The organism is Methanoculleus frigidifontis (assembly GCF_030464345.1).
Lineage (GTDB): Archaea > Halobacteriota > Methanomicrobia > Methanomicrobiales > Methanoculleaceae > Methanoculleus_A > Methanoculleus_A frigidifontis.
The window spans coordinates 109534-166360 of sequence record NZ_VCYH01000008.1; the positions used below are offsets into that span (position 1 = coordinate 109534).

The following is a 56827-nucleotide window of genomic DNA, read 5'->3' on the forward strand; positions in this document are numbered from 1 at the left end:
AAACCGGGCTCTGCAGTTTCCCGTGTGGCGTGGGGTGGCGATATTCGCCGTTTACGGTCTTATCAGGACGTACTGCCGCCCGCTTGAGCAGTTCGGCGAGTATCCCCTCACCCAGCACCTCCTCCGCGGCGCCGGGGTAGGCTGCCGCTGTCATCGTGAGGAGGCGCGTGGTTCCTTCCGGCGTGGTGGAGATCCCGACCCGCTCGACCCGGCGGATCAAGCCGTCGCGCTCCATCGCTGCGAAGACGGGGAGGACATAGTAGTGCGGAACCTGGAGATATTCGGCGAGCCTCCTGGTCGTGGGGAGGCGTATTGAGACGCCGCCCGGGCTGATGCTGACGGTCACGCACCGGTCCGCGAAGAGAAGGATCCGGAGTGCCGCATCGAATATCTCGTCCTGGTCTGGCATGGTTCTGTTCACAAAAAAGAGTGTCTGTTTTTTCAGGAGCAGGAGACGATCACAGCGGTGCTGCTTTCATCTCGCCCCGCTCTTCTTCGGGCATCTCCTCGAGGTAGACGATCTCTGCACCGATGTCCTTTGCAATCTGCTCGAGTTCGGTCTTTCTGAAGTGCACGCTCTCGACTTTGAGGTGCATCTCATCGCCCTTCTCGCCGGTGACGGCGACGACGCGGAACCGCGGCTGCTTCACGCCGGTTCCGACCTTCTGGCGCTCACGCACATAGACTTTCATGCTGCTTCTCACCTCTGAACCAGTTGATATACCACCTGGTATATCTCCTGATGCTTTAATACTTTCGTCGGATCCCGGCCGATGTCTGCCGGTCGAGATCGCTCTTTCTGCCGTCATTTTATCGAAAAATAGCGTATGTGCAGTATTTTCAGGCGCAGGGACGATGGCCTGGCCCCGTTCGGTTAATCTAGTTACCTTAACTCTGGAAGGCTTCTTCATGGAAAAGAGCTGATAGTACAGGGAAGAATCCGGAGCAGAGATTCATGACCGTATATCTCGGCATCGACGACACCGATACTCCCGAATCCCGCGGGACCGGGCGGCTTGCCCGCATGATTGCAGCAGAACTTGCCGAAACCTACCGGATCTCCGGCGTGACCCGGCACCAGCTCTACGTTCACCCGGACATCCCGTACACGTCGCACAACAGCGCGGCCGTTATTCATATCGAGGGGGCGGCGAACGGATCGCTCCACGAGATCTTCACCGCTGCCCGCGAGATGATCCGTGCAGACTTCATCGACGGGAGCGATCCCGGGATCTGTATCGCCGCGGATACCCGGGCGGCCCCCGATCTGCTCTCGTTCGGTATGCGGGCGAAGAGCAGTGTGGTGACGCAGAAAGAGGCGCGCAGCCTCGCCCGGCAGGCAGGCATCACGCTCGAAGGTCTCGGCGGCACGAACGACGGCGTCATCGGGGCTCTCGCCGGGGTCGGACTCGCGGCATCACGGAACGACGGCCGGTTCGTCGTCCGGGGAGACACCCGGGATCTCTCCGGCAGCCAGACCGTTGCGGCGCTCCTCGGCGGCGGCGTCGACAGCGTCATGACCGCGGGCGGCCTGCCCGTCACCGAGGGTGTCGTCGAGCTCCGCAAGTTCCCGAAACCGGCGCTCCGGCAGGGGCGGGCGGTCCTCTACGTCGAGGATGCCGGCGGCGTCTACCGCGACCTCGTGGTCGGGTAGCCGCGCCCTTTTCTTTTCACTCGAGCGGCTGCGGCCATCCGTCTCTGCTTTCGGTGAAGGCATCCAGCACGAATGCGACGAACGAAGCGGCCTCTTCCGGGTGCTCTGCCGTTGCCGGAACCGTCACGGCATAGACGATCGGCTGCCCGACGCGGGTGTCGCCGACCGAGCTGAACCGCCGGAACCCAAGTTTCACGACGACCGACCGGTAGGTGTCGGCAAACGCAGCGTCGCTGAGATCGATCTCGGGCGGAAGATCGATCTGTAAAAGGCCGTGCTCGTCGGCGACGCTCCGATACTCAAAGGCGTAATCGATGCCGCCGGCATCGATGAGCGAGAGCAGGTAGATGCTTCCGTCACGGATGGCGACCTTCTCGCTCGACGGCTTCAGCAGTGCCGGCAGGGTGATCGTCCGGACGCCGTCCTCACGGGTCATGGTGAGCGACGGCGTGAATGCGTCGCCGATGATCGCGGCAAAGATCCCGGGCGCTTCGTAGTGTTCCTCTGCAAGCGCGGTGACCATCAGCGCCCGGTACCCGCAGGCATCGAGCATCGGGTTTGAGAAGCCCACCCGCACGTCCGGCCGGGCAAGAATCGTATACCAGTTCTCCGCCGTGATCTCATCTGCATAGGCGCTTCTATCGGTGTAGGCGATCACCATCTCGTTGGTGGCGAACGTTCGGTAGGTGTCGGTGTAGTTCCCCTCGCCGTCCTCCATCGGGCGGAACATCATGTCCGGGATCAGTGATGCGTCCGCCACCGCCACGACGTCGACGTCGCGGTGCAGATCGGTCACCTGCCGAACGGCCTGAATGCTCCCGTGCCCCTCGAGGCGGACGTCGATACCGGGGTGTTCGCTCTCGAAGGCACGCTCGATATGCTCGAACGGGTAGAGGAGGCTGCCCGCCGGAACCACCTCGAGGACGACCGGTTCCTGTGCCGTATTCGTGCACCCGGACGCGGCCGCCAGGAGCGCGAGCGTGAGAACGGCGAGTGCGCCGGCTCCCCTCATCGCCGGTGAACCTCTATCCGGTCGACCCACTTCACCCACGGGCTCGCCTCGGTGATGACACCCGGGTCGTCGCTGACGACGACCAGGCGGAGGGGGCCTCCGTCATCGTAGGGGAGCGGCGTGCCGTCCCGCTCGTAGGCCAGGATCACGCGGAGGGGCGGCGGCGGGATCTCTTTTAAGTTCTCGTCGAAGGTGAAGAAGCCCTCCCCTGTAAGTTGTTCGGCATCGAACACCCAGAGATAGCCGTCCTCTGCCGAGACGTAGGCGAGGTCGTCCTGGCCGGTCCCGCCGACCCGGTCGAGCAGATCGGTGAGGAGCACCCCGCGGTAGCGGTCAGGTCCAAAAACGATCCCCACGGTGGAGACGCCGTGGCCGTAGCCCTCGACGGCGGGCAGCGCCCGGACTTCGGCCAGCGTGAGCACCTCTTCGCCGTCCCCGGCGACCGTGAGGTTCCAGGCAATCTCCTCCTCGTTCGCCGTCACCCCGGGCTGCGTGCACCCGCAGGCACAGATGCCGGCGGCGAGCAGCAGGAGGAGGCCGGTCCGCAGCATCATCCCCGTCTCCCGATGGCGATCAGCGAGGCAAGGATCATCGCGCCGAGCAGGGGGAGAGGCGAGAGCGGGGCCTCTGTCGTGGCAGGGGCCGCTGCGGCCGCATCCCCGTCCTGGAGCGACTTGACGAGCGCGCCTTTTTCACCCTGGAAGCCGCCCTCGTAGACACGCACTTCGTCCACCCACTTCACGGAGAGGCCGCTTGTGGAGGGGAGCAGGTTGTAGAAGTGCTGGGCTGCCTCGGGCAGTGTCTCGTGCATGTCCCAGTTGCCGTAGACGTGCAGACCGCCTGCGTTGGTTGAATTGTCGGCAAAGAACGTCAACCGCATGCCGTTGTAGAACTCAGGAACGTACCCGGTGCCCTGCCGCTCGCCCGCTCCCGTCTCGTCGCCGTTGTACCAGGTGATCCCGATCGGCCCCTGCCGGGGGTCGGGCTCGTAGACGTTCTCGTAGGCGAACTCGACGTGGTAGCCGTCGGCAGCCTTCACCATCACCTCGTCGCCGGGCGCTGCGCCGCCGACCAGGTCGGCGAGATCACGGATATCCGTGCCCTTCACGGCGCCCCGGTCCTTGAAGTTCGTCGTCTCGTCCGGGTCCCATTTGTCGCCCGCAAAGACCGGTCCCTGGTGGTAGTAGTGCGTCACGCCGTCGCCGAGGACGGGCAGGTTCGCCTCCATCCACCGGTAGTCGACGGTCGTTTCGCTCAGGACCGTCGTCTGGTCGGCTGCAAACTTCACGACGTGGAGCTCTGTGGTGGGAGCTGCCGACGCCGCGCCCGCCGCTGCCAGCAGGAGCAGGCAGACGATGAGTATTCGTGTCAGTGATGCCATATCGTGTCAATCTCCAAGGTCTGTTCGTTCATCTCTGGTTACGCCGTCTCAAGTGTCACGGTGCATTCGACCGCCGTACCCGGCGTCACGACGACGTTCTCGATGGTTCTGCTCTCCGTCTCGCCGACGACCTTCATGTCGTAGGCGCCGATCCGCATCCAGGAGAAGGTGTGCGGTGTCGTCTCCCCGGTATAGCGGCTGTAGAGGTAGATCTTCGCACCCTGCGGGGTGCTGTTCACGCTGAGCGATCCGCAGGGGTATTCGGTCAGTGTCGACCGGACCGTCCCCGCGGCTCCTGCCGGGGCGCCCGGCGGGATCAGGATCTCCCCTTCCGCCGGGAGGTATCCGGGCAGCGAGACCGTGATCCGGTGTTTCCCCGACGAGAGATTGCCGACGACGGCGGGCGTCGCAGCGTCGGTGGGGTAGCCGTCGACGAAGATCCCGGCTCCCGGCGGGTCGGAGACGGCCGTGACCGCATACGCGCCTCCTTCTCCTGGGGCTACGGTGAACCTGCTGCCGTCCGCGAGGGTTTCCGGCACCGAGATCGAGCGGTAGACCGCACCCTCCCTGATGGTGATCCAGGCCCCGCTCCCCTCGATATCGACCGTCGCCGGGAGTGAGTGCGGCGGGTACGCACCGTTGACGGTGAACGCCGCCCCGGCACGGTCAGGGCTTTCGATGGTGATCGACCGGAGGCGCCGGTTCCCCACGCCGTCGATACGGACAGGGGTGACGGCGTCCGGGTACACCCATGCCCGCCGGATCCCGTACCTGACGCCGGCTTCTTCCTGTCCGACGCTGCTGGCGTCCTCGTACTCGAGGGTGATGCTGTGGAGCCCTTCGCGGAGGCCGTAGACCACATGCGGAGTACGCGCGGCGATCCGGGTGTTGTCGATGGTGATCAGGGCGCCCTGCGGGAAAGAGTCGATGTACAGTCCGCCGGAACGGTTTGCCCGAACTTTCTCGGGCGTTATGGTCGGCGTCGCCGTGACTGTCGGCTGCCCGCTCTCTGCCGGCGGTTCGGGCTCGCTCCCCTGCGCCGCTATTGCCGGTTCGTTCGCAGCCGGTGCGCCGGTGATGAATGAGACGACGGCCCGGATGAGCGCGAAGAACGGGTCGAAAGGACCCGCTGGCGGCGCCGAGACCGTCACGGCCGGTGCAGGGGTGGCGGTCGCCGCGGCCGCGGCCGGTGTCGTGGCATGAGGGGTCGTCGTGGCTGCAGAGATCGCCGGCAGGGGTTCAGATCCGTTCAGCGGTATTAATGCCATATCGGCTGCCGCTGTCTCCTCCGCCTCGACCGTGACCGCCAGGGTGGCGTTCTCGTATCCCTCCAGAACGAGGAGGAGGGTATGCTCCCCGACCGAAACCCCCTCGAGGGTTGTATCGGTCACCGTGCCGGTCTCGTTCCCGTCGAGAATGATCGCCGCTCCCGCAGGCAGGGACGAGACGGCGATGCTCCCCTGCAGCGGGAGAAGGTCGAACGAGACCCGTTCGGTTGCGAGCGCTTTGAGGTAGATCCACTGCTCCCGGGTCTCACCGTAGCCGTCCTTCTCTACCCTGACCGCGTGCGACCCGACCGTTAGATCGCGGATCGTGCAGGGGGTCAGAAAGCCGGTGTTCTCGTCGTCGAGGTAGACGAGCGCCCCTGCAGGGCTCGACTCGACCTCGAGCGTGCCGCTCGCCTCTTCATTGCTGAAGACGGCGATCTCGCTGATGTACTGTGCGGATAGGCCGGTCGTCGTTGGTATGTCGGGCTGGAAGAAGTACCAGTAGTCGGGATCGAAGCACGCCTGCATGTCGGCGACGCCGAAGGCGTGGATCCCCCACGGGTTGACGGAGGTGTCCGCAAAGAAGACGAGCCGCATCCCCTCCCGGTACATGGGGACGTATCCGGCGTCGGCACGGTACCAGGCAACGACCATCGGCCCCTGCCGTGGTTCGGGCCTGTAGACGTTCCGGTACGGGAAGGTCTTTGAAAAACCGTCCGATGCCTTCACCCTGACGGTCTCCTCCGCCGCCATCCCCCCGACGAGATCGCAGAGGTCGGCGAGGTTCGTGCCCTTCACTGCGCCCATATCCTTCTCCCGGACGTTGGTATCCTCTGCCGGGTTCCAGGGATCGCCTGAGAAGATCGGCCCCTGGTGGTAGTAGTGCGTCTCCCCGTCCCCGAGGACGGGCAGATTCTCTTCCATCCACCGGTAATCGACGGTCGTCTCGGCAAGGACGGTGACGCCGTCGGCTGCATAGCGCAGGACGTGCACCTCCGTCGTTGCGGCGCAGGCGTTCCCGGGGATGAGGATGCAGAGGAGCATGAGGGCAGAGAGCAGAGAGACAGAACGTATCTGCATGGGGGTCACCGATGTTCTGCTGAAGAACGCTGAAAAAGGGGCATGGGGCTGTTATCTCCTGCGAAGGAGGAAGAGCAGCCCGAGGGCGAGTACCGGCACCCAGGCAGGGATCGGGATCTGCAGCGGGAACCACGAACCGCCGGAAGCGGTCGTCGCCTCTGCCGCAGCGACTGCGCTTGCAGCCGTCTGCTGCGCTGAGGGGGTCGCCGCCGCCGTCGCCTCACTGCTCACGGGCGTGGTCGCCGGTGTGGTGACGGTCGCGTCGGGGTTGTACTCGAAGCTTGACCTGCCCGTCGAACCGCCGCCGCCTCCTGATCCGCCCCCGCCTGAGGGTGTCGTCGGCGTTGGGCTGACGGTCGACGTCCCGATGAGGGCGAAGACCGAGAGCCCGTTCGGCGATAGCGCCTCGAAGACGTAGTTTCCGGCACCGTCTGTGCCGACAAGCGTCGTCGCAAGAGCGCTCGTCGTGCCGTCGTCGGCCTGGCGCATGATCACGACGTTCTCGATTCCGCCGACCGCGGTCACCCAGGCGGGGCTGACGGTCATCCGGATCGTCGCTGCCGTGATGACACCGCCGTCGCCGGCATTGGCAACGTTGGTCTTCTGGACGTTCATGACGTATGCGACATCCGTGATACCGCTTCCCGACTGCTGGGCGGTAAGGAGGAATGCGCTCTGTGCCGCAGGGTCGGGCTCCCGTGCGATCGTCGTCGTGAGCTGGGCACCCGATGGCGGCATCTCGCTCATATTCACCGAGATCTGCGCTGACGCAGTCCCGACAGTGGCGTCGACGTTCGCCGAGACCGGACTTGTCCGGCCGCTCACGCCTGCGACGGTTCCGGCAACAGTCGTCTCTCCGACTGCAGGTTCACCCTCGGTCTCGATGACGATCTCTTCCCAGCCGCCGCCGGTATCCTGCATCACGATCCTGTTGCCGGAGGTCGTGACATTGGCCGTGGTGTTCTGCCGGTTGATCGTCACCTGCTGCTTCCCGCCTGCCGTCGTCGTCTCGAGGCCGCCGGGAGCGAAAGAAACGTCGCCTGATGCGATCGGGGCATCCGCCCCATCGCCGCCGCTCCCGGTGGTGAACGCGAGATCGAGCGTGCGGGCATCGCCGGGCACGTAGGGCACCTCAAGGTTCGCCCGGTTGGCACCGGCCCAGAATGTAACCGTAGGCGCATCGGATGCGACGAAATCGAACTCGGTGGCTCGCACAATGAGCCGGCTTGGGAAGACGCCCGGTTCGGTGAGCGTGAAGCGTCCGCGTTCGTTCCAGTTGATCTTGGCGACGATGACGGTGCCTGTCGGGGCGTCGCCGCCGTCGATGGCGGCGCATCCCTGGTACTGTGCAGGAATGACCGGCATCGATTCGGCCGCCGCTACTCCTGCCAGGAGAAGCAAAAGAAAGATTGTGATTATCGGTCTGCAGTTCATGGGTATCTCTGCCTACGAAGCGATCGCTGCAAGTTCACCGCTTCCCCGGAGGTAGATCCAGTAGCCCTTGCCCGGGTTCATCGCTCCCGTGTCGGCATGCTTGCCGGAGCCGCCGCGGATGATGGCGGTCTCGTACTTCTGGTCTTCGGCGTCGAAGCCGATCACCTGCGTCCATGCATCACCGAGGGAGAGGAGGGTGTCGCGTGCCGCTGTGGGTTCGACGCCGGTGAACCCGACCGCGTTCCAGCCCTTATAGAGGTCCGCCGTCGGCGGCGTCTGCAGGGGCTGGTCGCTGAAGGTGAGCGGGATGTCGCACGCGGACGCCGAATAGATCCAGTATGCCGCGAGCGGTTTCAGGGTATCGGTCGCAGTCACCTCCTCCCAGTACTTGATCGCTGCATTGTAGTGCCAGATCGAGCGGTTTGCGGTATCGACATCGCTGAAGATCGCAGCGGTGTTGCTGCCGGCCGCGAGCCTCTTCGGGATGGAGACGAAGTTCCAGCCCTGCCCCAGGGCGAGCTCTGCATCGGCCTCGGCCGGGAGATCGGTCAGGGCGATCTCGTCGATGCTGCCGACCTTCTGCTTTCCGCTCGTCAGCGCAGAACCGACGAGTTTCAGCGGCCACGAGGGTTTGTCGCCGTCCGCAGGCAGCGGGATGCCGTCTATCTCGTTGGCGACGATGATGTTGTTGTTCCGCTTGACGAAGGTGCTGTTGAAGGTCGTGGAGAAGTCGTCCGCGGTGCCCTTCACGTTGTCCGGGCCGTAGTCGATGACGGTGACGTTGTAGCCGAGGTCGGCGAGGTCGTCGCGGAACGGGTCGGAGCCGTAGTTATGTTTGTTGTCGTCGTCGACCCAGCCGACGAGGAGCCAGAGGGGCATCCCTGACCAGACGTTGCCGTCGCCGTCGGTGTAGGTCGCCCCGTGGCCGCCGAGGGCGCAGGCCTTTCCTGCCTCGAAGTACGAGCGGGAGATGGTGTCGGTGATCGCGCCGGTCAGAATGAGGCTCCAGTCCTCACGGGCGCCGGGGTGGATCTCGACCGTGACGACATGCTTGTTCGAGACTCCGGCAGCGGACGGATACTGAATGCCGCTGTCCCAGTAGTAGTGCCAGTAGTCCTCGGCGAGGCACGTCCGCATGTCGTCGGCTCCGAAGATGCCGTCGGGGGTGTTGAAGAAGAGGCGGATCCCGTCGCGGTAGTCGGGGACGTACGCGCCGTCTCCCCACCACGCCAGGATTGCCTCACCCTGCCGGTCGAGCGGCGTGTAGAGGTTCGTGTAGTTGAGCTTTGCTTCGTAGCCGTCCGAGGCGACGAGGATGATCTCGCTGCCTTCGGGGGCTCCGCCGACGAGGTCGCAGAGGTCCTTGATTGCCGTGCCCCGCACGACGTTATCGACTTTGCCGGGGTTTATGTCCTCAGCGGGGTTCCAGAGGTCGTCCGGGTCGAAGGTCGGGCCCTGGAACCTGAGGCGGACACCGTCGGCGCCGCCGATGACCGGGAGGTTCTGCTCCATCCACTGGTAGGTCTTCGTGGTCTCGTTAAGGACAGTCACGCCGTCGGCGGCGTAGCGGATAACCTGTACGGCAGGAAGGTCGGTCGGCTCCTGGAACTCGGTCAGGACGATCTTTTCGATGTTGCCGACGCTCTTGCTGCCGGCCGCTCCCTCACCGACGATGCGGAGCGGGAACGCATCGCCGGTTATGGCAGAGCCGTTGACTTTGTTCGCGACGATGTAGTGGTTCTTGTTTGCCGTCATCTCCTGGCTGGTGAATTCCTTGCTGTAGGGAGAGTCGCCGCCCGAGGAGACGATGACGGTATAGCCGGCGCTTGCGAGGTTGTCGTTGAAGGCGCCGGAGCCGTGCATGACGTCGTCGTCGACCCAGCCTGCGAGGTACCAGAGCGGGACACCCGTCCAGGTGGAGACGCCGTCGTCGTAGGTCTTGCCATGGCAGGCGACTCCCGCCTCAAACTCGCTCTGTGAGATGACCGCGGTGATCGCAGGCCCTTTGAGGGTGAGCGTCCACTCGTCGTCCCCGGGTGCGCCGGGCAGACCGACGAGGGTGATCGAGGCGATATTGCCGACCCGCTGGTTTCCTGCGGTCAGGCCGGAGCCCTGCAGTTTCAGGGGATAGCCGTCGTCCTCTCCGAGCGGGGAGGCGTTCAGCTTGTCCGCAACGATGTAAGCATTGCTCCTGGCGATGTCGGCGCTCTCGAGGGTGACCGTGTAGCCGTCCTCGGCAGTGATGTTAATGGTGTATCCCCCGGTTGCCAGGTCGTCGTTGAACGTCCAGTGGTTCGAGGTCTCGATGTCGTCGACGACGCCGACGAGATACCAGAGCGGCATCCCGGTCCAGACGCGATCTTTGCTATCGGTGTAGGAGGCTGCGTGGCCGCAGGCGATGCCTTCCTCAAATTCTTTCTGCGTCAGGGTGCGGGAGAACTTCCCGTTCAGGGTGATCGTCCAGCCGTCGGAGGGCTCCGGGAGGCCGACGAGTTCGATCTCGACGACGTTGCCGACTTTCTGACCCGAGCTCACGTCTGCGCCGATCATCTGGAGCGGCCAGCAGGGTTTCTCCTTTTCACCGATGACCTCCGGGAGGGGTTCGCCGTTCAGGGTGTTTGCAACGATGATATCGTCATTCCGGGCGACACTGGCGCTCTCGAAGTTGACGCTGTAGTCGTCGCCGGCCGTGACCTTGATCGAGTAGCCCTCTTCGGCGAGTTCGTCGTTGAATGCTCCGGATCCGTGCTTTTTGTCGTCGTCGACCCAGCCGACGAGATACCAGAGCGGGACGCCGGACCAGACATTGCCGTCGGCATCGGTGTAGGTCGCGCTGTGGCCGCAGTCGACGGCGTCCTCAAAGTACGCCTGGTCGATGGTGTCGGTCAGGGCACCTTTCAGGGAGAGCGTCCAGCCTTCCGGTTCGGCAATCTCGACGGTGATAGCGAGCATCGCGGTTGCGGTCTCGGGGGTGACAGGCTTTGCGCCGAAGTAAAAGGCGACCTCGTCGCCGTCCTCGAGTGCGTAGACGTTCATGCCCTCGGTCTCGTAATTGGTCCAGTCATCGAGGACGACGCCGTTGACGGAGCAGATCCAGGTGGTGCCGGCGTCCTTATCGTAGAGGTAGTCGCCGATGCCGTCGAGGAGCAGGATCCCCTTGGCATCGTAGGATTTGTCGTTGACGACGTAGGTGAAGCCCTGATCGCCGGCGACGGCGTCGAGCGCCCCGAGCGGGGTGAGGGTATCGGCGGTGTACTCTGTCCCGGAGGATGCCGTGCAGGTGAAGGTCTCATCTTCGAGCGTCACTGTTCCGTCGAACAGGACATCAGCGCCGTCGCCGACCTCGACCGTGATCGCGATCAACGCGGTTGCGGTCTCGGATGTGACGCCGTCTTCGCCGTAGTAGAAGACGACCTCGTCGCCGTCTTCGAGTGCGTAGACGTCGACACCCTCGGAGGCATCCGCGAATCCGTCGAGCAGGTCACCGTTCACCATGGAGTACCAGGAGGCGTCGCCATAGCAGTATTCACTGACGTTGTCGAGGAGGAGGAACCCCTTGGTCGCCTTCTTTTTGTCCCCGACGACGTAGGTGAAGCCTTCTATCTCCGCAACTTCGTTCAGCGCCCCGAGCGGGGTGAGCCGCTCGACGGTGTATTCCGTCCCTGAGGATGCCGTGCAGGTGAACGTGCCGTCGGTCAGGGTCACCGAACCGTCGAAGAGGACGTCCGGCTCCGCACCGATGGCGATTGTGATATTCAGAAGGGCGGTTGCAGTCTCCGGGGTGACGCCGTCTTCGCCGTAGTAGAAGACGACCTCGTCGCCGTCCTCAAGCGTGTAAACATCGACGCCCTCGGAGGCGTCTGCAAATCCGTCGAGCGGGTCGCCGTTCACCATAGAGTACCAGGAGGCGTCGCCATAGCAGTACTCACTGATGTTGTCGAGGAGGAGGAACCCTTTGGTCGCCTTCTTTTTGTCCCCGACGGCATAGGTGAATCCTTCTGCGTCGGCGACGGCGTCAAGCGCCCCGAGCGGCGTGAGCCGCTCGACGGTGTACTCCGTCCCCGAGGATGCCGTGCAGGTGAATGTCTCATCTGCAAGCGTCGCCGTTCCGTCATAGAGCAGAGCGGCAGCAGCATTCACGGCTGCACTGTCCTTCTGGGTGTTCGATTCGACCGGGATGCCGGTATCGGCTCCCGCCGCAGGCACGATGAGAATCATCAGTGCGAGCAGCACAGTTAAGCAGATAGCGTTATTTTTCCTTAAAGGTAACATAAACTCACCTTTTCGCAAACAGGCTGCTGAGATGTCTCCAAATATGTGCAGACATTTTAAAAGTGGAAAAGTGCGTGTATAAAGTTTGCATTTAGTTAATTCAATAAATCAACTTAATGTTTTTAACCCTGTTTGACGATCTGCCGGAGGCTAATCATTTCCGGAAATGCAGATCCGACCCCGCCTGTGCTGTTTTGAGAAAGGTGGTGTGGCGGCATGCACCTCTGCCCGGCCTCGTCACGGCGGCCCTGCCGGCGGAACGGGCCGCGCGGACGGGTGTCAGTCCTCCGGTGATCCGCCCGTTCCCTGATGCCACCGCTGCAGGGCGTAGGCGAGCGCCATGCCGGCGATGAACGCGACCGTGAGCCCGACCGCCAGGGTCAGGATCGCGATCACTGCCGTGACGATGTAGGAATCGGTCTTGATGCTGTGCTTCCCGAGCTCGATCGCGACAAAGACCAGCAGCCCGCCGAAGATACCGATCGGGATCAGGGTCAGCACCTCGGGAGGCGCGAAGAGCAGGGCGAAGGCGAGGATGAAAAGGCCTGCGGCGATGTTCGCTCCACCGGTGCGGGCACCGAACCGGTACTGGGCTGCCATCCCCCCGGCACCGTGGCACATCGGGAACCCGCCGAGGGGTGTCGAGACCAGGTTCATCAGGCCGATCGTCCGGGAGAGGCGGTCGGGTTTGACCTCTTTTCCGAAGAGGTCTATCGTCAGGAGTGAGGTCGCGAGGATGGCGTTCGCCAGCGTCAGGGGGATCTGCGGAAGTGCAAGGTCCCAGCTTCCCGCGAGGAAGTCCGCCGCGGTGGGGACGATCAGGTGCGGGAGAGGAATGAGGCGGAGCGGCGGAAATCCCTGGGTGAGGATCCCGGCGGACAGGCCGATCGCGATCACGACCAGGGCCGCGATGTCCGGCACCCGTGTGCGCTGTGCGGCTATAAAGAACGCGAGGATGATGGCGATCGAGAGCAGGGCGAACGAAAGATCGTCGATGATATAGCCGAGCGATGTCCGGAGCAGCAGGAGGGCAAGCCCTGCCTGAACGCCGCGGATGACGCTCTGCGGGATCCACCGCCGGATACGCTCCATGCCGCCGACGACGCCGAGGAGGAAGAAGATGATCCCGACAGTGATCCCCGCTGCCGCGATCACGTCCCCGGTTATCCCTTCGGCGATGACGATCGCCCCGATGGCCTTCATCGGTTCGATGGGGATCGGCAGGCGGTAGTAGAGCCCGGCGATGATGTACCAGGCGGCCATGAAGAGGAAGATGTGGCTGATATTGACGTCCGAGACGAGGGCGACGCCGAGGACGATGGGGAAGATGGTGCCGATATCGCCGAGTCCGCCCGCGATCTCCTCGATCGTGAACCTGAAGCCGTCGGTGCCGATTCCCGGGCGGGATTGCGATGCCATCGTTCTCCTCGTTCGGGTAGTCTGTAGGTGGTAATGAGGTTTGTTGATTTCGGAACCGGCAGGAATGCTGCAGCACTGTGGGGTCTCGCTGTCGTGAATCTGGGGTTCGGTTCTTTCCGGAAACGGGTGCAATAGCTGCTGCATCGGTTCTTAATGGCTTATATCGGGCTTTTAAGGAATTTTTCCGGCTCCGCACGCTCGTGAAATCTGCGCCGCCTGTATAATATGTTAATTAAATAAATTTAATTTAAGTACATTGAAGATGTGCTTCAATATAAACAGTTATCATATGGAGTTGGTCAACCTCTTTTATGCATCTAAAACAGGTTGTTTTCATGCTGCTGCTAATTACCTGTGCGTCCGTCTTCGTCTGCGGATGCACCGGGCCTGCAACGACAACTGAGCAGACCGAGACCACCGGGGAATCGGCATCGCTTCTCGTCTACTGCGGTGCCGGCATGCGCGAGCCGATGGAGGAGATCGCCACCGCCTTTACGGAGAAGTACGGTGCTGCCGTGAACTACAACTTCGGCGGTTCGAACGCGCTGCTCTCGCAGATGGAACTCGTCAAGCAGGGCGACGTCTACATGCCGGGCGCGACCTCGTATATCGATGCCGCCCGCGAGAAGGGCTTTGTCGGGAAGGAAGAGCTCGTTGTGTATCACGTTCCGGCGATCATCGTGCCGAAGGGCAATCCGGCGAACATCACCTGTCTTGCCGATCTCGCAAAGCCCGGAGTCCGGGTGGAGCTCGGCGACCCTGAGGCCTGTGCAATCGGCAAGCTCTCGGGCAAACTGCTCGACAAAAACGGCATCAAGGACGAGGTCTTTGCCAACACCGTCGCCCGCACGGCCACCGTGAACGAGCTCATCGTCCACACCGCACTCGGACAGGCGGACGCCGCGATCGTCTGGGAAGACCTCTATAACAGCGAGAAGCTCGATCTGATCATGATCCCGAAGGAGCAGAACATCGTCAAGGTCGTCCCGATCGGCACCCTGACCTTCTCCGATCAGACGGAGCTCGCCGAGAACTTCGTTGCCTTCGTCTCGTCCGATGAGGGCAAGGCAATCTTCACTGCACACGGGTTCACGACCTACCCCGACGACTACTACGGGACAGTCTGAGAGAAATCTTCGAACGTGGATGATCATAACCATGAGCAGGAACATTCAGGACGTGAAAGACATGGAGATCCAGTACCGACCGATAGGTATCATTCATTCAGAGTTCAACGAACAGGAGGAGACGCCGATCCAGGGTATCTTCAACGAATCCGTGGGCAGAGTGGAGGTTTTCCCCGAGTTTGCCGAAGGGCTCGCAGACATCGAAGCCTTCTCCCACCTCATCCTGCTGTACCACTTCGACCGGGCGACCGGGTGCACCCTCCTCCAGAAACCGTTCCTGGACGGGAAGAAGGCACGCGGCATCTTTGCCATCAGGCATTTCAACCGCCCGAACCCCATCGGCCTCTCCATCGTCAGGCTGCTCGGCGTGAACGGGAACGTGCTCGAGATCAAGGGAGTGGACGTCCTCAACGGAACACCGCTCCTCGATATCAAGCCCTACGTTCACCGGTTCGATCACCGCGAAGAGGTGCAGAGCGGGTGGGTCGACGACCAGCACATCGACGACATCGCGGAGTGGAACAGCACGCCGAGAGCGCTGCGGGACCGTGAGAGGACGAACCGGTGAGCGCGTATCTGCGCTCGCCGCTGAAGGCCGTCACCATCGGCGCAGGCGTCGGGCTTGCCCTGTTCATCGTCGTGCTCCTGCTCCTGGTGGTGAGTCACCCGACGCTGGACGGCCTCATCTCCTCGCTCCTCTCTTCCGAGATCCGGTTCGCCATCTACCTGAGCCTGGCAACGTCGCTCGTCTCAACGGTCCTCTGTATCCTGATCGGCGTTCCGGCGGCGTATGCCCTTGCACGCTACGACTTCTTCGGGAAGCACGCCGTCAACACGATCCTCGACATGCCGCTCGCGCTCCCGCCGCTGGTGGCGGGTGTCGGGCTGCTGCTCTTCTTCGGTGCGAGCCCGATCGGAGAGGCGCTGGCGATGGCGGGACTGGTCTTCGTCTTTACGCCTCTTGGGATCATCGTCGCGCAGTTCTTTGTCAACGTCCCCTTTATGCTGCGGATCATGCGCTCCACCTTCGAGGGGATCAGCCCCCGGTACGAGTACGTGGCAAAGACGCTCGGGTGCACCGATACCCAGGCGCTCTGGCGCGTCACGTTGCCGATGGCCGCGAACGGGTTCCTTGCGGGTTCGGTGATCACCTGGGCGAAGGGCATCGGTGAGTTCGGTGCCGCGCTGATGATCGCCGGGGCGACCCGCATGGTGACCGAGACACTGCCGATCTCTCTCTTCCTGAACATGTCGTGCGGGAAGCTGAACCTCGCCATCTCGGCGGCGACGATCCTGATCGCCATCAGCGTCGTCTCGCTCTACGTCTTCGAACGCTACGGCGGATGGGGGCGCCTGTAGGGGTGGATCAACAATGCTGCAGATAGCAAACGTATCAAAGGATATGGGTGAATTCTTCCTTGACAACGTCTCGCTTGAGATTCAGGACGGCGAGTACCTGGTGATCATCGGCCCGACCGGGGCGGGAAAGACGATCCTCCTCGAGACGGTTGCCGGGATCTACGAGTCGGACAGCGGGGAGATCTACCTGGACGGGCGCGAGATCACCGATGCGGCGCCGAGAGACCGGAACATCTGCATGGTCTATCAGGACTACATGCTCTTCCCGCACCTGACGGTCGAGGAGAACATCGGGTTCGGCCTCAAATCAAAGAAGGTTCCCGCCGGGGAGATCCGCGAAGCGGTTATGAAGTACGCGACGATGCTGAACATCGCGCACCTGCTCCACCGCTACCCGGGGACACTCTCCGGCGGTGAGCAGCAGCGGGCTGCAATCGCCCGGGCGATGGTGATGAGCCCGCGTGCGCTCCTCCTGGACGAACCCTTAAGCGCGCTGGATGCGAAGACCCGCGAGCTTCTCAGGAGAGAACTCAAATCCCTGCACGCCATCACGAAGACGACGGTCATTCACATCACGCACAACTTCGAGGAGGTCTTCGACCTTGCCGACCGCGTCGCCATCATGAACCAGGGCAGGATCGTCCAGGTGGGTAAACCCGAGGAGATCTTTAGGAAGCCGAAAGACCGGTTCGTTGCCGACTTCGTAGGTGCGACGAACGTCTTTAAGGGCGTCTCCACCGTCACGGACGGTCTCGCCGTCGTCACCGTCGACGGCCTCGAGATCCGGGCACATCCGGCGGAGGAGGGGGATGTCTACGTCTCCGTGCGCCCGGAGGATATCCTGATCTCGACCGAACCCCTGGCTTCGCCGGTCCGGAACGCATTCCCGGGAACGATCCGGGACGTTTTGCACGTCGGTGCGGTCGTCAGGCTCACGGTCGATGCCGGGACGGAGTTCATCGTCGCGCTGACCCGGCAGGGGTTCGAGGAGACCGGGCTTGATGTCGGCGATGGCGTGTACATCGCGTTCAAAGCGACTGCCGCCCACGTCTTTCCGGGCGGGAACGCCTGATCCCCCACTCACTCTTCTTCTGCACCGCCGTCCCCGAGCGAGTCGAGCATCTCCGCAAGGTGGCGGCGCATCCGCATCCGGAACTCCTCCGTCCCGATTGCTCCCGCCCGGTGCCCGTCAAGCGTCAGGATCCGGTCGGCCCGGGCGATCAGGACGTCGAGCGAACTTGCCGCAAAGAGCAGCGCCGTCTCGCCGAGCAGGTCGCGGCGGGCCGCGAGCAGGGTCGCAAGCGGCGTCACGTCGCCGCTCTGCAGGCACCCCGGGACGAGGAGGTTCGTCGCCGAACGGTCTTCGTCGAAGATCAGCAGGGGCGCCTGTTTCCGGACCGCCGTCTGCAGCTCGTGCGCCATCACCACCGACCCGCTTCCCCGGCCGTAGACCGCCTGCGGCGTGCCCCCGATGCCGGGAGGGAGGCTTTTGAAGAAGAGGCTGACGTCCGCGCCGGCAAGGTCGCGCTCGCTCGCCTCCGCCCGGGCGATCCCGGGGACGCTCACCAGGTACTCGCGCCCGTCGCCTGCCGCGTGGTCGTCCGCTCCGGCGGTGACGGCGTGGAGGAATGTGCTCTTCCCTTCGGCGTTCGATCCCGCGACTGCGAAGACCTCGCGCCGGCGGATGCCGAGGCCGGTGATCACCCTCCCGCTCCCGGCGAGTTCGACCTCGACAGGGTCCAGCTCCTTCGGGCAGGAGAACGGAACGTGCACCCCCTCTTTTGAGCCCGCGATGCGGTGGTGGCAGCGAAGGTGCGTGAATCGCCGTGCCGGGCGCACGCCGTCGCCGACGAAGGCCACGAGCCCGAGCGTGGGCAGCCGCTGCCGGAGGTCTTTCTGGTCTGCCGAGAGTGCCCGGGCTGCCGCCAGGCGGCTCTCCGGGACGCGTCCGGTGGTCTGTTCGATCGCTTCCAGAAGCGCTTGCAGGAGATCGGCGACCTCCCCGGCCGCTTCCGGCGACGGATGCCCGGGGTATGGGACCGCTCCCCGGACGACCAGGTGCAGCCCCTCATCGTCCAGGCGGTTCAGGTTGTCCGGCCGCCAGAGGTTGGTTCCGATGGCGCCCGCCGTCTCCGTGACGGTGACCGGTTCGATGTTCGGGAGGCAGTGGCCGGGATGCAGGGTGCCGATGCCGGCGATGGAGCCAAGACCCGGTTCGCGGTGCACGCGTGCCTTTATCGCCTCGATCAGCACCCCGACGGCGCCGTCGGCGCCCGCGCCCGGGCGGTAGCCGTCGAGCAGCACCGGGAGGCTGAACCGGAGCGCCGTCTCGTCGAGCGACCTGACCATGTAGGCTGTGACGAGGTCGCGCACCGCTGCGTGGTCGACCCTGATCCGATCGGTCCCGAGCGTCGGGATGGCCGCATGAAAAGGGGTATTCCAGCTCCCGCGAGTCATGAAACGGTGCTCTCCAGTGAGATGGTTTGCACCGCTGGCTCTTTTCTTTTGCGGCTTGCCGGGTTATATGTCTTTAAATTTCCGGAGAGCCAAACTTTGTAGCAATGGAATTGACCATCCTCGCCAGCGGAAGCAAAGGAAACTGCGCCTACCTCAGCGGTGAGAACGGGGCCCTCCTCATCGACGCGGGGCTGAGCGCACGGGAGCTCCTCAGACGGCTTGCCCGTGCAGGCGGGGATGAGCGCAGGATAGAGGCTATTCTGCTCACTCACGAACACTCCGACCACCTCCGCGGCGCGGACGTGCTGGCGCGCAGGCTCGGGATACCGCTCATCGCCACCGAGGGGACGCTGGCAGCCTTCTTCAACAAGTATGGAGACCGGGGAAGGGTCACGGCCCGGCGGTGCAGGTCAGGCGATGCGTTTTCGTTCGGTGACTTTACCATCGAACCGTTCGCCACGTCCCACGATGCCCGGGAGCCCTGCGGGTTCTGCATCGGCGAGGGTGATCTCAAGGTCGGATGCTGCACCGATACCGGCATCGTCACGCCCGCGATGCTGGAGCGGCTCAGTTCCTGCGACGCCGTTCTCCTCGAGAGCAACCACTGCCCCGATATGCTCGAGAACGGCCCCTACCCGTTCTACCTGAAGCAGCGGATCCGCTCCAGCCGCGGCCACCTCTCCAACGCCGCCGCCGCGTGCTGTCTGCAGACGCTGGCCGAGAGGGTACACGGCGTGCTCCTGGCGCATCTCTCCGAGGTGAACAACACGCCTGAAAAAGCCCTGTCGAGCGCACAGGAGCGGCTCGGGCACTGCATCGATGCGACGGAGATCACCGTTGCCCCGCAGAATCCGGCCGAGAAGATGAGCGCTTCGTGCGGGATTCGGCTCTGATCCTTCACCGGATCGCACGAAGTGTCAGAATAAACCCGATCGCTGCCCCGTCGGCATCGAGAACCGGTTCGCCTGCGAGGATAACGGTGCGGTGCGAACCATCTTTTGCGGCGATGACCGCCTCTTTCTCCGCCGCACCGGCGGCGAAGAGGTCCCTGGAATCTTCCCCGATCAGGACAACGACATCGTCGATCGTCCGGCCGGTGGCCTCTTCCCGGGAGAACCCGGTCAGATCTTCTGCCACGGCATTGATGAGGACGATCTCACCCGCCAGGTCGGTGGTGATGACCCCGTCCTCCGGAGCGATGCTGTCGTCGGGGCAGATCGCATCGCACTGCCGGAGCGAATCCTCTGCTGCTTTCCGTTCGGTCATCTCGATGTAGTGGAGCAGGCGGCGGAGCTGCTGGTTTGCGGCTTCCAGTTCCGCGGTACGCTCCTGCACCAGTTCCTCAAGGTGCTCCCGGTAGCGGCGCAGTTCCTCTTCGGCGCATCGCCGTTCGGTGATATCCCGGAGGATGACCATCAGCTGCCGTTCGCGGAGGGGGACAAGCCGCGCCTCAAAACTCCGCTGCCCGCCCGTGATCGGGAGTGCAAACTCCAGCGATGCCGGTGCGTCGGCGTCCAGCACCCTGACGATGGCCGTCTGCAGGGTGAGCGCGGTCTCTTCGGGCAGAATGTCGCGGAGCCTTCTCCCCAGCAGGAACTGGGGGGCGACTTCGAGATCGGTCGCTTCTCCCATCCTGAAATCGAGGATGGTGCCGTCGAAGTTCACGCGGAGGTACAGGTCAGGGAATGCATCGATGACCGCCTGCAGTTCGGCCGCCGTCTGCACGAGCTGCTCCGCGACTGCAGTGCGCTCGGTTACATCGAGGAGGGTGAGGAGATGCATGCCGTAGTCCAGTTCCGTTGCCCGGATCTCGATCTCCCGGATCCTGCCGTCCCTGCAGACGACGCTGAAAGATGCGCTCACCCGGTTCCTGATGATCTGCTCGTCCCACGTCTCCAGCACCCGTGTCCGGTAGGCCGGATTCGGGTGCGCCCGTGCAAACCAGCGCGCCAGGTCCGGGACATCCTCGGTTGTGTATGCGGTGATCCCGGTGAAGGTGCGGTTCGCGTACAGGCATTTTCCGTCTGCATCAACGAGCAGAAGGGCGTATGGGGCGTTTTCCAGCATGGATGCGAAGAGATCCCGGTCGACCCCCGACGATGCCCTGCGCTCCTGCGCCCCCGGCAGGGTATAGGTGTCGAGACGGGCGCCGCCCAGAGCCCCGTCACCGACGATACGGCTTGCATACTCAGCCCGGCAGCCCCTCCCGGACGTGCCGGTGACGAGGAGCGGCGTTGCCGGAACGTCGCGGCCCGAGCGGAGCGCATCTGCGATCTCCTCCGGATGCATCCCCTCTCCGGTGAGATGCGGGGCGACGTAGCGGGTGAAGAACGCTCCTGCGGGCATCCCCAGCACACGGTTCCGGTGAATCCCCAGCAGGGCTTCTGCAACACGGTTTACAAACCGGATCGCCTGTCTTTCGTCCGTGTATACAACGCCGCACGGCAGTTCATCGATGAGATGCGATGTCACGGTCAATAGTGAATTGTTGCGTGTTCGTCTACATATAGGCATCGCTCTTCTATCTCATTTTAAATTCGTTAAATAAAATTTAAGCGAAATTTAAGCCTTCAGGCTGGAAACTTGTCGTGTACACGCGGTTTCATCCGCACCCGATCCGTCTTCTGCAGCCCGGCGGTAGGATCACCACGTCGCCCTGGCGGTATCGAAAACCTCCGCATGCGTGCTACCCCTGACGGCGACGCTCCGGTACCGGGCAAGCCCTGCGGCGACCGCGTCGTAGGGGGTGAGCGCAAGCTGGCTGCGGTGCTGCCGGATCGCCTCCGTCTTCCGGTCGATGACCGCCGAGATGTCGATCGCGCGGCGATACTCATGGAGCGGTGTCCAGACCTCATAGAGCCGGATCTCGGTGGCCGTATGCCGTCCGAGGCCCATCTCCTGGAAGTACGGCGTCGACGCCCTGCGGCAGGCGTCCAGGGTTGCCGCAGCGAGAGCACGGTGGTCGGGGTGAGCGTCGCCGGGGTGGTGCACATAGACGATCTCCGGCCGCTCCGACCGGAGGAGCCGGCCGAGCTCCGTCACCAGGTCATAGCCCGCATACGCGAGCTGCCCGTCGCTGAACGGAAGAAAAACCAGTCTCTGCGCACCCAGAACCGCCGCAGAACGCTCGGCTTCAGCCCTGCGGAGGGGTGCAAGTTGCTCTTTTGGGATGTCAGGAGAGCCTGCCGCTCCGTCCGTGGCGTAGACCAGGGTTACGTCGTCGCCGGCGTCGGCGTGGAGGATCAGGCTTCCTCCGCACCCGATATCGGGGTCGTCCTGGTGTGCACCGATTGCAAGAATCCGCATAGGTGAAGGATCGGCAAGGAGGTTTATCGGTCTTGCGGCGCCGGTCAGTCCTGAGCGATGCCAAGCGTCTGCATGCAGTAATGATCGATCGATGCGATAAAACTCCCCTTCGCCCGTTTTGCCCGCTCCGCGTCGCTGTCGAGGGTGTCGCGGAAGATGTACTCCAGTGCCGCCGCATAGTGGTTCCGCCGGCTGAAGGTCTTCTTCGCCTCCTCGTAGCAGAGAGCCGCTTCGCTCTGCCGCCCGCACATAAGCTCGAAGGCGGTATCCAGGAGCAGAAGAAGCCGTTCCGGGAACTCTTTCAGGATCGCGAGCTTCCTGAAGCTGTAGTACGACGACGCCTGCGCCCCGAAGATGGCGAGTTTCATGCCGAAGTAGATGGGCTCGCGGTCGTCGGGATACTGCTGCATCATCTGCTTGACGATGCCGGCCGCACCGATGCCGTTGCGCTGCTCGATCTCGAAGGTGTATGCCTCTATCAGGAACTGCTTGTCGTCGTGGAACCGCTCCGTCGCAAGTGCAATCAGGTGCCTGCGCCGCTGGAGGTCGCCGTCGACCCGGGCTTTCCGGATCCCGAGACGGAGAAACGCAGGCTCGCTCGGGAACCACTCGAGCGCACGCCCGTGCATATGCCAGAAGATCTTGTCCAGTTGCGAGTCTCTGTAGTTGAAGATCTTCAGGCGGTTGACCGGGGGGTTTGCCCGGATCAGGGCGATCATCTCTTCACGGGCGTGCAGTTCCATATCCCGGGGCTGCGCAGCCTTCGCCGGCTGGTTTGTCTGTATCCGATGGCTGCCCTGCCGGTAAAAACAGTAGGCTATGGTCGTGTTGATGCGGGCGTCTATGTTCCGGTACTTCAGCAGATACTCAAGCCCCTGACTGTAGTTGCCGCTGCTGATGAGTTTCAGGCCCGCGATGATGTCGAGCGTCGCCCGCCCCTGCCGCCGCCGTTTGTTCCCCATGGCGTGGCGGAGCACCTTCTCCAGAAACTCCACGTTCGGCTGCTGGCGGGTCGTGTTCAGCAATGTTAAGGTGATCGCGTCGATGAACTCGTCGTACGTCCGGTCGGGAAGCGACGGGAACGATTTGTCGAGCGTGGCCGCCACGTGCCCGAAGAAGACGGGGAGGTTCCCCTCGATCTTATCGATGCTCCTCTCGATGTACTCGTTCATGGAAGCCTTCAGCTGTTCGAGCCTCCGGTTCTGGATAGCTTCCGGCTGCCACGGCGTAGCCATTATAGAAGATGATCTCCCGACAAGAGCATAGTATTTCTCATTCGCGTCTGGAAACAACCGCACCTCCTCGTGCAGGTGACGACGGGTCGTGCCCTCCCCCGATCCATGAGGATACCCTGCACCGGTCCTGTATGCGGGATGCCCGGCGCAGACCCTGACGCCGCAGCCGGCCGAACGGCTCCATACACCGGCCTCGTCAGAGATACAAGAGATTAATTGCCTTCCCGGCCAAGATCGATCTGAGTTAGGTCATGCTATTTATGGAGTTTTCTCGGTATTGCGAGCAGCTCGAAGGCATTTCGGGGCGCCTTGAGATGATCGACACCGTAAGCAGGGTTCTCCCGTCGCTCACCGATGAGGAACTCCCGATATTTGTGCGGTTCATTATGGGGCGGGTCTTTCCCGACTGGAGCCCGCTCAAGCTCGGGATCGGCCCAAACCTCCTCTACGATGCAGTCGCCTACGTGGCAGGGGCCAGGAAGGGAGCGGTGCGCGAGGCGATCAACACCCTCGGCGACGTCGGCCTCGCCGTCGAAGGCCTGCTCGCCACCAAAGAGCAGCAGTCGTTCTTCATCGAGGAACTCGACCTCGTCGAGGTCTACCGCGACTTTGAGCGGATGGCCGTCGCCGGGGGGCACAGGTCGCAGCGGGGAAAACTGCTGGTCGCCCGGAAACTCTTCGGGAACGCGAGGCCGCTTGAGGGGCGCTACCTTGCGCGGCTGATGCTGGAGGAACTCCGGATCGGGATGGGCGAGGGGAACGTCCGCGACGCCATTGCAAAGGCGTTCGGTGTCGACGTCGCCCTCGTCGAGCACGCGCACCAGGCGGCGGGCGACCTCGGCGAGGTCGCCCTGGTTGCCCGGAAAGGGCCCGATGCCCTGCAGGAGGTAGAGATCGAGGTCTTCCGGCCGGTGAAGATGATGCTCGCCCAGCAGGGAACGATCGCGGAACGGATCGAGGAGTACGGGGACGTGGCGGTGGAATACAAGTACGACGGCAGCCGGTTCCAGTTCCACCGGAAGGGCGACGAATGTCGCATCTACTCCCGGAGGCTTGAGGACGTGACGGTCGGCCTTCCCGACATCGCCCGGCACCTCATGGCGGCCACCGACCGTGACATCATCCTCGACGGCGAGGCGATCGCCGTCAAGGACGGCCGTCCGATGCCCTTCCAGTACGTCATCAGGCGGTTCCGGCGCAAGCACCAGGTCGATGCGATGATGGAGGAGATCATGCTGGTCCCGCGGGTCTTCGATATCCTCTACCTCGACGGGGAGACGCTGATCGACCGCCCTCTCTCCGAGCGCCGCCGCATCCTCGAAGAGGTGCTCGCCGATCACGTTGCCCCGCAGGTCAGGACACACGACGCCGCCGCGGCGGAGGAGATCTACGCCCGGGCGCTTGACCAGGGGCACGAGGGCGTGATGGTGAAGGTGCTCGAGTCGCGTTATCTCCCCGGCATCCGGGGGCGGCAGTGGGTGAAGGTGAAACCGGGTGTGGACACGCTGGACCTCGCCGTCATCGGAGCGGAGTGGGGCGAAGGGCGGCGAACAGGGGTTTTCGGGTCGTTCCTGCTGGCGTGCCGGGACGAGGCCGGCCGGCTCCTCCCGGTCGGGAAGGTGGCGACGGGTCTTTCGGACGAGATGCTCGCCGAGGTGCACGCCCTCCTGAAGGATCTCGTCATCGCGGGTTCGGGAAAAGAGGTGACGTTCGAGCCGCAGGTCGTCTTCGAGGTAGGTTACGCCGAGATCCAGACGAGCCCGAACTACAGCAGCGGGTATGCGCTCCGGTTCCCGCGCTTCGTCCGCCTCCGCGTCGACAAGGGCGTGGACGAGGTCGAGACGCTGGACGGCATCCGGGACCGGTACGCCCGGCAGAAGAATGGGGCGGGCTCCTCACCCTGAAAAATCAAAGAGCGTCTTCTGCGTCTTCATCTGCGGGATGAGCCTGCTGTGGCCGAGCCAGTGGGAGAAGCCCGCGAGCCGGGATGCAGCGGCGATGGCCTCGTCGAGGGTGGCGCAGACGACCGGACTGTTCTTCATCGCATTCCGGGTCGCCTCCCGGATCACCCAGGTGCCGAGCGGTGCCCAGTAGTCGCTCGAGACGCTGCGGATCAGGACGACCCGCGCCGACCGCCGGATGCTCTCCAGGTACTCGGCGACCGCCAGGCGTGCCGAGTAGTAAGCGCCCGCGATCGGGGAGTAGCCGCGCTTCTTCAGCCCCTCGCCGTCGGCGACGATCGCCTCCGTCTCGCCGCCCCAGAGAGATTGGCGCCCCCATATCTCGATCATCTCGTAGCGCCAGTCGCCGGGAGCGAGGATGCAGACGATCCGGTTCCCGTAGATCTCGGCGCAGAAGACGCGGTACTCCTCGAGGGGGGGCATGCGCACGATCTCCTTCTTCAGGCGGGTCGAGACCATGTCGTCGACCGCCGTGATCGCCCAGCGGGTCGGGACGATATGCCGCTTTCTGCCGAGGAGGCCTGTGGTCAGGAGCTCGGAGATCCGGTAGACGTCGATAGCGGAGTCGTGGAGCAGGGTGCAGGCCTCGACCGCCCCGAGATCGCTGTCTGCAGTGATCCTGTCCACCGCCCGGTCGACCCGGGCGTTGTCGAGGACGTCCATCTTCCTGATGGCGCCCGAGAGCCCGACCGGGGCGACCGTGCCGTCGAACCGCAGGTCGAACCCCACGGGTTTTGTGAACCTGACCTCGACGTCGAGAGGGCTGCTGGAGAGCGCGATCTCCTGCAGGCTGCCGGTGAGCCGCCCGGTATCGGAGGTGCCCCGGATAGTGCGGGCACGCAGCCCGACGATATCGTCGATGGTCATCCCCTGCGCGACCCAGGCGGGAGGATCATTCAGGTCGCCGGTCATGAGGGGGCCGCCGCTGACCTTCGGGTAGCCGTAGCTGCCGATGAAGACTGCCGGAGCGCCGCCCATGTAGTGGTCGCTCGGTTTTGCCCGGAGCTGGGCGTGGAACCTGCTCGTGATCGGGCAGCGCGGGAGGCCGCACATGCCCCTCCCCTTGCACTCAGCGCACCGCATCGTCGCCTCCGCGCAGGTCGACGACGACCCGCACCCTGCCTGCAAGGGCGGCGAGGGTATCTGCAACCCAGTCGTCCCAGGGCGCCTCCTCGTCGAGGGCCGCGGCGATCTCGGCGCCGAGGTCGTCGTCCCGGCCGTCGAGAACCTCCACCACGACGGATCCCGGTGCGTAGCCTGCCGTGACGATCGCGTCTGCGTCGCCGTCGATCACCCCGAAGACGGGGATGCCGTAGTGGGAGCAGATGTGGCCGCAGACGGCGGTGGTGTCGTCGCCGATGCTCAGAATCCCGCAGACGCCCCGCTCGAGCTCCCGGTAGAGCGCGTGGCCGCAGTGGTCGATGACCGCAATCGGCCCGGCGGGGCAGACCGCATCGCCGGAGGAGGGAGCGGCAGCCCTGACTGACCCGCTCTTGCACCAGGCGGCGGTGATATCGACCGCCCCGGCTCTGCCGAGCTTCTCCAGGCCGTGCGGCTTGGCCGCGAGCCCCGAGACCGCCTCGACCTGCCCGTCCCGGGAGGCCAGCACCACGGTATCGGCGGTCGCCTTCCCGATGACGATGCCGTTCACAAAGACCGCTTCGCCGGTGACGCATCCCCGGATGGTGCGGACACCTTCCGGTGCCGGCGTGCAGCCGTTCGCTTCCACGACGGTATACCCGGTCAGGGCGGCGAGGTCATCTGCGAGCAGGCGGTCGCCGCCGTTCCAGAGATATATGGTTCTGCTTGAGCACTCCACCTGGACGAGCCCCCGGCGCCCGTCCGTCCGGCCCGCCACGATCTCGCCGAAGATCCGTCCCGACTCGGGTGTCTTTCCCCGGTTGACGAGAAACGCCCGGCCTTCGAGGCTGCCGAGGAGGCTGCTTGGCCGCATGTCCGTGCAGCGGACGGGAAGGCCGGAGACGAGGGCTGCGCACCGCGCCATCACGCCGGCGACCAGCATCTCCCGCGGCCGGACGCGGCCCGCGAGCCATGCGGCATCGCCGCAGTCGAACGCCTCGGGGCCGTGCACGACCATAACGGCGTCCGACGCCGGCGTCGGGCCGGATCGTTCTTTCGACATCGTTTCCGTCCGGTCACCTGCCCGAGGTGTCCGGCCGCGGGAGGTAGGGCACCAGCGCCGCTGCGAGCTTTGCAAGGTCCATCGACTGCAGGATGACCTTCCCCGGCCCTTTCAGGGTCGTCAGGAAGAGGCCTTCCCCGCCGAAGAGGACGGTCGAGACCCCGCCGGCGACCTGGATGCTGTACTCGACGGTCGGCTCGAACCCCACCACGAGCCCGGTCTCGACCTTCATGACCTCGCCGGGCTTGAGGGTCATCTCGATGATATCCCCGCAGCAGTGGAGGAATGCCATGCCCGTCCCGGAGAGGCGCTGGAGGATGAACCCTTCCCCGCCGAAGAATCCCGAGCGCAGTTTCTTGGTGAAGGCGATATCGAGATCGATCCCGTGCTCCGAGCAGAGGAACGCATCCTTCTGGGCGAGAAACTCACTGTTTGCAAGGTTGACCGGGAAGATCTTGCCGGGGATGTTGCCGGCGAACGAGACGAACCCCTCGCTCCCCTGCGGGGTGAACTCCGTCATGAAGAGGCTTTCCCCGCTGACCATGCGTTTTAAGCCCTTGAAGAGTCCGCCCTTCAGATTCGTGGTCAGCTGCATGTTCCCGCTCATGTTGACCATCGCGCCTGCCTCGGCGTAGATGCTCTCTCCCTCTGCAAGGCGGAGCGTCACCATCTGGAGATTGTCTCCGGTAATCTCAGACTGCATGATATATTCTCTGGTATCCGATGATCATAATAGGTTTCACCGGCAATTAATCCCGCCGAACATCCGCCGATGCCCGATGTCGAAGAGCAGGCGGCACTATCTCCGGATACTTCCTCCCGCCGGCCGCTCTCCGAAAAGAAAAGTTTATGCAGCCTCTTGCAGGATAACGCCCGCTCTCAACCTTTTTATGGGTGGGGCGTGGTAGTATCCGCGGAGACGAAAGCGATGCGGGGCGACCTTGCGATGCGGCACGGCGGCGGAGAGATACGCGGCGGGTATATCACCGGTGCCGTTGCTGCAAAGATCCTGCTGCGGCAGGGGCATGCGTGTGCAATCTGCGGTGCGGTGCTCGAGGAGGGGCAAACACACTTCGACCATATCGTGCCGGTCATCTGCGGCGGGCGGCATACGTCCGGCAACATGCATGCACTCTGTATACACTGCCATCACCGGATGATGCTTCTCTTTCGGGACTGGTTTGCCCGCCGGAAAAAGGCATAAGTACTTCGGCGCCGCCATGAGCTTTCATGGCGTATGTTCTTGAGACCGGCGGGCAGGAGTGGCGATCGGCGACCATGAGCCTGCTGGACGGTGCGATCTCGCTGGTGACCGATCCGTGCCGTCCGGGAGCGGTTCCGGTGCAGGACTGCCCGCAACGGAGATCCGCCACCCTGAACCTGCTCGACTCGCTGCTGACGCCCGGGACGGTTCCGAATACCGTCGGCTCACTTGCGGTGACCATGCTCGTCCTGCCCCGGGTGCCGGTGCCGTTCCGTCTGGGCATCACGGCTGCGGGGATGGCGTCGGGCGCCGTGTCCGCTCTTCTCTTGCAGCGGTGAACCGCTCTCCCTCCCCGTATCCTCTGTTCTGCCGCCCCCGACCAGGCAGGCCCATCCGCTGCCGATCAGGTCCGGCCGTCCCGCCATCCGGAGCCCCTCGCGGACGAGGGCGGCGTTCTTCGGGTCGCGGTACTGCAGGAGCGCGCGCTGGATCCGTTTCTCCCGCCCCTTCGGGACGTGGACGGGCTGCAGGGAGAAGGGATCGAGTCCGCTGTGGTACATGGCGGTGGAGACGCTCATCGGTGTCGGGGTGAAGTCCTGCACCTGTTCGGTGTAGAGGCCGGTATCCCGGATATACTCGGCGAGCTCCACCATCTCGGCGACGGTGCACCCCGGATGGCCGGAGATGAAGTAGGGGACGAGATACTGCCGCTTCTTCTTCTTCCCTGCCTGGAGCCTCTCGAAGCGCTCCCGAAACCTCTCGAAGACCTCTTTGCGGGGTTTGTGCATCAGGTCGACCACCCGCCGTGCGACGTGCTCGGGTGCGACCTTCAGGTGGCCGGAGACGTGGCGGCCGCAGAGGTCTGCAAGGAACGCGTCGTCCTCCGGGAGGAGATCGTAGCGGATCCCGGACCCGATGAAGACCCGTTTCACCCCCGGAACCTCAAGAACCCGTTCGAGGAGCCGGCGGTAGCGTGCGGCGTCCGCGTCGAGCGTCCGGCACGCACCGTTGCAGAGCCGCTCCGCACATGCCCCTTCCTGCTCCCAGCGGCTGCAGACCATCCCGTACATGTTGGCGGTCGGGCCGCCGACGTCCTGCACGATGCCCCGGAATCCCGGCATCGCGGTCATCCGCTCCACCTCGCGGACGACCGAATCGATGCTCCGGCTCTGCACGATCCTGCCCTGGTGGTGGGTGAGGGCGCAGAACGAGCAGGAGCCGAAGCATCCCCGGTGGCTGGTCACCGACCACCGCACCGGTTCGAGCGCCGGAACCGGTTCGGTGTAGGAGGGGTGGGCTTCCCGGGTATAGGGGAGTTCGTAGATGCGGTCGAGCTCGGATGTGGCGAGCGGCAGCGCCGGAGGGTTCTGGATGATGACGGTCTTTGGGTGGGGCTGTGCGACCGATCTACCGCGGACCGGGTCCTGCTCGCGGTAGTGGGCCGCAAACGCCCGTGCATAGGCATACCGATCCTCTTTCACCTCGGCGTAGCCGGGCAGGACGACGAACCCTTCCTGGTCGCGCTCCCGCCACGCCCGGACCTCCGTGCGGTGGACGGTGCCGCGGATCCCGGTGAGAGCACTCGCGCTCTCGCCCGCGGCGAGGCGGCGTGCGATCTCGGTCACCTGCCGCTCGCCCATGCCGTAGACGAGGAGGTCTGCGGGGGCGTCGGCGAGGATCGACTGCCTGACCGCGTCGGACCAGTAGTCGTAGTGGGCGAAGCGGCGGAGGCTCGCCTCGATCCCGCCGATGACGATCGGGGTATCCGGAAAGAGGGCGTGGAGCCGATCGGTGTAGACGAGGGTCGCCCGGTCTGGCCGCCGCGGCCTGCCGCCCGGCGAGTAGACGTCGCCCGCACGGCGCTTCTTGTTCGGGGTGAAATTGTTCACCATCGAGTCGACATTGCCTGCCGAGACGGCGAAGAAGAGGCGCGGCCTGCCGAGGCGGAGGAAGTCCTCGTCGTGCCGCCAGTCGGGCTGCGCAACGATCCCGACCGAGTAGCCCGCGTCCCAGAGCACTCTGCCGAGCAGCGCGGCTCCGAAGGCGGGGTGATCGACGTACGCGTCTCCCGAGACGATGATGACGTCGAACCGGCCGATTCCGAGAGTCTCGGCCTCGTCCATCGAGATCGGGAGGTGACGGGGCTGGCGGCGGTTCTCGGCGGCCGTCATTGTGCCGTTTCTTCCGGCGGCCGCTCCTGCTCCGGCTCAAGCGTCTGCTCGAAGACAGGGAGGAGCAGCCCGGTCGCTTCGTCGTGCACTCTGCTTGCCCGGATGTTGATGAACTCGGTGACGACCGCCTCTACCACCAGGTAGACCTCCGCCTTCTTCCGCAGGCAGCCGGTGACCGCTTTTATGCCCCTGCCCGCCGTTGTGTGAAGGTGGATCGCCGGCCCCTCGAGACCGGGGTAGATGGTGGCAAACCCGAGGATCTCCCAGCCCCCGTAGAGGTCCTGGTGCTGCGGCACCGGGGGTATCACCGGCTCTTTCGGCCCCGTGATTACCTGCCCTTCCCGCAGCGCGCCGAGGAACTGAACCGTGCCGGCGCTGACGTTCTCCGTCCGGACGAAGCGGTCGAGTTCGGTGAGAAAATCCTCCCCGTGTTCGAACCTGATGGTAAAGACCCTGCCGATACGGCCTTGCGAGTACTGCATGCGAATCTTTCCTGACCTCTGGTGATCATACAGGCGCTGTGGGGGTATATGCTCTTTCCCCCGGCAGCCGGCCGGCGTCGACACCATCATATGGATTGCGCACCTCAGGAGCAAGCGCTGTGTGGTGATCCATGACGGCCCGGATCGGAGAGCTTGAGTACCTGCGGGGCTTTGCGATACTGGCGGTCATCGTCGTCCACGTCTCCGTCTTCTTCACCGAGGCTGCCCGGGTCGACGCGCTTGCAGCGGTGAACCTCGCCCTCTACATCGTCATGCACTTCGCGGTGCCGCTCTTCCTCTTCATCTCCGGGTTTGTTCTGGCGCTCCGCTACTCCGGCACGTATCCGCTGCGCCGTTTCTACCGCCGGCGGTTCCTGACGATCGGGCCGCCCTACCTCCTCTTCTCTGCGGTGTACGTCCTGCTCCCGGCCTTCGGCGCCCTCTCCCTCACCGGAACGCTGCAGCTCCCCTCCGTCGATGCCGCCGCGCTCGCCTTCCTGACGGGCACGGCTCACTACCACCTCTGGTTCTTCGTCCTGATCGCCCAGTTCTACCTGCTCTTCCCGCTCATCTTCCTCGGGTATACCGCATTTGAGCGGCGCGGGACGGTTCTCTTCCTGCTCCTTGCGCTCCTCTTCGTGCAGACCCTCTGGAACGCCGGCGCACATCTCGCCGGGGCGTTTGCCGGGACGGTCTGGTACGCGCTGCTGATACGCATCTTCGTCTCGCACCTCTTCTGGTTCGTCCTCGGCATCGCCGCCTCACGGCATACCGATGCGTTCCTGCACGTCCGGCAGCGCGTTCCCTGGCAGGCGATGCTTCTCGTCGTCGTCCTGGTGACGCTTCTTCTCACTGCGATGTGGTCGGTCGGGATTGCCGGGTCCGGCCACTTCAGCACCGTCTCTCCGGCCTACTTCTGCATCTACCGGATTGCCGAACCGGTCATGTACCTGCCGGTCTTTCTCCTCCTCTTCCTCGCCGCGGAACGCCTGGCACCCTCGGCATCCCGTAGCTCTGCCGCTCTCCGGAGCATCGGCGAGAACTCGTACGGGATCTACCTCATCCACCCGCTCGTCATCGCGGTGCTGGTCGGCGTCTTCGCAGACCTGGCCATCGGCACCTCGTCCTGGCTCTTCTACCCGCTCCTCTTTGCCGTGACGCTTGCAGCCACGTACGTCATCGTGCGGGTGCTGGAGCGGATGCCGGGGAGCGATCTTGCCGGCGTGCGGCGGCGGGAACCGGCGGCCGCGCCGTCCGATACCCGGCCCCGCTCTGCAGGCGGTGCATCCGAGGAGCCGTGAAGACCTGCCCCGCTACCCCATCTGCCGTGCCGCGTGCCTGGCGAGCGCCATGATCGTCAGGATGGGCGGTGCGCCCGGCGCTGCCGGCAGCACCGAGGCGTCCGCGACGTAGAGCCCGCTCACCCCCGTCTCCAGGTTCCGGTCGACCGCAACACCGATCCGTGCCGTCCCGCCCGGGTGTGTCCCCCGTAGCGGGGTTGCGGCGAACGTCGCCGGGTCTGCTCCCGCCTCTGCGAGAACTGCCCCAGCCATGGCGGCTCCGCCGGAGAGGGACGCTGCGTCCCTGACGGTCACCCCCTTCGCGACAACCGCTCCCACCGTTCCGGCGTCGTCGTCGCGGATCTTCACCATGAGCCCGAGGATGTCGCCCTGCCCGGCCTGTAGCAGATCGGCGAGCTGGCGTGCGTAGTGGGGCAGGATAATCCCCCCCGCAAAGGGAACGAACGCAGCCATCGGGATGTCGGTGTGGAGCCCCGCTCCCGGGCAGACGCCGCCGATGGTCGTGAAGGTGTCGACGAAGAGCGGCGATGTCGGGAGGCCAAGGCTCTCAAGAAACCTCGGCGTCTCCAGAGCCCCGGCGGCAAGCACCACGATATCGTCCGCGATCTCCTCCGCCCCGCATCGCACGCCACAGACCTCGCCGTGGCGTGTCAGCACCTCGCCGGCGACCGTATCGGTCCGTATTCGCGCCCCCATCGCCTCCGCATCCCGGACGAACCTGGTGGCCGTCCACCGCGCAGACGTCGGGCAGCCGAACGCGCACTGCCCGTCGCGGGTGCACAGGTCGGGGTCGATGAACTTGGGCATTCTGAAGACCGGAAGGCCGAGGCGGCGTGCGGCGTCCATCAGGCGGAGCGTTCCTGCGCCGATGAGGTCGTCCGGGAGCTCCTGCACCCCGAGTTCGGCCTCGAGCTCGGCAAACTCCCGGGAGAGATCGATCCCGAGCGTTGCAAGTTCTGCCTCGAGGCACCGGACGGCGTTTCCGGCAGAGACCGTCGTTGTGCCGCCGAGGCAGCAGACCCGCATGATCTTCATCCCGGCATCGACGTTTGCGTAGTAGCGGTGGGCGTGCTGCTCTTCTAATAGCGCCGGGCCGCGCTCGATCACCAGCGTCTCGTGCCCCCGTGCCGCCAGTTCCCGTGCAATAGCCCCGCCGCCTGCCCCGGAGCCGACCACGATTGCCATAGAAACCGAATGGGCGCCGATGGGGAAAACGGTTGCGGACGTCTCCCGGCTGCGGATACCATACCTTCATATTCCCGTGAGTCAGAGATCGGATTGCGTGGAGGAGGAATCGAGTGACGTATCTGCGGGTAGCTGTCGGGTGGTGGCGTATCGATCTGAACACGGCCGAGGGTGACGCGATCTTGGCACAGGTCCGCGATGAGGGGCTTTGTGTCCTGCGGGAACAGCCGGGTTTTATCCGGTATCAGCTGGTGCTGGTGGATGCCCATACCACCGTCGCCGTCGTTGAGTGGGAGTCCGAGGACCTCGCCCGGGAGGGGGTAAAGAACTATCATGCATGGCTGAAGGAGAGCGGTATCGCCGAGAAGCTGATGCTCGATGTCACGGGCGGGGAGGTCGTCGCCGCATCGTGAGTGCCGGCTGCCTCCGGTTCAGCAACCCGTATATCCGATACCAGAGGTGAATCCGGTCGAAATTCGACCCCGTATTTTTCGGCGGTTGGAGGGTGAGTCAATCAGGGTCAACCGCAGACCCCGCCTGCGACAAGCCCGGCACGGCCTGCGGTATACCTCCGTCTGCCGGTAGAGCCGGGAAAAGGCTCCTATTCCCTCACGTCTGTGCCTGCTTGCGGGTCTCGTTTACGAGATCCCTCCCCGTCTCCATCGCCTCAGTGAAGCGTTCGATATATTCGCTCCCCACCTGGAGATACCGGAGCACGTCGTGGGCGAACGCCATGCAATCGTCGCCGAGCTGCACCAGCCACGTGACGAACTCCCACATCGATTCGGCGGTCCCGAGCACGCTCTCCGGGGCGCCGCGGTCGGGCAGGGAGAGGTTTGCTGCGCCCGTGCTCGCGGCCGCCGCGACGGCGACGAGAAGCAGCATTGTGAGGGGCAGCCTCATACTGCCCCCGCTCCTGCGCCAGCCGTCAACTCCGAAACACCTTCTCGATCTTCACCCGCCGTCCGAGACGCGTCTCGTACCACTCCTGCTGCCGGAGCGCCTGCCGCATGCTCCGGATGCGGTGCCGGACCTGCGTTCCGGTCTCAACGTCGGTCAGAATAAATTTCGCCACCGGTATCCGCCCCGTCGATATATGCAGAATAGACCTCGCTGCTTACGAAGGTTTCTTTTCGGCTTTCAGCCGCAGGCGAACCGCCGCACGGCGCGTGCACCGAAACCCGGAGAAGAATGGCGTGCAGACGAATCTTACGAAGCAGGGAACGATCACAAAAGAAAGATGGGCTCGCTGAGATTCGAACTCAGGACCTCCGCCATGTCAAGGCGACGTCATAACCAGCTAGACCACGAGCCCGTGTGCCTTGTGCTCTATACCGTTGGTGATCAGGATATAAAAAAATTGGCTTTTGTCACGCCGGGAGACCCCCGCCGTTCGTCCGTTTTCCGGAAAAAATGAAGGCGCCGGTTCGGGATTCCGGGTTAAATCTCGGCGTGCTTCGCGGTATGGATCCCGGCGACGTCGCAGATCTCGGTCATCGCCTCGGCGGGGACGGCGCTGTCCACCGTCAGCACCATCAGCGCTTCCTCGCCGGGTTTGTTGCGGCCCACCTGCATCCCGGCGATGTTGACGTTCACCCTGCCGAGGATGGTGGCGACCTGGCCGATCACGCCGGGCCGGTCGGTATGGCGCGAGATGACGACGTGGCCGGTCGGCGTCAGGTCGGTCATGTAGCCGCCGATGTTGACGATCCGCGGTTTGTTCTGGCCCGAGAGATTGCCGCTGACCGATTCGGTCATCCGGTCGGTCTTCACGGTGATCGTGATGATGTTCTTGAAGCCCTGCGCCTCTTCGGTCGTGGTCTCGCTCATGCGGATCCCGCGCTCCTTTGTCACGAACTCGGCGTTGACGATGTTGACCGGCATCTGGAGAATGGGATCGAGCAGTCCCTTGAGGGCGGTGCGGGTGATGTACTTGGTGTTCGGCATCCGCGCAATCTCGCCGCCGTAGGTGATCTCCACCGACTCGAGCGGCCCCTCCACGAGCTGGATGAGGAGCCGGCCCATCTTCTGGGCGAGGCGTGCGTAGGGCTCGATCGTCTCCGCCTGCTCGGGAGGCACCATCGGTGCGTTCACCACGTACTTCGCCGCCCCGCCTTCGAGGACACTGATGCACTGCCGTGCGACCGATATGGCGACGTTCTTCTGCGCCTCGACGGTGCTCGCCCCGAGGTGCGGCGTCACGATCACCCGGTCGAGCCCGAGGAGCGGGGAGTCCGTCGGCGGCTCGCTCTCAAAGACGTCGAGTGCCGCCCCTGCGATCTTGCCGCTCGCAACTCCTTCGGCGAGCGCTTTTTCGTCGATGATACCGCCGCGGGCGCAGTTGATGATCCGCACCCCGTCCTTCATCGTGGCGATGCTGGTAGCGTTGACGACATGCCGCGTCTCCTTGATCAGGGGCGTGTGCACCGTGATCACGTCGGCGACCCGGAAGAGTTCGTCGAGCGGCAGCAGCTCGACGCCGAGCTGTGCGGCGCGCTCCTTGCTGATGAACGGGTCGTAGGCGACGCATTTCATCTCGAGCGCCCGTGCGCGTTTCGCGACCTCCTGGCCGATACGGCCGAAGCCGACGATACCGAGCGTCTTGTCGTTCAGCTCGACGCCCATGAACTTCGAGCGCTTCCATTCTCCTGTCTTTAAGGATGCACTTGCCTGGGGGATATTGCGGGCGAGGGAGAGCATCATCGCCATGGTATGCTCCGTCGCCGCGAGCGTGTTGCCCTCCGGCGCGTTCGCGACGATGATCCCCCTGCGCGTCGCCGCGTCCATATCGATATTGTCGACTCCGGCGCCTGCACGCCCGATGAACTTGAGTTTCGCCCCCGCATCGATGACGCGCAGCGTAACCTCCGTGCCGGAGCGCACTAAAAGCGCATCATAGTCCCCGATAGCCTGAACGAGCTCGTCCTCGTCCAGATCGGTTCTGACATCCACGGTGCAAAATTCCCGCAGGATCTCAAGCCCTTCGTCTGCCAGCGGATCGCTGACCAGCACTCTGTAGCTCACAGTAATAACCCATACTCATTCTGCACCATCGGTATTCATCTTTTTCTTCCGAAATATTTTAAATGATGATGAGAAGTATATGTGTGGTGCGAGCATGAAACAAATGCCCAATGTTCTGTGGCTCGAAGAGATAAAGAAAGAAGATATCGTTTCTGTAGGGGGAAAAGGAGCCTCTCTCGGAGAAATGACCTCGATCGGGCTTCCCGTGCCGAAGGCATTTGTGGTGACCGCTCAGGCATTCCGGAGATTTCTGGTAGAATCTAGTCTTGAAGACACGATTTTTAAGAAACTCGACCGCCTTGACGTTGACGATACCGATGCCCTGGAGTCCGTGTCGCGCGAGGTGCAGGACCTCGTGCTGAACGCCGCGTTGCCGGATCAGATCCGTGAGGATATCACCGATGCCTACGGGCGGATGGGCGAGGACGGCCTCATCGTCGCCGTCAGGTCCAGCGCGACCGCCGAGGATCTGCCCGAGGCGAGTTTTGCCGGCCAGCAGGAGACCTTTTTGAATATCAAGGGAGACGGCGACCTTCTGGAGGCCGTCCAGCACTGCTGGGCATCGCTTTATGGTGCACGTGCAATATATTATCGCGCCAAGCAGGGCTTTGACGACCGGTCGGTCAACATTGCCGTGGTCGTCCAGCAGCTTGTCCAGTCCGAGAAGGCCGGGGTCTTATTCACGTCCCATCCGGTCACCGGCGAACCCCTGACGATCATCGAGGGGTCCTGGGGCCTTGGAGAAGCGGTCGTCTCCGGCAGCGTCTCTCCCGACAAGTACGTCTTTGACCTGCGCACGGAGCGTGTTGTCGACCGCCTGATCGCGGAGAAAGAGGTGGCCATCCTCCCGAACGGGGAGAAGGGCACGAAGATCGTGGAACTGACGCCGAAGCAGCGTGACGCAGCGGTTCTCTCCGATGCGGAGGTGGCACGCCTCTCCACGCTCGGCAAGATCGCAGAAGACCACTACGACATCCCGCAGGATATTGAGTGGGCTATCGTGGACGGCGAGTTCTACATCCTGCAGTCCCGGCCGATCACGACGATCAAACGTGCGGAGATGGCCCTGCCTGCCGAGGAGTCGGGTGAAGGGCCTGGAGAAGTCCTGCTGGAAGGGCAGGGCGCCTCGCCCGGCGTCGCCAGCGGCCGTGTTGCCATCGTCCACGACATCAAGGATACGCGTGGGGTCAAAGACGGTGACATCCTCGTCGCCAAGATGACCAACCCCGATATGGTCCCCGCCATGCGGCGGGTGAGTGCCATCATCACCGATGAGGGCGGTATGACCTGCCACGCTGCCATTGTGAGCCGCGAGCTCGGGACGCCCGCAGTCGTCGGCACGAAGAAGGCGACGAAGCTGCTCAAGGCCGGTCAGATGGTCACGGTCGACGGTGAGAAGGGTGTCGTCTACGAGGGAGCGGTTGCTACGCCGAAGAAGGAAGAGGCGGCAGCCCCGGTCGCCGGCGCCCCGGCACCGGTCATCACCGGCACGCTCGTCAAGGTGAACGTCTCCCTGCCCGAAGCGGCGCAGCGTGCCGCCGCGACGGGTGCGGACGGCGTCGGCCTGCTCCGGATCGAGCACCTGATCCTCGGCCTGCAGAAGACCCCCGGCTGGTACATCAACAAAGGAAAGGAAGAGGAGTTCATCCGGGAGCTCTACGACGGTATCAAGGTCGTTCTCGACGCCTTCCCCGGCAAATCCGTCTGGGTGCGGACGCTCGACGCCCCGACCGATGAGTTCCGGAACATGGAGGGCGGCGAGGACGAGCCCGCCGAGCACAACCCCATGCTCGGGTGGCGCGGCATCCGGCGCGACCTCAACTCCCCCGAGCAGTTCAGGATGCAGGTCGAGACCTTCAAACGCCTCTGGGCGGCAGGCTACGACAACCTCGGGGTTATGTTCCCGCTGGTGAACCATCCCGACGAATTCATCCGAGCGAAGGCGATGATGAAGCGCTGGGGCGTCGACGTCGACGCCGTCACCCTCGGTATCATGGTCGAGATCCCGAGCAGCGCCATCCTGATCGAGGACTTCATCAGGGCGGGGATCAGGTTCGCCTCCTTCGGGACGAACGATCTCGTCCAGTATACCCTTGCGGTCGACCGGAACAACGAGAACGTCGCCGACATGTACATGCCGAAGCACCCTGCGGTGCTCAAGCTCATCGACCTGGCGATCACCGCCTGCCGTGCGAACGGTGTCGAGTGCTCCATCTGCGGCCAGGCAGGGTCGGACCCGTCGATGGCAGCGTGGCTGGTCGAGCACGGTATCACCAGCATATCCGCCAACATCGATGCCGTGCCCCGGATACGTGAGGCCGTAGCCCGGAAAGAGCAGCAGATGATACTGGACATGGCGAGACGAAACAATGCGTGAACGCGGATGTTCTGAGGAAGAACTCTTTTCTTTCCTCTCGTCCACGCGGAGAGAGGATCTCGGCTATCACAACATCTTAAGTTCGATGTGCACCGTGCCGCATCCGATTGCAGAACGGGTGCATGCGATGTTTATCGAGACGAATCTCGGCGATCCCGGGCTCTTTCCGGGAACGGCATCCCTCGAGGATCTGCTTGTGGAGCGGATAGGGGCGCTGCTGCACCATCCCGGGGCCGGCGGCTACGCGACCTCGGGAGGCACCGAGTCGAATATCCAGGCGCTCCGGATCGCCAAAAAAAGGAAAGACGTGGCGAGCCCGAACGTCGTGGTGCCTGCGTCCGCCCACTTCTCGTTCGAGAAAGCGTGCGATATCCTCTCGCTCGAGATGCGGACGGTGCCGGTCGACGCCAACTACCGGATGGACGTCGATGCCCTGGACGGGCTCGTCGATGCGAACACGGCATGCATCGTCGGCATCGTGGGGACGACGGAGTACGGGATGGTCGATCCCATCGACCGCCTCTCCGAGGTTGCGGAGGAGCAGGATACCTTCCTCCACGTCGACGCCGCCTTCGGGGGAATGGTGGTGCCGTTCCTCCCGGACCCCGCCCCCTTTGACTTCCTGCTCCCGGGGGTCGACAGCATCTCGATCGATCCCCACAAGATGGGGATGAGCACCATCCCGGCCGGTTGCCTGCTCACGCGGGATGTGCGGATGTTTAACTGCTTAAATGTAGACACCCCATATCTTACTGTCAAGCAGGAGTGCACGCTCGCAGGGACACGGTCCGGCGCATCGGTCGCCGCGGCCCTCGCAGTCCTCGAATACCTCGGCATGGACGGGATGCGCAGCATCGTCGCCGGGTGCATGGAGAACACCCGCCGCCTGGTCGAAGGGATGGAGACCTTCGGCTGCCCCCGCGCCGTCACGCCCGACGTGAACGTGGCGACCTTCGTCTGTGACGCTTCGCCGCCGGGGTGGCGCGTCTCCAGAACCCGCAACGGCCACATGCGCATCGTCTGCATGCCGCACGTGCACCGGGACGTCATTGAGGCATTCCTGCGCGACATGGGTGAACTGAATGCTCAATAGGCTGGTAACATCACTGGAAGCCTCCCCGATGGTGAAACGGGGAGATTACAACTACTTTATCCACCCGATCACCGACGGCGTCCCGGTCCTCGAACCGGCGCTCCTCCGGGAGATTGGGTGCGCGATGGTGCGGATACTCGACCTCGAAGGGGTCGATAAGATCGTCGCCGCCGAGGCGATGGGGATCCACATCGGAGTGACCCTCTCGCTGATGACCGATATTCCCCTGGTCATCGTCAGAAAGCGCCCCTACGAGCTCCCCGGCGAGGTGGCGATCCACCAGACGACCGGATACTCGAAGGGCGAGCTCTACCTCAACGGGGTGGCAAAGGGCGACCGCGTTGTGATCGTCGACGACGTCTGCAGCACGGGCGGCACCATGCGTGCGGTCATCGGAGCGCTCGAGAACATCGGCGCCGAGATCGCCGACATCTGTGTCGTGATCACCCGCGGCGACGAGGATATCGGCCGGCCGTTCAAGACCCTGGTCAAGGTGGCGGTCGCCGAGTCCGGAGTGCGTGTCGTTGATACCTACGCATGACCTCATCGCGAAGCTCCGGAGCCGCGGCGCACACAGCGTCGCCCTCCAGTTCCCTGCCGGGCTGAAGCGGCAGGCCTGGCCGGTCGCCGCGGCGCTCCGGGATGCCGGGTTTGCGGTGATCGTCAGCGGCGATCCCTGTTACGGTGCCTGCGACCTCGACCTCGACGCGCTCGACCTTGCCGACGTCCTGGTGCACTTCGGGCACGCGCCGGTCGAAGAGCGTGCCCGCGTGATCTACGAGCGGGCAGCGGCCGATATCGACGTTTCGGTGCTGGAGAAAGCCCTGCCGCTTCTTTCGAAGAAACGGATCGGCCTCATCACCACCGTCCAGCACGTCCACCAGATCGATGCGATGGCGGCGTTCCTCGAGAGCCGCGGCATTGAGGGCGTCGCCGCACCGGGGGACGGCCGCTCGCCCCTCCGCGGGCAGGTGCTCGGCTGCAACTTCTCGGCGGCGCGTGCGACCGGCGCGGAGGAGTTCCTCTACGTCGGCACCGGGCTCTTCCACCCGATCGGCGTCCAGCTGGCGACCGGCGCCCGGGTCGTCGCGCTCGATCCCTACACCGGGACGGCACAGGAGGTTGACGCCTCCCGCCTGATCAGGAGGAGGTTCGCCGTGATGGAGAAGGCCCGGGACGCAGAGAGCGTTGGGATCATCGTCAGCACCAAGAGCGGGCAGCAGCGGCTCGACCTCGCCCGCCGGCTTGCCGCCCTCTCCGACCGTGCGGTGCTGGTCACGATGCGCGAGGTCTGCCCGGACGAACTCCTCAATCTCGGGTTCGCCTGCTACGTCAACACCGCCTGCCCGCGGCTCGCCTACGACGACCAGGTGCGGTTCCCGGTGCCGGTGCTCAGCCCCGAAGAGTTCGAGATCCTCTGCGGCGTCCGGCGGTTTGAAGACTACGCCATCGACGAGTACCTCTGTCCATGAACCTGCGGCACCTTGAGATGCGGCTTGAGCGCCTGGCCGGGTTTGCGCGGCCGAGCGCCCGGCTCGAACAGTACCAGACGCCTCCTGCCGTTGCAGCCCGCCTCCTCTTCCACGCATATATGCAGGGCGCGATCGAAGGCAGGGCGGTCTGCGACCTCGGGTGCGGCACCGGCATCCTCGCCTGCGGCGCCGCGCTGCTCGGGGCATCCTCGGTCGTCGGCATCGATATCGACCCGGGCGCCGTCGCCGCGGCGCGGAAGAACGCCGATGCCGTCGATGCACAGATAGGGTTCCTCGTCGGCGACGTCCGTGACGAGGGGTTCGACTGGAGCTCCCTCCGGTGCGACACCGTCGTCATGAACCCGCCCTTCGGGGCGCAGAAGGCGCATGCCGACCGGCCGTTCATCGACCGGAGCCTGCAGCTCGCGAGCGAGGTCTACGGCATCTTCAACGGCGGCTCCAGCCCGTTTGTAGCCGCCTATACGGAAGGCCGGGCCGCCGTCGAGGAGGTGATCGCCTGCTCCTTCCCGATGCGCCGCACCTTCGCGCACCACCGGAAGGACCGGGCAGATATTGCTGTTGAAGTCATACATTACCGCCGCATCTGATACCGTGACGTCGAATACAAAATCCGTCTGGGGGCTCTCGACCGCCCACCTGGTGACCGATATCTATTCACCCGTTCTTCCGGCGATCATGCCGCTGCTCATCGCCCAGGAGGGCTACACCTACTTCCTGGCAGGCCTGATCATCACGGTCTACAACCTGACCTCGTCGTTTATGCAGCCGGTCGTCGGCTGGGCGTACGACACCCGGGGGATCGCCGTCCACGTCAGCATCAGCGTCCTGATGAGCGCGGTCTTCATCTCGATCATCGGCGTCGTCACGGACTATACCCTGGTGCTCGTCTGTGCCGGGCTTGCGGCGCTCGGGCACGCCTTCTTCCACCCGAGCGCGCTCGGAACGGTCAGCAGACTGACGCAGGACGCAAGCAGGGGCAGGATCACCTCCTACTTCGTCGTCGGAGGGAATCTCGGGTTTGCCATCGGCCCGATCTGCGCCGGCGTGGTGGTGGGGTTCTTCGGCCTGCCCGGACTGGTCTTCCTCGCCGTCCCCGGCATCATCATGGCCGTTGTCCTCCGCACCGTCCTGCCCCCGCCGCCATCTCGGCCGCCGAAGGTCTCGGCGCTGAAAACCCCGGCGGGTGGAAAGGCATCGCTGCGGCCGGTGGCCGTCCTGGTCGCCGCCTCCGCGCTCCGGGCATGGGCGATATTCGCCTCGGTCGCCTACCTCCCGACGTTCCTCACGACCCGGGGGTTCGACCTCGTCACCGCGAACCTGCTGGTCTCGGGGATGCTCCTCGCCGGCGTGATCGGCCAGGTCGTCGGCGGGACGATCTCGGACCGTTACGGCCGCAAAGAGTACACACTTGTCGGCCTCGTTGCTGCAATCCCGCTCTTCTATCTCTTCCTCGCAACGGACGGCATCCTCTCGCTCGCGGTGCTGATGATCTTCGGCTTTACCCTCTGGTCGACCTTCTCGGTGACCGTCGCGATGGGGCACGAGCTGATGCCGCGGAGCGTCGGGCTGATCTCCGGGCTGATGCTCGGGCTCGCCGTCGGGGCGGGCGGCATGGGCGTCGCCGCGACAGGCTACATCGCCGATGCGTTTACCCTGAACGTCGGGCTCTTCACCATACCCCTGCCGGTGATTGCCGCCGTCCTGCTCTTCCTTGCCGTTCCCTACCCCTGGAAGATGCTCCGGCGCATCACCCGCCCGGCTCCCTGACTGCAAGAGCGTGAGCAGGCAGCCCGATCGAGCAAACTCATTAAGTACCAAAACGGCAGAAGGGTTGCTCAATGGTCACCCGGTTCCAGCGCTACGGGCAGATCGCCGACGTCCTGATCAAGTACGGGTTCGGGATCCTGGTCGAAGAGGTCTTCCCTGGTTCTGAACGGCTGCGTGCGTTTAAAAAACGGCAGAAAGTCGAGGAGCGGTCGGTGTACGAACGCATCCGGCTGGCCATCGAGGAGCTTGGGCCCACCTTCATCAAGTTCGGCCAGATTACAAGCACCCGGCGGGAGCTGCTGCCGCCCGAGCTGATCGAAGAACTGCAGAAACTGCAGGACCAGGTCGCCCCGCTGCCGTACAGCGATGTTCTGCCCGTGATCCGGGAGTACTGTCCGAACTTCGGTGAGTGCTTCGACCTCATCGAGGAGGAGCCATGCGCCGCGGCATCCCTCTCGCAGGTCCACCGCGCCGTCCTGAAGGACGGGTCGGTGGTCGCCCTCAAGGTGCAGCGGCCCGGGATCGTCGATCTCATCGAGATCGATCTTCTGATACTCCGGTCGCTCGCCGACAGGGTCGAGATGATGTACCCGGATCTGCGGGTCTACAACCCCAGCGGGATCGTCGATGAGTTTGCCCTGCAGATCCGCAGGGAGCTCGATTTCGTACAGGACGGGAAGAACGCAGAGAGGCTCGGGCGGAACATGCGGGACGTCCACGGTGTCCGCGTGCCGAAGATCTACTGGAACTACAGCGGCACCCGCATGCTGACGATGGAATACGTGGAAGGCGTGCGGATCGACGACGTCGATGCGCTCCGGAAGATGGGGCTGCTCCCGGGCGAGCTTGCAGAGCGGGGATTTTACGCCTACATCAAGCAGATATTCATCGACGGCTTCTTCCACGGAGACCCCCACCCGGGCAACCTGCTGGTGACCGACCGGGGCTCTATCGTCTTTCTGGATTTTGGGATCGTCGGGCTGCTGCGCCCCGAGAAGAAACGGCGGTTCATCGACCTCCTCCTTGCTATCGTCGAGACCGACGTCGACCGGGTCATCGATGCGTTCAAACATCTCGGTGTCTCAATCAAGCCCGAGGACCTCGAGAATGTCAAGGACGAGATCTACCTGGTGCTCGTCGACTACCGGGATATGCAGATCCAGCAGTTCGACTTCGGGATGGCGCTCATGGGCCTCACCGATACCCTTCGCCGCTACCGGATCCGCGTCCCGCCGACGCTGATGCTGATGCTGAAGGTGATCGTCATGGTGATGGACGTCGGCACGGCGCTGGACCCGACGTTCAACTTCGACCGGAAGATACGGCCATACATCACCGAGATCGTGGTACAGGAACGGTTTTCCCCAAAACGGGTGCTGGGCGCAGGGCACGCAATCGCCGAGGCCGTCGACAGCCTCGTCGCCCTCCCCCGCTCCATTGCCGACACGCTTCAGAACGTCTCCGAGGGATCGATAACCCTTGAGGTGGAGAAGAGCAACCTTGCCCAGATCGTGGATACCCTCGATCACGTCACCGACAAGGTCCTCATCGGCCTGATCGTCGCGGCGATCGTCGTCGGGTCGTCGCTCATCCTGCGGGTATCGGATGTGGTGCTCCCCGACTACATCACCTGGCTGGCCATCATGGGGTATGCCGTTGCGGTGGTCGTCGGGTTCTATGCAATCTACCACGCTATCGGGTACCGCTCGGACGGCGGGCGGTAATCACGGGACGCCGCGGCGATCTTTCACCACGGCGTGCCCGCAGAGGAGAGGGCCTTTTTCGGAGAAGAGCAGCAGGCGTCCCCTGTGGGGATCTCGGAAGCGCCCTGCTATCCGTTCTTTTTCCTGAAAAAGAGGTTGCAGTGGCACTTTCCTGTTTCTTTGATCTCTTCTTCGTGATAGACGCAGGGGCAGATGATGATGCGGTCTTTCTCAGCGTCGCCGCTCCGGAGACGACAGGGGCAGTACTGCTCCCCGAACCGCTCTTTGTTCCGGGAAAGCCCCCGGAGAACCGTGTTCAGCTGCTTTTCGTCGGGGTTGAGGATCCAGCCCCGCTCTTTTGCGTAATTCCGCGCCCAGGCACGCATCTCCTCGATCGATTCTTCCGTCATACTCTCTGCTCCGACGATGGGATCTCTCTATCCGTGCTGTTCGATATGGGTTATCATTGAGTTAAATATTCGTATACCTGCGTCCGACCCGAGCACCGTCTCCGACGCCCGCTCGGGGTGGGGCATCATGACCATCACGTTGCAGGCGCTGCCCCCGAGAATGCCGGTGATATTCTCCACCGAGCCGTTCGGGTTGCTCTCGGGCGTGACCTGCCCCTCTTCGTCGCAGAACCGGAACGCGACCCGCCCCTCCCGGTTCAGTGTCTCGACGACGCCCGGCGGCGCCACGTACCGCCCCTCCTTATGGGCGATGGGGATCTTGATGACGTCGCCTTTCCGGTACGCCGAGGTGAACGGCGAGGTGTCGTTCTCGACCCGCAGGTGCACGTGGCGGGAGATGAACTTCGGGTAGGCGTTGAGCGTGAACGTGCCCGGAACCAGGCCTGCTTCAGAGCCTATCTGTGCTCCGTTGCAGATCCCGAGGATGAGGCGCCCCTCTTTCGCGTGCCGGAGAATGTCCTGCATGACCGGTGTCCGTGCCGCGATCGCCCCTGCCCGGAGATAGTCTCCATAGGAGAACCCGCCCGGGAGGACGACCGCGTCGTACGGCTGCTGCAGTCCGTCCTTGTACCAGACGAGGTCGGTCTCGACGCCGCAGACCTCTGCGAGGACGTGGTGGGTATCCCGATCGCAGTTGCTCCCGCCGAACTGGACGACCGCGAACCTCATTCTGCGACCTCAACCGTATAGTGGTGGATGACGGGGTTTGCCAGCAGGCGTTCGCACATCTTCTCCGCTTCCGTGCGGGCGTCCTCCGGCGTCGGCGCATCCAGGGTAATCCGGAAGAGCCGTGCCGTGCGCAGGTGTTCGGTCTCGAAACCCAGGTTGGCGAGGGCGTGCCGGATGGCACGCGCCTCCGGGTCGAGCATTCCTTCTTTCAGTGCAATGGTGATTGTTACATCATACTTCATGGCAGTATTCCTCCCTGGAAAATCAGGTGATGATCCGCTGCGCCACCCGAGAGTACTCGGCGACGACATCCCCTTTGTCGAACCGGTATACATCCTTGTCCATCGACTGGCCGGTCTCTGCATCCCAGAGGCGCATCGAGTCCATGCTGATCTCGTCGCCGAGACAGATCTCGGCGTCCCCGCGGCCGAACTCGAGCTTGAAGTCGACGAGGGTGATGCCCCGCTCTGCAAGGTGCGCTCTGAGGATTTCGTTGATGGTGAGTGCCATCGCCTTGATCCGGTCGAGCTCTTCCCGCGTCGCCAGACCGAGTGCAAGGATCAGGTCGTCATTGAGCATGGGGTCGTGCCGGGTATCGTCTTTGTAGTCGATGACGATCACGGGCGGGTCGAGGGGCGCCCCCTCGGTGAAGGGATAGCGCCGGACGATCGAGCCTGCTGCGACGTTCCGGACGATGACCTCAATGGGTATCATCGCCAGTTCCTTCACCGCCATGGTGTCCGGGTCGATCATGCCGAGGAAGTGCGTCCTGATGCCGTTCTCTTCCAGCATCCGGAAGAAGAATGCCGAGACCTCGGCGTTGTATCTCCCCTTCATGGTGAGAACGTCTTTCTTCTCGCCGTCGAAGGCCGTAATGTCGTCCCGGAACCGTACGATGAGCGTCCCCGGTACGTCGGACCGGTAGATCGTTTTTGCCTTGCCCTGGTACAGAAAGTCACGCTGTTGCATGTCCTGATCTCTCCCTTATTTATTAGCCTTTATACTGAATGAGTCTATGCTTCATCTCCGCCGCCGGCGGTATGAAGCCTGTCCGCGAGCCGGCGCACCAGGGGTTCGAGCGTCGGCGATACCCACCCTTTCTCGATGAAGCGCTGATAAATGCAGAGCCGCTCGCGCAGCACGGCGTCGCCGACGAGGTTCTGCAGCTGCTCGATCTGGGGCCACGGATGCTCCGGGTTGACGTAGTCGATGGTGAGCGGTGAGATCCCGCCGAGGTCGTCGACGCCGCAGTCGATGAGGTAGGCGGCGTCGGCAAGGTTCGGCGGGATCTGCACCGCAACCTCCGGCGGGAGGATCTCCCGTGCGAGGCTGATCGCCCTGCAGAGGTCGTCGGTGCCGGGCACCGGTGCATGCTCCATCGCCGTCCCCTCTTTCGGGCAGAAGTTCTGGACGATGACCTCCTGGATATGGTCGTAGCGCCGGTGGAGGTCGCGGATGACCCGGAGCGACTCCTCACGGTCGTCCATCGTCTCGCCGATGCCGATCAGGATGCCGGTCGTGAACGGGATCCGCAGTTTTCCTGCGTTCTCCATCATCTCGATCCGCACCGCAGGATCTTTCCCGGGCGAGTGTGCGTGCGCCTCCACCTCTGCCGTGGTCTCGAGCATCAGCCCCATGCTGGCGTTCACCTCGCGCAGCCGCTCGAGCTCGGCATACGTGAGTATCCCGGCGTTGGTGTGCGGCAGGAGTCCGCGGTCGATGGCTGCACAGCAGAGATCGTAGCAGTAGTCCAGAATGTCGCCGTACCCGAGGGCGCTGAGCAGGCCCGGGAATCCCGGCACCCGTCCCGGACGCTCGCCGAAGGTGAAGAGCGCCTCCGTGACTCCGACCCTCGCGCCGCTGTCAAGGGTGCGGAGCACCTCGCCCGGGGGCAGGATGCACCCGTCCTGCGCCGGTGTTCTGAAACAGCAGTAGCTGCACCGGTTGAAGCAGACGGTTGTCAGGGGGAGGAAGACATTCTTTGAGAAGGTGATTTCCCGGCGGTGCATAGGTACTAATCTGCACCGGCCCTCTTCAACCTTCGGACAGGCGGGTCCGGAGAAACCCGTCCGGCGGTGTTCGCGGCGGGTATTTTCGCGATTTTGCTTTCGGCCGAAGGTTTGCCCCGCCCCGGCATGCCGGGGTAGTGCTCCAGCATATACCTGATACGTGATCGCAGAGAATCCGACCGAAATTACGCTATCCACCAACCCGCGTTCATGACAAAAAAATACCACGGGGAGAAGATTTCCAGTATCGGGATTTGGTGAAGCTCTCTTCCGGCTGTCATGCTTCCCTGACGAGATTGGTGCCTGATCAGGCCGGTTCCCGAAGTTCGGCCTTCTTTCTCACGCATGCCCGCATGCCGTGGACCGTGGCGGCTATCGCCATGGGGGTGGGGCCGACGGGGAGGGGTTTTCCCCTCCCCTGTCTCCCGCGAAGATCCCCAGACATCGTCAACCCCACCCGGCTTCCGGCCTCCTCCCCCGCCCCCAGGGGCGGGGGCAGTCATGGCGATACCCAGGGGAAAGCCGTGCCCCGGGGTGCAATCAATCGGGAACTCCCGGACGCGATCGCAACAACGGGAGTATCAGGTGTTTCGTAGGGCACTGCCCATGCCGCGGACCGTGGCGGTGCGATCCCGGGGCGGGGCGGACCGGGAAGGTGGCAGGGGAGCGGATTTCCGGCTGGTCTGCTTCGAGGGTAGCGATGGCTTTTTGTCGATCACTGGACAACCGGTTTTGAATGTATTTTCACGCCCTGATCCCCTTCAAGCCGGTCAACCCCAAGACCCGGCTATCCTGCGTCCTCGACCAGGAGGAGCGCGAAGCCTTCGCCCGGTGCATGCTCGACGACGTGATCGGCGCCGTGCTGAAGTCCGGGTGCAGCGCGACCCTCCTCTGCACGGACCCGTTCGAGCACGAGGACGCCCTCATCGCCGTGCGCAGAGAGCCGCTCAACGACGCCATCAACTGGGCGCTCCCCCAGTTCCACTGCCCGGCGCTGATCATCATGGCCGATATCCCGCTCGTCAGGGCAGGCGACATCCAGCGCCTCGTCTCGACCGCGAAGGACATGGCGATCGTGCCGGGGCGTGGCGGCGGGACGAACGCGATCTTTCTGAAAAAGCCGCGCTGTTTCCGTGCCGACTATTATGGGGCGAGTTTCCTCGATCATATGCGGATAGCCGAAGAGTGCGGGTTCTCGGTCGAGGTCATCGACTCGTACCGGATGTCGACCGATATGGACGAAAAAGAGGATCTGGTCGAGCTGCTGATCCACGGGCGGGGGAAGAGCAGGGAGTTTTTAGAGCGGCTCGGGTTCGCTCTTTCGATCGAGAAGGGACGGGTGGGCGTGAAGCGCCGTTCCCATGAAGAGACACTCTGAGGCGTCGATCGCGGCCACGCCCGAGTAATCTCCTATCGGGAGCCCCGACCCGCGGATGACCGCGCCGGGGACGCACTCGTCCGCCTCTCCCATCACGAGTTCCGCCGCCGATGCAAGGCAGTCGGCGACGGCCCTTTTTGTGACGTGCAGTTCCCTGCCGAAGAGATCGGTCCTGCCGCATTCGTCGATCGCCGACAGCAGCCCGGAGCACCCGATGGCAACCCCGCTCGACCCGAGGCGCATGGCGTGCGTCCTGCTGTCGGCGACGATGACGCCGACCTCGGCGGCGCAGCGCTCCCGGATCCCGGCGCGGATCCGCGCCGCGCTTGCGTCCGGGTCGACCGGGAGAAGAACGACGGAGCCCGGGGGGGCGTTCGAGGCGTCGACTCCTGCGTTGGGGAGGAGCGTCCCGTTCTTCAGGCAGAGCAGAAACCCGGGGATCCCGCCGACGACCCTGTCGCTCTCATCGAGGACGATCTGGACGAGGCGGGGGTCTATGCCGTACTCCGCGCCGAGCCGGTCGGCCTGCTCCGAAGGTTCCACGCTGCTGATGGCGACCACCCTCCCTTCTGCGGTGGCGAGGGGCGACTCCGCGACGACGATGATGTCGCCGTCCTGAAATCCGCCGTATTCGGTTTCGGCGCATGCTGCCGCGAGATGGGAGACGACATCGTCCCCGGGGTGCAGGAGATCGGTCTTCAACCCGAATACGCAGAATGCATTCCTGTTCATGCTTTCACCATTTCTTCATACACCTTCAGGAGGTCGGCGGTCTCCTGCACGTCGTGGCACCGGACGGCCGCCGCACCGCGTTCGATCAGCATCAGGGTGGCCGCGAGCGTTCCGGCGAGGCGGCCCTGCGCCGGGCGACCCAGCAGGTCGCCGATGAACGTCTTTCTGGAGATCGCCGCGAGGAGCGGGCGGTCGAGCGCCTGGAACTCGTCGAATCTCCGGCAGATCTCCCAGTCGTCCTCACTCGAGCGCTCGGGCGTCCACCTGCCGACGCCGGGGTCGAGGATGTAGTTCTCGATCCCGTAGCGCACGCAGCGTTCCTGCACCGCCCGGAGCGCCTGCAGCGTGGCATCGAAGCCGACGGCGTCGCCCGGCCGGGTGACGCTCGCCATCGCAACGACCGGCAGACCCGATTCGGCGGCCAGACGGGCAAAATCCGCGTCGGCGAGCCCGCGGATGTCGTTTATCCCGTGGATCTCGTGCCGAAGGCAGACCTCGAGCACCTCCGGGTGCACCGTGTCGACCGAGACGGGAAAGCCGGTCCCGTCCAGCTCCGTGAGTGCCGCATCGATCCGGGTGATCTCCTCGGCGACGCTCAGCGGCGGTGCGGCGGGAGCCGTGCTTCTGGCACCGATATCAAGCAGGTCGGCTCCCTGTTCGTGCATCCGGGCTGCCCGGTCATACACGTCCGGTGCGGCCGCATAGGAGCCGGAGTAAAAAGATTCGGGGCTGCAGTTGATGACACCCATCAGGCGGACGGGAGCGCCGCCGCCTATCCGGATCCCATCTATAACGCAGGGTCGCATGCTCTCAGCGTTGCAGCCAGGAACGTCTGCTCCATGAGTGTGGCGATCGTCATCGGGCCGACCCCGCCCGGCACCGGGGTGATGGCTCCCGCCTTCCCGGCAACGGCCGCAAAGTCTACGTCCCCACAGAGTTTCCCGTTCTCGTCGTAGTTGATCCCGACGTCGATGACCGTCGCACCTTCCCCGACCATATCGGGGCCGACGAACCGCGCCTTCCCGACCGCGCTGACGAGGATGTCTGCAGAACGCATCTCATCTGCAAGGTTCTGCGTTCTGCTGTGGCAGATCGTGACCGTCGCATCGGCGTTGAGCAGGAGCGCCGCCATAGGCCTGCCGACGTCGATGCTCCGCCCGACGACGACGGCGCGCTTCCCGGCCGTCTCGATGCCGTACTCGGCGAGGATCGTCATGATCCCCTTCGGCGTGCAGGGCGAGAAGACCGGCGTCCCGGCGAGCAGGCGGCCGAGACTGTACGGGTGAAACCCGTCGACATCCTTCCCGGGTGAGACCGCCTCGATGACGCGCGCCGTCTCGACCTGTCCGGGAAGCGGGAGCTGGACCAGGATGCCGTTGATATCGGGGTCGCGGTTCAGGCGGGCGACCGTCTCGAGCACCCGCTCGGTGGACGCGTCCTCGGGGAGTTCGATGCCGACGGAGCCGATGCCGACCCGTTCGCAGGCACGGTGCTTCATCCTGACGTAGAGCTGCGATCCCGGGTCTTCGCCGACGATGACGGTCGCGAGGCGGGGGTAGAGCCCCGACTCCTCGATCCGCTCCTTGAGTATCTCAAGTCTCTTTTCGGAGACCTTTTTGCCGTCCAGTATCATGCGATTTCGGGGTACAGGGGATACCTGCTCGCCATGGCGACGACTTCCTCTCTGACCTCGTCGATGGCCTTCTTGGAGTTCTTGTCGCGGGCGACGTCCTTGAGCACGCGGGCGATCCAGTCTCCGATCTGCTTCATCTCTTCTTCCTTCATGCCGCGGGAGGTCACGGCGGGCGTCCCGATCCGCAGGCCGCTCGTGACGAAGGGGCTGAGCTGCTCGCGGGGGATCGTGTTCTTGTTGACCGTGATGCCCGCCTCGCCGAGGGCGTTCTCGGCCGCAAGACCGGTCAGGTGCTCGCCGTTCGTGGAGATGCCCGTCAGGTCGAGGAGGATTAAGTGGTTGTCGGTTCCGCCGGAGACGATGTCGAGGCCTTCAGCGCTGAGCACCTCTGCCATGGTCTTCGCGTTCTTGATGACCTGTCCGCAGTAGTCCTTGAACGAGGGGTGCATCGCCTCTCTGAAGCAGACCGCCTTTGCGGCGATGACGTGCATCAGGGGGCCGCCCTGCATCCCCGGGAAGACCGATTTGTCGATGGCGGGCGCGTCCTCTTTGCTGCACATGATGGCGCCGCCGCGCGGCCCGCGGAGCGTCTTGTGCGTGGTGGTGGTGACGTAGTCGACGACGCCGACCGGGTTGTTGTGGTGGCCGGTGGCGCAGAGCCCTGCGATGTGGGCGATGTCGGCCATGCAGGAGGCACCGACGCCTTCGGCGATCTCCTGGAACGCCTTGAAGTCGATCTCGCGCGGGTAGGCGCTTGCACCGCAGACGATCATGGACGGTTTGACGATCCGCGCCATCTCTTCGAGTGCGGCGTAGTCGAGCGTCTCGCTCTCGGGGTCGACGCCGTACTGGAAGATCGAGTACCACTTGCCGCTGATGTTGACCGGTGAACCGTGCGAGAGATGCCCTCCCTGCGTGAGGCTCTGGCTCATGATCCTGTCCTTGTAGTTTAAGTACGCAAAATAGACCGCCTGGTTTGCCTGGCTTCCGGAGTGAGGCTGCACGTTGGCGTGTTCCGCCCCGAAGAGCTCGCACATCCGGTCGCGCGCCAGGTTCTCCACGACATCGTGGTACTCGCAGCCGCCGTAGTAGCGCTTTCCGGGATAGCCCTCGGCATATTTGTTGGTCATTATTGACCCCATTGCTTCGAGAACGTTTCTGCTGACGATGTTTTCGGAAGCAATGAGTTCCAATCCATTGAGCTGACGCAGGCGTTCGCTCTCAATGACGCCTGCGACTTCAGGATCGAATTGTGCCAGATGAGACATGTAAAAAAAGGTTGCCGTGAAGAGGTAATATTCTTTCTTCCGTCGAATGTAAATGAAATATTAATACGTAAGCACCATCAAGGTTAATTTTGAGGGAAATAATGGCACAAAAAGATGCGCGGATTCGGTTTCTGGAGCGGGAACTTGCAGACCGGGAAGCGGAAGTAGAAACATTAAAGGGGGCGGAAACTACGGAAATTTCACAGATTGATGATGAGCGGCTGCGCGACGTTGAGCGGAAAATCGCGGATATCGAAGCCCTGGTGAAGGGTTTGACCGGTGAAATGCTCGATCTCAAATCGATCGTCATGAAAATGCAGCGGCAGGCGGATGAGCGCGGAAAGGCTGCATTGCCGGCCGAGCCGCGGAAAGCGGAGATGCCGAAGGAGCCGGCTGCGGCAGAGCCCGAGCGGCCGGTGCTGAGCGCCCGGCGGCCTGTCCGCGAGGGTGCGGCGGCGAAGCAGGAGCCTCCGGCAGTCCGCGCAGCCCGCAGGGAGTCCGAGCGTCCGGCGCCGGAGGATGCCGACGATCTCGAGCTGATCATGCAGAACGACGGGACGCTCAAGCCCGAACGGCGGGGGGGTTCCGAGTACATCGTCGCGAGCACCCGGTACGACAACAAACCCATGAGCGGCGGGCGGAAGGGGTCGTCCGACAGCCTCGTCGTCGCCGATTCCGGGCAGCGGCGCCGGAAAGAAGCCGACAACATTATTCATGCAGAAGATGACGATACTATCGAGTTTGATTCGAAGCAGTAGGGAGCCTGATCCTTGTACATTACGCAGCTTGAGATCGACAACTTCAAGTCTTTCGGAAGAAAGACCAAAATTCCATTTTTTGAGGGTTTCACTGTCGTTTCAGGCCCGAACGGATCAGGGAAAAGCAACATCATCGATAGCGTTCTCTTCGTGCTTGCACTCTCCGGCGCCCGCGGGCTCCGGGCCGAGAAGCTGACCGATCTGATCAACGTCAACACCGGCAAGAACACGGCGGAGGTGACCGTCACCTTCTCTGACGGCACCGCGATACGCCGGCGGATCAAACGGACGGCGACCGGGTATTACAGTTACAACTACTTGAACAACCGGCTCTGCAAGCAGGGTGACGTCATCGAGTTTCTGGCGAAGTTCGGGATCAAGCCGGAGGGCTACAACGTCGTGATGCAGGGTGACATCACGCGCATCATGGAGATGAGCAATACCGAACGGCGCAAGATCATCGACGAGATCGCCGGTGTTGCCGAGTTCGATCATAAGCGCGAGCAGGCGCTCGGCGAGCTCGGCGTTGTCAGGGAGCGGATCGAGCGTGAGGAGATCATCCTTCACGAGCTCGCCACGCGGCTTGACGCACTGCAGCACGAGCGCGAACAGGCGCTCGAACACCAGCGGTGGCAGAACGAGATCGCACACCTCTCCCGCTGCCGCGGTGCCGCCCAGGTCCGGCAGAAGGAGCAGGAGATCGGAGCGCTGCAGGAGCTCATGCAGAACCAGCAGGCGGAGCAGACCCGGCTTGGCGCGGAGATCGCCGGCAAAAACGAAACGCTTGCCGAGATGCGCTGCCAGCTCGGCGACCTCGACCGCGAGATCAATGCCAGGAGCGGCACCGAGTTTCTGCGGATCGTCGGGCAGCTTGAGGAGGAGCGGAGCGGGATCAAGGTTGCCGAAAAAACGATCGAGCGCCTGAAGCGGGAGAAGGAGGAGAATCTGGAGTCCGTCAAGCGGGTCTACATGGACAGCAAGCGTGCCGAGTCCCGCGTGACCGAGACCGGCGAGCAGATCCGCACGATGAGCATCGACAGGGCGAACCTCGCGATGGAGCTTGCCACTGCGCGGGAGCAGATGTCCGGCGTCGAAGAGCGGATCCAGGCCGAGAGCAGAGAGGTCGAGGGCGTGAAAGACCAGCTCTTCGCCCTGATGAACGCCTCCGAGCAGCAGAAGGAGGTCCGGGCGAACCTTCTCCACGAGCAGGACCTGATCATCGAGAAGAGCCGGATGCGGACCTCGGAGCGAGAACGGCTGCAGTCCCGTCTTCGCCAGGTGGACGAGGAACTCGAGAGCAAGCACGCGCAGGTTGCCGAGTACTCCGCCTCGATGGTCGACTGCGAGGAGGAGAAACGGCGCCTCGAGCGTGATCTTGCCGAGGCGGAGGGGTCTCTCTTCGCGCGCCGCTCTGCCCTGGACCGGCTGAAGAAGGAGATCCGCTCTCATGAGCAGGATATCATGCGCTTTGAGGCGCAGCAGCAGGCGGGAGGAGACGCGGCCGGACGGGCGATGGAGCAGATCCTCGGGATGGACGGCGTCCACGGCACCGTCGCGCAGCTCGGACGGGCGCCGCCCGACTATGCGACGGCGCTGGATGTGGCGGCGAGCGGCAGGCTCCGCTACGTCATCGTCGACAGCGACGGCGTGGCCTCGGATGCGATCCGGTTCCTGAAGGAGAACCGGCTCGGCAGGGTCACGTTCCTGCCGCTGAACAAGCTCCGGCCGCCCATTCTCTCCCCGCTGGACGCGGACCCGGGCGTCGTCGGGTACGCGGTCGATCTGCTCGAGTACGACCCCGAGTTCGACCGGGCCTTCCGGGTGGTCTTCGGCACCACGGTCGTCGTGGATACGCTCGAGCGCGCCCGGCGGATGATGGGCCGCTACAAGATGGTGACCCTCGACGGCGAGGTCCTCGAGAAGGCGGGGGCGATGACCGGCGGATCGCAGCAGAAGAAGATGAAGGGTTTCGGGGTCGCGGTCGACGACGAGATTGCACGCCTGCGCGCCGCGCTGATCGGGCTCGAGGCCGAAGCGGCGGAGGTCGGCGCCGCGATCCAGCGTTCTTCGTCGGTCTCGGAGGAGATGCGCAGCAGACGCAGTGCGCTTGACGAGCAGCTCGCACGCTACCGGATGCTCACCGAGGAGTTCCGAAAACGCGTCGACGTTCTCGAAGGCGAGAAGCAGGAACTCGCATCGACGCTTGCGGAGATGGAGCAGGGGGCGAAGAGCGGAAGTGCGGAGCTTGCACGCCTCGAGAGCGATCTCGCTATGGCGAACGCCGAACTCTCCCGGCTCACCGGCGAGATCGATGCCCTCAAGGCCAAACTGGACGACACCGGCATCCCCGCGCTCACCGAGGAGTACGAGCGCTACCGCAGAGAGGTCGACGAGACCGAGAAGCGGCTCCGGAACAAGGAAGCGGATATCGCGGATGCCAAACGCGAGCGGCAGCACTTTGTCAACCGCCTCGAGGAGCTCGGGGCGGAGCGGGAACGGGTCGCCGGGAAGAACCGGGATATCGACGCCGAGATCACCGCTTTGTCCGGGCAGATCGAGGAGCACTGCCGGTCGATAGAGCACCTCGAGGCGAGGCAGGAGGAGTTCTCGCAGGAACTCGCGGACCTCCGGCGTGAGCGCGAGGAATCCGTCGCCCGGATCCAGGATGTGGAGAAGCGGATCATCGAGCTTGAGGGGGCGGTTGAGCGGACCAGGATGCAGATGGAGGCTCTCTGCGACCGGGAACGCTCGCAGCTTGAGGAGCTTGCCCTCCTGCGCGAGCAGGCCGGTGACCTGCAGACCGATCTGACGCTCGCTGAGATCGATGCCGGCATCGATGCGGCCGAGCGCGCCGTCCGCAAGATCGGCGCGGTGAACATGCTGGCGATCGAGGAGTGTGACCGGGTGCTGCAGCGGCTGGAGGAGCGGACCGAGAAGAAAGACGTCCTCTCCCGTGAACGGACGATGCTTCTCGAGCGGATCGAGAAGTTTGAGAAGTTGAA

At 63.9% G+C, this 56827-nt stretch carries 52 protein-coding genes and 1 tRNA gene (2 of these 53 running past the window's edge); 21 read left to right on the top strand and 32 right to left on the bottom strand.

What is annotated here, in order from left to right:
- Positions 1 to 409, bottom strand: partial view of a hypothetical protein gene (locus tag FGU65_RS12225; RefSeq protein WP_301664758.1) — the 5' portion only. Its footprint begins 32 nt before the window's first position; only the first 409 of its 441 coding nucleotides appear in the window; it begins with the start codon at positions 407 to 409; its stop codon lies beyond the left edge, outside the window.
- 49 nt (positions 410 to 458) lie between these two features.
- A complete protein-coding gene (locus FGU65_RS12230; protein WP_301664759.1) occupies positions 459 to 692 on the bottom strand; it encodes a hypothetical protein in 234 nt (77 codons plus the stop codon).
- Positions 693 to 955: 263 nt separating this feature from the next.
- On the opposite strand from FGU65_RS12230, the gene FGU65_RS12235 reads away from it, so the two are divergent.
- A complete protein-coding gene (locus FGU65_RS12235) occupies positions 956 to 1654 on the top strand; it encodes an ABC transporter substrate-binding protein (RefSeq protein ID WP_301664760.1) in 699 nt (232 codons plus the stop codon).
- A gap of 16 nt (positions 1655 to 1670) precedes the next feature.
- On the opposite strand, the gene wtpA is transcribed toward FGU65_RS12235, so the two are convergent.
- From wtpA to FGU65_RS12270, 7 genes are all read right to left on the bottom strand, one after another.
- A complete protein-coding gene (gene wtpA, locus FGU65_RS12240) occupies positions 1671 to 2666 on the bottom strand; it encodes a tungstate ABC transporter substrate-binding protein WtpA (protein WP_301664761.1) in 996 nt (331 codons plus the stop codon).
- Positions 2663 to 3220 carry a molybdopterin-dependent oxidoreductase gene (locus FGU65_RS12245; RefSeq protein WP_301664762.1) on the bottom strand — a complete coding sequence of 186 codons (558 nt, stop codon included), beginning with the start codon at positions 3218 to 3220 and terminating at the stop codon, positions 2663 to 2665. Before FGU65_RS12245 ends, wtpA begins: the two co-directional genes overlap by 4 nt.
- A complete protein-coding gene (locus FGU65_RS12250; RefSeq protein ID WP_301664763.1) occupies positions 3217 to 4047 on the bottom strand; it encodes an argininosuccinate synthase in 831 nt (276 codons plus the stop codon). Before FGU65_RS12250 ends, FGU65_RS12245 begins: the two co-directional genes overlap by 4 nt.
- Positions 4048 to 4085: 38 nt before the next feature.
- Positions 4086 to 6395, bottom strand: a complete 2310-nt coding sequence (locus tag FGU65_RS12255; protein WP_301664764.1) for a PEGA domain-containing protein — start codon at positions 6393 to 6395, stop codon at positions 4086 to 4088.
- A gap of 51 nt (positions 6396 to 6446) precedes the next feature.
- Entirely contained in the window at positions 6447 to 7829 is a 1383-nt protein-coding gene (locus FGU65_RS12260; RefSeq protein ID WP_301664765.1) for a hypothetical protein, read from the bottom strand.
- Positions 7830 to 7841: 12 nt separating this feature from the next.
- Positions 7842 to 12047 (bottom strand): molybdopterin-binding protein, encoded by a 4206-nt coding sequence (locus FGU65_RS12265; protein WP_301664766.1) that lies wholly within the window; start codon positions 12045 to 12047, stop codon positions 7842 to 7844.
- 333 nt (positions 12048 to 12380) lie between these two features.
- The gene (locus FGU65_RS12270; protein ID WP_301664767.1) at positions 12381 to 13520 is read right to left on the bottom strand and encodes a putative sulfate/molybdate transporter; all 1140 of its coding nucleotides are present in this window, start codon (positions 13518 to 13520) and stop codon (positions 12381 to 12383) included.
- Between the two features lie 335 nt (positions 13521 to 13855).
- On the opposite strand from FGU65_RS12270, the gene modA reads away from it, so the two are divergent.
- From modA to wtpC, 4 genes are read left to right on the top strand one after another with little or no spacing between them, the layout of a single operon-like run.
- Positions 13856 to 14647 carry a molybdate ABC transporter substrate-binding protein gene (gene modA, locus FGU65_RS12275; RefSeq protein WP_301664768.1) on the top strand — a complete coding sequence of 264 codons (792 nt, stop codon included), beginning with the start codon at positions 13856 to 13858 and terminating at the stop codon, positions 14645 to 14647.
- Between the two features lie 31 nt (positions 14648 to 14678).
- Positions 14679 to 15215 carry a tRNA (N6-threonylcarbamoyladenosine(37)-N6)-methyltransferase TrmO gene (gene tsaA, locus FGU65_RS12280; RefSeq protein WP_301664769.1) on the top strand — a complete coding sequence of 179 codons (537 nt, stop codon included), beginning with the start codon at positions 14679 to 14681 and terminating at the stop codon, positions 15213 to 15215.
- A complete protein-coding gene (locus FGU65_RS12285; protein ID WP_301664770.1) occupies positions 15212 to 16006 on the top strand; it encodes an ABC transporter permease in 795 nt (264 codons plus the stop codon). The genes tsaA and FGU65_RS12285 overlap by 4 nt, the downstream gene beginning before the upstream one ends.
- A gap of 13 nt (positions 16007 to 16019) precedes the next feature.
- Complete coding sequence (gene wtpC, locus FGU65_RS12290) at positions 16020 to 17078, top strand: tungstate ABC transporter ATP-binding protein WtpC (RefSeq protein WP_301664771.1); 1059 nt, start codon at positions 16020 to 16022, stop codon at positions 17076 to 17078.
- An 8-nt stretch (positions 17079 to 17086) separates the two neighbouring features.
- On the opposite strand, the gene FGU65_RS12295 is transcribed toward wtpC, so the two are convergent.
- Positions 17087 to 18463, bottom strand: a complete 1377-nt coding sequence (locus FGU65_RS12295) for a P-loop domain-containing protein (protein ID WP_301664772.1) — start codon at positions 18461 to 18463, stop codon at positions 17087 to 17089.
- 104 nt (positions 18464 to 18567) lie between these two features.
- Here FGU65_RS12295 and FGU65_RS12300 point away from each other — a divergent pair, with 104 nt between their 5' ends.
- Positions 18568 to 19356, top strand: coding sequence for an MBL fold metallo-hydrolase (locus FGU65_RS12300; RefSeq protein ID WP_301664773.1), 789 nt, complete (start codon positions 18568 to 18570; stop codon positions 19354 to 19356).
- Positions 19357 to 19360: 4 nt separating this feature from the next.
- Here FGU65_RS12300 and FGU65_RS12305 read toward each other — a convergent pair whose 3' ends face one another.
- From FGU65_RS12305 to FGU65_RS12315, 3 genes are all read right to left on the bottom strand, one after another.
- Positions 19361 to 20935 carry a PAS domain S-box protein gene (locus FGU65_RS12305; protein WP_301664827.1) on the bottom strand — a complete coding sequence of 525 codons (1575 nt, stop codon included), beginning with the start codon at positions 20933 to 20935 and terminating at the stop codon, positions 19361 to 19363.
- 171 nt (positions 20936 to 21106) lie between these two features.
- Positions 21107 to 21769, bottom strand: coding sequence for a PIG-L deacetylase family protein (locus FGU65_RS12310; protein ID WP_301664774.1), 663 nt, complete (start codon positions 21767 to 21769; stop codon positions 21107 to 21109).
- A gap of 44 nt (positions 21770 to 21813) precedes the next feature.
- Positions 21814 to 23004 carry a hypothetical protein gene (locus FGU65_RS12315; RefSeq protein ID WP_301664775.1) on the bottom strand — a complete coding sequence of 397 codons (1191 nt, stop codon included), beginning with the start codon at positions 23002 to 23004 and terminating at the stop codon, positions 21814 to 21816.
- A gap of 251 nt (positions 23005 to 23255) precedes the next feature.
- Here FGU65_RS12315 and FGU65_RS12320 point away from each other — a divergent pair, with 251 nt between their 5' ends.
- Positions 23256 to 24908 (top strand): ATP-dependent DNA ligase, encoded by a 1653-nt coding sequence (locus FGU65_RS12320; protein WP_301664776.1) that lies wholly within the window; start codon positions 23256 to 23258, stop codon positions 24906 to 24908.
- Here the strand turns inward: FGU65_RS12320 and FGU65_RS12325 are convergent.
- Genes FGU65_RS12325 through FGU65_RS12335 form a run of 3 tightly spaced genes read right to left on the bottom strand, consistent with a single transcriptional unit; the run spans position 24900 to position 27811 of the window.
- A complete protein-coding gene (locus FGU65_RS12325; RefSeq protein WP_301664777.1) occupies positions 24900 to 26048 on the bottom strand; it encodes a hypothetical protein in 1149 nt (382 codons plus the stop codon). The genes FGU65_RS12320 and FGU65_RS12325 overlap by 9 nt on opposite strands.
- A complete protein-coding gene (locus FGU65_RS12330) occupies positions 26035 to 27108 on the bottom strand; it encodes a DUF2117 domain-containing protein (RefSeq protein ID WP_301664779.1) in 1074 nt (357 codons plus the stop codon). The genes FGU65_RS12325 and FGU65_RS12330 overlap by 14 nt, the downstream gene beginning before the upstream one ends.
- A gap of 13 nt (positions 27109 to 27121) precedes the next feature.
- Positions 27122 to 27811 carry a TIGR00266 family protein gene (locus FGU65_RS12335; protein WP_301664780.1) on the bottom strand — a complete coding sequence of 230 codons (690 nt, stop codon included), beginning with the start codon at positions 27809 to 27811 and terminating at the stop codon, positions 27122 to 27124.
- A gap of 198 nt (positions 27812 to 28009) precedes the next feature.
- Between FGU65_RS12335 and FGU65_RS12340 the strand changes: the two genes are divergently transcribed.
- Positions 28010 to 28312, top strand: a complete 303-nt coding sequence (locus tag FGU65_RS12340; protein ID WP_301664781.1) for an HNH endonuclease — start codon at positions 28010 to 28012, stop codon at positions 28310 to 28312.
- Between the two features lie 26 nt (positions 28313 to 28338).
- Positions 28339 to 28650, top strand: coding sequence for a hypothetical protein (locus FGU65_RS12345; RefSeq protein WP_301664782.1), 312 nt, complete (start codon positions 28339 to 28341; stop codon positions 28648 to 28650).
- Here the strand turns inward: FGU65_RS12345 and FGU65_RS12350 are convergent.
- Both FGU65_RS12350 and FGU65_RS12355 read right to left on the bottom strand, forming a co-directional pair.
- Positions 28537 to 30483: a YgiQ family radical SAM protein gene (locus tag FGU65_RS12350; RefSeq protein ID WP_301664783.1), complete on the bottom strand. Its 1947-nt coding sequence runs from the start codon at positions 30481 to 30483 to the stop codon at positions 28537 to 28539. The genes FGU65_RS12345 and FGU65_RS12350 overlap by 114 nt on opposite strands.
- A complete protein-coding gene (locus tag FGU65_RS12355; RefSeq protein ID WP_301664784.1) occupies positions 30480 to 30965 on the bottom strand; it encodes a PPC domain-containing DNA-binding protein in 486 nt (161 codons plus the stop codon). The genes FGU65_RS12350 and FGU65_RS12355 overlap by 4 nt, the downstream gene beginning before the upstream one ends.
- A gap of 131 nt (positions 30966 to 31096) precedes the next feature.
- Between FGU65_RS12355 and FGU65_RS12360 the strand changes: the two genes are divergently transcribed.
- Positions 31097 to 32266 (top strand): acyltransferase, encoded by a 1170-nt coding sequence (locus FGU65_RS12360; RefSeq protein WP_301664785.1) that lies wholly within the window; start codon positions 31097 to 31099, stop codon positions 32264 to 32266.
- Between the two features lie 12 nt (positions 32267 to 32278).
- Here the strand turns inward: FGU65_RS12360 and FGU65_RS12365 are convergent, their stop codons facing one another.
- Positions 32279 to 33451, bottom strand: coding sequence for an FAD-dependent oxidoreductase (locus tag FGU65_RS12365; protein WP_301664786.1), 1173 nt, complete (start codon positions 33449 to 33451; stop codon positions 32279 to 32281).
- Between the two features lie 113 nt (positions 33452 to 33564).
- Between FGU65_RS12365 and FGU65_RS12370 the strand changes: the two genes are divergently transcribed.
- Positions 33565 to 33864 carry a hypothetical protein gene (locus FGU65_RS12370; protein ID WP_301664787.1) on the top strand — a complete coding sequence of 100 codons (300 nt, stop codon included), beginning with the start codon at positions 33565 to 33567 and terminating at the stop codon, positions 33862 to 33864.
- A gap of 196 nt (positions 33865 to 34060) precedes the next feature.
- On the opposite strand, the gene FGU65_RS12375 is transcribed toward FGU65_RS12370, so the two are convergent.
- From FGU65_RS12375 to serA, 4 genes are all read right to left on the bottom strand, one after another.
- Entirely contained in the window at positions 34061 to 34354 is a 294-nt protein-coding gene (locus tag FGU65_RS12375) for a hypothetical protein (RefSeq protein ID WP_301664788.1), read from the bottom strand.
- 25 nt (positions 34355 to 34379) lie between these two features.
- Complete coding sequence (locus FGU65_RS12380) at positions 34380 to 34526, bottom strand: hypothetical protein (protein ID WP_301664789.1); 147 nt, start codon at positions 34524 to 34526, stop codon at positions 34380 to 34382.
- Positions 34527 to 34692: 166 nt separating this feature from the next.
- A tRNA-Val gene (locus FGU65_RS12385) sits at positions 34693 to 34766 on the bottom strand.
- A gap of 125 nt (positions 34767 to 34891) precedes the next feature.
- On the bottom strand, positions 34892 to 36475 hold the full coding sequence (gene serA / locus FGU65_RS12390) for a phosphoglycerate dehydrogenase (protein ID WP_301664790.1): 1584 nt from the start codon (positions 36473 to 36475) through the stop codon (positions 34892 to 34894).
- Positions 36476 to 36569: 94 nt separating this feature from the next.
- Here serA and ppsA point away from each other — a divergent pair, with 94 nt between their 5' ends.
- From ppsA to FGU65_RS12425, 7 genes are all read left to right on the top strand, one after another.
- Positions 36570 to 38852, top strand: a complete 2283-nt coding sequence (ppsA, locus tag FGU65_RS12395; protein WP_301664791.1) for a phosphoenolpyruvate synthase — start codon at positions 36570 to 36572, stop codon at positions 38850 to 38852.
- Positions 38845 to 39945: a tyrosine decarboxylase MfnA gene (mfnA, locus tag FGU65_RS12400; RefSeq protein ID WP_301664793.1), complete on the top strand. Its 1101-nt coding sequence runs from the start codon at positions 38845 to 38847 to the stop codon at positions 39943 to 39945. Before ppsA ends, mfnA begins: the two co-directional genes overlap by 8 nt.
- Complete coding sequence (gene hpt, locus FGU65_RS12405) at positions 39935 to 40486, top strand: hypoxanthine/guanine phosphoribosyltransferase (protein ID WP_301664795.1); 552 nt, start codon at positions 39935 to 39937, stop codon at positions 40484 to 40486. The genes mfnA and hpt overlap by 11 nt, the downstream gene beginning before the upstream one ends.
- On the top strand, positions 40464 to 41417 hold the full coding sequence (gene dph2 / locus FGU65_RS12410) for a diphthamide biosynthesis enzyme Dph2 (protein ID WP_301664797.1): 954 nt from the start codon (positions 40464 to 40466) through the stop codon (positions 41415 to 41417). The genes hpt and dph2 overlap by 23 nt, the downstream gene beginning before the upstream one ends.
- Positions 41414 to 42025 (top strand): METTL5 family protein, encoded by a 612-nt coding sequence (locus tag FGU65_RS12415; RefSeq protein WP_301664799.1) that lies wholly within the window; start codon positions 41414 to 41416, stop codon positions 42023 to 42025. The genes dph2 and FGU65_RS12415 overlap by 4 nt, the downstream gene beginning before the upstream one ends.
- Positions 41997 to 43205 carry an MFS transporter gene (locus FGU65_RS12420; RefSeq protein WP_301664801.1) on the top strand — a complete coding sequence of 403 codons (1209 nt, stop codon included), beginning with the start codon at positions 41997 to 41999 and terminating at the stop codon, positions 43203 to 43205. Before FGU65_RS12415 ends, FGU65_RS12420 begins: the two co-directional genes overlap by 29 nt.
- A gap of 71 nt (positions 43206 to 43276) precedes the next feature.
- Positions 43277 to 44929: an ABC1 kinase family protein gene (locus FGU65_RS12425; RefSeq protein ID WP_301664803.1), complete on the top strand. Its 1653-nt coding sequence runs from the start codon at positions 43277 to 43279 to the stop codon at positions 44927 to 44929.
- Positions 44930 to 45036: 107 nt separating this feature from the next.
- Here FGU65_RS12425 and FGU65_RS12430 read toward each other — a convergent pair whose 3' ends face one another.
- Genes FGU65_RS12430 through cofG form a run of 5 tightly spaced genes read right to left on the bottom strand, consistent with a single transcriptional unit; the run spans position 45037 to position 48056 of the window.
- Complete coding sequence (locus FGU65_RS12430; protein WP_301664805.1) at positions 45037 to 45318, bottom strand: ferredoxin-thioredoxin reductase catalytic domain-containing protein; 282 nt, start codon at positions 45316 to 45318, stop codon at positions 45037 to 45039.
- Between the two features lie 27 nt (positions 45319 to 45345).
- Positions 45346 to 46047 (bottom strand): phosphoribosylformylglycinamidine synthase I, encoded by a 702-nt coding sequence (purQ, locus tag FGU65_RS12435; RefSeq protein WP_301664807.1) that lies wholly within the window; start codon positions 46045 to 46047, stop codon positions 45346 to 45348.
- Positions 46044 to 46289 carry a phosphoribosylformylglycinamidine synthase subunit PurS gene (gene purS, locus FGU65_RS12440; protein WP_301664809.1) on the bottom strand — a complete coding sequence of 82 codons (246 nt, stop codon included), beginning with the start codon at positions 46287 to 46289 and terminating at the stop codon, positions 46044 to 46046. Before purS ends, purQ begins: the two co-directional genes overlap by 4 nt.
- A gap of 22 nt (positions 46290 to 46311) precedes the next feature.
- Positions 46312 to 47016: a phosphoribosylaminoimidazolesuccinocarboxamide synthase gene (gene purC, locus FGU65_RS12445; protein ID WP_301664811.1), complete on the bottom strand. Its 705-nt coding sequence runs from the start codon at positions 47014 to 47016 to the stop codon at positions 46312 to 46314.
- A gap of 44 nt (positions 47017 to 47060) precedes the next feature.
- A complete protein-coding gene (gene cofG, locus FGU65_RS12450; protein ID WP_301664813.1) occupies positions 47061 to 48056 on the bottom strand; it encodes a 7,8-didemethyl-8-hydroxy-5-deazariboflavin synthase subunit CofG in 996 nt (331 codons plus the stop codon).
- Between the two features lie 736 nt (positions 48057 to 48792).
- Between cofG and cofC the strand changes: the two genes are divergently transcribed.
- Positions 48793 to 49434 carry a 2-phospho-L-lactate guanylyltransferase gene (gene cofC, locus FGU65_RS12455; protein WP_301664815.1) on the top strand — a complete coding sequence of 214 codons (642 nt, stop codon included), beginning with the start codon at positions 48793 to 48795 and terminating at the stop codon, positions 49432 to 49434.
- Here the strand turns inward: cofC and cofE are convergent.
- The 4 genes from cofE to glyA are packed head-to-tail and all read right to left on the bottom strand — an operon-like array spanning position 49354 to position 53067.
- On the bottom strand, positions 49354 to 50166 hold the full coding sequence (gene cofE, locus FGU65_RS12460) for a coenzyme F420-0:L-glutamate ligase (RefSeq protein ID WP_301664816.1): 813 nt from the start codon (positions 50164 to 50166) through the stop codon (positions 49354 to 49356). The two genes, cofC and cofE, sit on opposite strands and share 81 nt — an antisense overlap.
- A complete protein-coding gene (folP, locus tag FGU65_RS12465) occupies positions 50163 to 50972 on the bottom strand; it encodes a dihydropteroate synthase (RefSeq protein WP_301664817.1) in 810 nt (269 codons plus the stop codon). Before folP ends, cofE begins: the two co-directional genes overlap by 4 nt.
- A complete protein-coding gene (folD, locus tag FGU65_RS12470) occupies positions 50954 to 51799 on the bottom strand; it encodes a bifunctional methylenetetrahydrofolate dehydrogenase/methenyltetrahydrofolate cyclohydrolase FolD (protein WP_301664818.1) in 846 nt (281 codons plus the stop codon). Before folD ends, folP begins: the two co-directional genes overlap by 19 nt.
- Complete coding sequence (gene glyA / locus FGU65_RS12475; RefSeq protein ID WP_301664819.1) at positions 51796 to 53067, bottom strand: serine hydroxymethyltransferase; 1272 nt, start codon at positions 53065 to 53067, stop codon at positions 51796 to 51798. Before glyA ends, folD begins: the two co-directional genes overlap by 4 nt.
- A 101-nt stretch (positions 53068 to 53168) precedes the next feature.
- Between glyA and FGU65_RS12480 the strand changes: the two genes are divergently transcribed.
- Positions 53169 to 53825, top strand: coding sequence for a hypothetical protein (locus FGU65_RS12480; RefSeq protein WP_301664820.1), 657 nt, complete (start codon positions 53169 to 53171; stop codon positions 53823 to 53825).
- A gap of 12 nt (positions 53826 to 53837) precedes the next feature.
- Positions 53838 to 56827, top strand: the 5' portion of a protein-coding gene (gene smc, locus FGU65_RS12485; protein ID WP_301664821.1) for a chromosome segregation protein SMC. Its footprint extends 454 nt past the window's final position; only the first 2990 of its 3444 coding nucleotides appear in the window; its start codon is at positions 53838 to 53840; its stop codon lies off the right edge, out of view.

Coding starts and splice junctions, on each gene's coding strand:
- FGU65_RS12320 (WP_301664776.1), top strand. CDS start 23,256: ATGCTATTTATGGAGTTTTCTCGGTATTGCGAGCAGCTCGAAGGCATT.
- FGU65_RS12315 (WP_301664775.1), bottom strand. CDS start 23,004: ATGGCTACGCCGTGGCAGCCGGAAGCTATCCAGAACCGGAGGCTCGAA.
- purS (WP_301664809.1), bottom strand. CDS start 46,289: ATGAAGTATGATGTAACAATCACCATTGCACTGAAAGAAGGAATGCTC.
- FGU65_RS12375 (WP_301664788.1), bottom strand. CDS start 34,354: ATGAGGCTGCCCCTCACAATGCTGCTTCTCGTCGCCGTCGCGGCGGCC.
- folD (WP_301664818.1), bottom strand. CDS start 51,799: ATGATACTGGACGGCAAAAAGGTCTCCGAAAAGAGACTTGAGATACTC.
- purQ (WP_301664807.1), bottom strand. CDS start 46,047: ATGAGGTTCGCGGTCGTCCAGTTCGGCGGGAGCAACTGCGATCGGGAT.
- FGU65_RS12330 (WP_301664779.1), bottom strand. CDS start 27,108: ATGTCGAAAGAACGATCCGGCCCGACGCCGGCGTCGGACGCCGTTATG.
- FGU65_RS12355 (WP_301664784.1), bottom strand. CDS start 30,965: ATGCAGTACTCGCAAGGCCGTATCGGCAGGGTCTTTACCATCAGGTTC.
- FGU65_RS12245 (WP_301664762.1), bottom strand. CDS start 3,220: ATGATGCTGCGGACCGGCCTCCTCCTGCTGCTCGCCGCCGGCATCTGT.
- tsaA (WP_301664769.1), top strand. CDS start 14,679: ATGAGCAGGAACATTCAGGACGTGAAAGACATGGAGATCCAGTACCGA.
- FGU65_RS12295 (WP_301664772.1), bottom strand. CDS start 18,463: ATGACTCGCGGGAGCTGGAATACCCCTTTTCATGCGGCCATCCCGACG.
- cofG (WP_301664813.1), bottom strand. CDS start 48,056: ATGCACCGCCGGGAAATCACCTTCTCAAAGAATGTCTTCCTCCCCCTG.
- FGU65_RS12260 (WP_301664765.1), bottom strand. CDS start 7,829: ATGAACTGCAGACCGATAATCACAATCTTTCTTTTGCTTCTCCTGGCA.
- modA (WP_301664768.1), top strand. CDS start 13,856: ATGCTGCTGCTAATTACCTGTGCGTCCGTCTTCGTCTGCGGATGCACC.
- purC (WP_301664811.1), bottom strand. CDS start 47,016: ATGCAACAGCGTGACTTTCTGTACCAGGGCAAGGCAAAAACGATCTAC.
- FGU65_RS12250 (WP_301664763.1), bottom strand. CDS start 4,047: ATGGCATCACTGACACGAATACTCATCGTCTGCCTGCTCCTGCTGGCA.
- FGU65_RS12415 (WP_301664799.1), top strand. CDS start 41,414: ATGAACCTGCGGCACCTTGAGATGCGGCTTGAGCGCCTGGCCGGGTTT.
- FGU65_RS12350 (WP_301664783.1), bottom strand. CDS start 30,483: ATGACGGCCGCCGAGAACCGCCGCCAGCCCCGTCACCTCCCGATCTCG.
- FGU65_RS12425 (WP_301664803.1), top strand. CDS start 43,277: ATGGTCACCCGGTTCCAGCGCTACGGGCAGATCGCCGACGTCCTGATC.
- hpt (WP_301664795.1), top strand. CDS start 39,935: ATGCTCAATAGGCTGGTAACATCACTGGAAGCCTCCCCGATGGTGAAA.
- FGU65_RS12335 (WP_301664780.1), bottom strand. CDS start 27,811: ATGCAGTCTGAGATTACCGGAGACAATCTCCAGATGGTGACGCTCCGC.
- mfnA (WP_301664793.1), top strand. CDS start 38,845: ATGCGTGAACGCGGATGTTCTGAGGAAGAACTCTTTTCTTTCCTCTCG.
- wtpC (WP_301664771.1), top strand. CDS start 16,020: ATGCTGCAGATAGCAAACGTATCAAAGGATATGGGTGAATTCTTCCTT.
- cofE (WP_301664816.1), bottom strand. CDS start 50,166: ATGAACAGGAATGCATTCTGCGTATTCGGGTTGAAGACCGATCTCCTG.
- FGU65_RS12430 (WP_301664805.1), bottom strand. CDS start 45,318: ATGACGGAAGAATCGATCGAGGAGATGCGTGCCTGGGCGCGGAATTAC.
- FGU65_RS12265 (WP_301664766.1), bottom strand. CDS start 12,047: ATGATTCTCATCGTGCCTGCGGCGGGAGCCGATACCGGCATCCCGGTC.
- FGU65_RS12360 (WP_301664785.1), top strand. CDS start 31,097: ATGACGGCCCGGATCGGAGAGCTTGAGTACCTGCGGGGCTTTGCGATA.
- FGU65_RS12345 (WP_301664782.1), top strand. CDS start 28,339: ATGGCGTATGTTCTTGAGACCGGCGGGCAGGAGTGGCGATCGGCGACC.
- cofC (WP_301664815.1), top strand. CDS start 48,793: ATGTATTTTCACGCCCTGATCCCCTTCAAGCCGGTCAACCCCAAGACC.
- FGU65_RS12365 (WP_301664786.1), bottom strand. CDS start 33,451: ATGGCAATCGTGGTCGGCTCCGGGGCAGGCGGCGGGGCTATTGCACGG.
- FGU65_RS12230 (WP_301664759.1), bottom strand. CDS start 692: ATGAAAGTCTATGTGCGTGAGCGCCAGAAGGTCGGAACCGGCGTGAAG.
- FGU65_RS12270 (WP_301664767.1), bottom strand. CDS start 13,520: ATGGCATCGCAATCCCGCCCGGGAATCGGCACCGACGGCTTCAGGTTC.
- wtpA (WP_301664761.1), bottom strand. CDS start 2,666: ATGAGGGGAGCCGGCGCACTCGCCGTTCTCACGCTCGCGCTCCTGGCG.
- glyA (WP_301664819.1), bottom strand. CDS start 53,067: ATGTCTCATCTGGCACAATTCGATCCTGAAGTCGCAGGCGTCATTGAG.
- FGU65_RS12310 (WP_301664774.1), bottom strand. CDS start 21,769: ATGCGGATTCTTGCAATCGGTGCACACCAGGACGACCCCGATATCGGG.
- ppsA (WP_301664791.1), top strand. CDS start 36,570: ATGAAACAAATGCCCAATGTTCTGTGGCTCGAAGAGATAAAGAAAGAA.
- FGU65_RS12480 (WP_301664820.1), top strand. CDS start 53,169: ATGGCACAAAAAGATGCGCGGATTCGGTTTCTGGAGCGGGAACTTGCA.
- FGU65_RS12325 (WP_301664777.1), bottom strand. CDS start 26,048: ATGCGGTGCGCTGAGTGCAAGGGGAGGGGCATGTGCGGCCTCCCGCGC.
- FGU65_RS12255 (WP_301664764.1), bottom strand. CDS start 6,395: ATGCAGATACGTTCTGTCTCTCTGCTCTCTGCCCTCATGCTCCTCTGC.
- FGU65_RS12300 (WP_301664773.1), top strand. CDS start 18,568: ATGGAATTGACCATCCTCGCCAGCGGAAGCAAAGGAAACTGCGCCTAC.
- folP (WP_301664817.1), bottom strand. CDS start 50,972: ATGCGACCCTGCGTTATAGATGGGATCCGGATAGGCGGCGGCGCTCCC.
- FGU65_RS12235 (WP_301664760.1), top strand. CDS start 956: ATGACCGTATATCTCGGCATCGACGACACCGATACTCCCGAATCCCGC.